The sequence below is a fragment of the Sphingobium sp. MP9-4 genome (genome assembly GCF_005281675.1).
Lineage (GTDB): Bacteria > Pseudomonadota > Alphaproteobacteria > Sphingomonadales > Sphingomonadaceae > Sphingobium > Sphingobium yanoikuyae.
Genome location: NZ_LUFI01000038.1, coordinates 1 through 54,246, shown reverse-complemented (window position 1 = coordinate 54,246; position 54,246 = coordinate 1). Strand labels below are relative to the sequence as shown.

General features: G+C 64.7%; 62 protein-coding genes (1 of these 62 only partly in view). 39 read left to right on the top strand and 23 right to left on the bottom strand.

Translation table 11 applies throughout. The annotated features are described in order from the left end of the window. From A0U87_RS12880 to A0U87_RS12850, 7 genes are all read left to right on the top strand, one after another. Positions 1-121 carry the final stretch of a DUF1244 domain-containing protein gene (locus A0U87_RS12880; RefSeq protein ID WP_048936361.1) on the top strand. 179 nt of this gene lie to the left of the window's left edge, so 121 of the gene's 300 nt are visible here — the last part of the coding sequence; its start codon lies off the left edge, out of view; its stop codon occupies positions 119-121. 178 nt (positions 122-299) lie between these two features. Then, a complete protein-coding gene (locus A0U87_RS12875) occupies positions 300-542 on the top strand; it encodes a DUF2312 domain-containing protein (protein WP_004210171.1) in 243 nt (80 codons plus the stop codon). A gap of 123 nt (positions 543-665) precedes the next feature. Beyond that, on the top strand, positions 666-992 hold the full coding sequence (locus A0U87_RS12870) for a heavy metal-binding domain-containing protein (protein ID WP_004210170.1): 327 nt from the start codon (positions 666-668) through the stop codon (positions 990-992). Between the two features lie 94 nt (positions 993-1,086). Then, positions 1,087-1,830 (top strand): YebC/PmpR family DNA-binding transcriptional regulator, encoded by a 744-nt coding sequence (locus A0U87_RS12865; RefSeq protein ID WP_004210169.1) that lies wholly within the window; start codon positions 1,087-1,089, stop codon positions 1,828-1,830. A gap of 84 nt (positions 1,831-1,914) precedes the next feature. Beyond that, entirely contained in the window at positions 1,915-2,406 is a 492-nt protein-coding gene (gene ruvC / locus A0U87_RS12860; protein WP_004210168.1) for a crossover junction endodeoxyribonuclease RuvC, read from the top strand. Positions 2,407-2,431: 25 nt separating this feature from the next. Beyond that, complete coding sequence (locus A0U87_RS12855; RefSeq protein ID WP_004210167.1) at positions 2,432-2,662, top strand: DUF2188 domain-containing protein; 231 nt, start codon at positions 2,432-2,434, stop codon at positions 2,660-2,662. 69 nt (positions 2,663-2,731) lie between these two features. Then, the gene (locus A0U87_RS12850) at positions 2,732-3,169 is read left to right on the top strand and encodes a response regulator (protein ID WP_037515798.1); all 438 of its coding nucleotides are present in this window, start codon (positions 2,732-2,734) and stop codon (positions 3,167-3,169) included. Here the strand turns inward: A0U87_RS12850 and A0U87_RS12845 are convergent. Next, positions 3,114-4,631 (bottom strand): PAS domain-containing protein, encoded by a 1,518-nt coding sequence (locus A0U87_RS12845; protein ID WP_048936360.1) that lies wholly within the window; start codon positions 4,629-4,631, stop codon positions 3,114-3,116. The two genes, A0U87_RS12850 and A0U87_RS12845, sit on opposite strands and share 56 nt — an antisense overlap. Continuing rightward, on the bottom strand, positions 4,624-5,907 hold the full coding sequence (gene murA / locus A0U87_RS12840) for a UDP-N-acetylglucosamine 1-carboxyvinyltransferase (protein ID WP_004210161.1): 1,284 nt from the start codon (positions 5,905-5,907) through the stop codon (positions 4,624-4,626). The genes A0U87_RS12845 and murA overlap by 8 nt, the downstream gene beginning before the upstream one ends. Before the next feature lie 208 nt (positions 5,908-6,115). Here murA and A0U87_RS12835 point away from each other — a divergent pair, with 208 nt between their 5' ends. Next, positions 6,116-6,853 carry a Crp/Fnr family transcriptional regulator gene (locus A0U87_RS12835; protein WP_004210159.1) on the top strand — a complete coding sequence of 246 codons (738 nt, stop codon included), beginning with the start codon at positions 6,116-6,118 and terminating at the stop codon, positions 6,851-6,853. Between the two features lie 11 nt (positions 6,854-6,864). On the opposite strand, the gene A0U87_RS12830 is transcribed toward A0U87_RS12835, so the two are convergent. Further along, positions 6,865-7,431 (bottom strand): HNH endonuclease, encoded by a 567-nt coding sequence (locus tag A0U87_RS12830; RefSeq protein ID WP_004210158.1) that lies wholly within the window; start codon positions 7,429-7,431, stop codon positions 6,865-6,867. 93 nt (positions 7,432-7,524) lie between these two features. Between A0U87_RS12830 and gluQRS the strand changes: the two genes are divergently transcribed. The 8 genes from gluQRS to A0U87_RS12790 all read left to right on the top strand — a co-directional run bounded on the left by gluQRS (position 7,525) and on the right by A0U87_RS12790 (position 13,469). Then, entirely contained in the window at positions 7,525-8,430 is a 906-nt protein-coding gene (gluQRS, locus tag A0U87_RS12825; protein ID WP_170978396.1) for a tRNA glutamyl-Q(34) synthetase GluQRS, read from the top strand. 9 nt (positions 8,431-8,439) lie between these two features. After that, positions 8,440-8,673 (top strand): twin transmembrane helix small protein, encoded by a 234-nt coding sequence (locus A0U87_RS12820; RefSeq protein WP_004210155.1) that lies wholly within the window; start codon positions 8,440-8,442, stop codon positions 8,671-8,673. Positions 8,674-8,679: 6 nt separating this feature from the next. Then, positions 8,680-9,255, top strand: a complete 576-nt coding sequence (locus A0U87_RS12815) for a cob(I)yrinic acid a,c-diamide adenosyltransferase (protein ID WP_048936358.1) — start codon at positions 8,680-8,682, stop codon at positions 9,253-9,255. Between the two features lie 126 nt (positions 9,256-9,381). Continuing rightward, entirely contained in the window at positions 9,382-10,236 is an 855-nt protein-coding gene (locus A0U87_RS12810) for a GGDEF domain-containing protein (RefSeq protein WP_004210153.1), read from the top strand. A gap of 93 nt (positions 10,237-10,329) precedes the next feature. Beyond that, a complete protein-coding gene (gene egtB / locus A0U87_RS12805) occupies positions 10,330-11,598 on the top strand; it encodes an ergothioneine biosynthesis protein EgtB (protein WP_048936357.1) in 1,269 nt (422 codons plus the stop codon). A gap of 5 nt (positions 11,599-11,603) precedes the next feature. Continuing rightward, positions 11,604-12,560 (top strand): L-histidine N(alpha)-methyltransferase, encoded by a 957-nt coding sequence (gene egtD, locus A0U87_RS12800; protein WP_048936356.1) that lies wholly within the window; start codon positions 11,604-11,606, stop codon positions 12,558-12,560. Positions 12,561-12,918: 358 nt separating this feature from the next. Beyond that, positions 12,919-13,167, top strand: a complete 249-nt coding sequence (locus A0U87_RS12795) for a type II toxin-antitoxin system ParD family antitoxin (protein ID WP_099231618.1) — start codon at positions 12,919-12,921, stop codon at positions 13,165-13,167. Beyond that, positions 13,164-13,469: a type II toxin-antitoxin system RelE/ParE family toxin gene (locus tag A0U87_RS12790; RefSeq protein ID WP_048936355.1), complete on the top strand. Its 306-nt coding sequence runs from the start codon at positions 13,164-13,166 to the stop codon at positions 13,467-13,469. Before A0U87_RS12795 ends, A0U87_RS12790 begins: the two co-directional genes overlap by 4 nt. Positions 13,470-13,482: 13 nt before the next feature. Here the strand turns inward: A0U87_RS12790 and A0U87_RS12785 are convergent, their stop codons facing one another. The 3 genes from A0U87_RS12785 to A0U87_RS12775 all read right to left on the bottom strand — a co-directional run bounded on the left by A0U87_RS12785 (position 13,483) and on the right by A0U87_RS12775 (position 16,712). After that, complete coding sequence (locus A0U87_RS12785) at positions 13,483-14,244, bottom strand: HAD family phosphatase (protein ID WP_080993510.1); 762 nt, start codon at positions 14,242-14,244, stop codon at positions 13,483-13,485. Positions 14,245-14,276: 32 nt separating this feature from the next. After that, positions 14,277-15,332 carry a DUF1176 domain-containing protein gene (locus tag A0U87_RS12780; protein ID WP_048936354.1) on the bottom strand — a complete coding sequence of 352 codons (1,056 nt, stop codon included), beginning with the start codon at positions 15,330-15,332 and terminating at the stop codon, positions 14,277-14,279. 66 nt (positions 15,333-15,398) lie between these two features. After that, the gene (locus A0U87_RS12775; protein ID WP_004210148.1) at positions 15,399-16,712 is read right to left on the bottom strand and encodes a nucleoside transporter C-terminal domain-containing protein; all 1,314 of its coding nucleotides are present in this window, start codon (positions 16,710-16,712) and stop codon (positions 15,399-15,401) included. A 161-nt stretch (positions 16,713-16,873) separates the two neighbouring features. Between A0U87_RS12775 and A0U87_RS12770 the strand changes: the two genes are divergently transcribed. The 4 genes from A0U87_RS12770 (at position 16,874) to A0U87_RS12755 (ending at position 21,275) form a co-directional block, all read left to right on the top strand. Further along, on the top strand, positions 16,874-18,121 hold the full coding sequence (locus tag A0U87_RS12770) for an MFS transporter (protein ID WP_137405608.1): 1,248 nt from the start codon (positions 16,874-16,876) through the stop codon (positions 18,119-18,121). A 114-nt stretch (positions 18,122-18,235) separates the two neighbouring features. Further along, on the top strand, positions 18,236-19,138 hold the full coding sequence (locus A0U87_RS12765) for an intradiol ring-cleavage dioxygenase (protein ID WP_048936352.1): 903 nt from the start codon (positions 18,236-18,238) through the stop codon (positions 19,136-19,138). A gap of 44 nt (positions 19,139-19,182) precedes the next feature. Continuing rightward, positions 19,183-19,914, top strand: coding sequence for a response regulator (locus A0U87_RS12760; RefSeq protein ID WP_037490911.1), 732 nt, complete (start codon positions 19,183-19,185; stop codon positions 19,912-19,914). 8 nt (positions 19,915-19,922) lie between these two features. Then, positions 19,923-21,275, top strand: a complete 1,353-nt coding sequence (locus A0U87_RS12755; RefSeq protein ID WP_048936351.1) for an ATP-binding protein — start codon at positions 19,923-19,925, stop codon at positions 21,273-21,275. Here the strand turns inward: A0U87_RS12755 and A0U87_RS12750 are convergent. From A0U87_RS12750 to typA, 3 genes are all read right to left on the bottom strand, one after another. Then, positions 21,272-22,447 carry a hypothetical protein gene (locus A0U87_RS12750; RefSeq protein ID WP_234415653.1) on the bottom strand — a complete coding sequence of 392 codons (1,176 nt, stop codon included), beginning with the start codon at positions 22,445-22,447 and terminating at the stop codon, positions 21,272-21,274. The two genes, A0U87_RS12755 and A0U87_RS12750, sit on opposite strands and share 4 nt — an antisense overlap. A 107-nt stretch (positions 22,448-22,554) precedes the next feature. After that, positions 22,555-22,725 carry a hypothetical protein gene (locus A0U87_RS26210; protein WP_004210141.1) on the bottom strand — a complete coding sequence of 57 codons (171 nt, stop codon included), beginning with the start codon at positions 22,723-22,725 and terminating at the stop codon, positions 22,555-22,557. 108 nt (positions 22,726-22,833) lie between these two features. Further along, on the bottom strand, positions 22,834-24,651 hold the full coding sequence (gene typA, locus A0U87_RS12745) for a translational GTPase TypA (RefSeq protein WP_004210140.1): 1,818 nt from the start codon (positions 24,649-24,651) through the stop codon (positions 22,834-22,836). Positions 24,652-24,872: 221 nt separating this feature from the next. Between typA and A0U87_RS12740 the strand changes: the two genes are divergently transcribed. Then, on the top strand, positions 24,873-26,432 hold the full coding sequence (locus A0U87_RS12740) for a peptidase S10 (protein WP_048936349.1): 1,560 nt from the start codon (positions 24,873-24,875) through the stop codon (positions 26,430-26,432). Between the two features lie 36 nt (positions 26,433-26,468). Here A0U87_RS12740 and A0U87_RS12735 read toward each other — a convergent pair whose 3' ends face one another. The 3 genes from A0U87_RS12735 to A0U87_RS12725 are packed head-to-tail and all read right to left on the bottom strand — an operon-like array spanning position 26,469 to position 29,250. Beyond that, the gene (locus tag A0U87_RS12735) at positions 26,469-27,167 is read right to left on the bottom strand and encodes a DUF899 family protein (RefSeq protein WP_048936348.1); all 699 of its coding nucleotides are present in this window, start codon (positions 27,165-27,167) and stop codon (positions 26,469-26,471) included. 44 nt (positions 27,168-27,211) lie between these two features. Further along, positions 27,212-28,912 carry a cation acetate symporter gene (locus tag A0U87_RS12730; protein WP_137405607.1) on the bottom strand — a complete coding sequence of 567 codons (1,701 nt, stop codon included), beginning with the start codon at positions 28,910-28,912 and terminating at the stop codon, positions 27,212-27,214. Continuing rightward, on the bottom strand, positions 28,909-29,250 hold the full coding sequence (locus A0U87_RS12725) for a DUF485 domain-containing protein (RefSeq protein ID WP_037506302.1): 342 nt from the start codon (positions 29,248-29,250) through the stop codon (positions 28,909-28,911). The genes A0U87_RS12730 and A0U87_RS12725 overlap by 4 nt, the downstream gene beginning before the upstream one ends. 153 nt (positions 29,251-29,403) lie before the next feature. On the opposite strand from A0U87_RS12725, the gene A0U87_RS12720 reads away from it, so the two are divergent. Genes A0U87_RS12720 through A0U87_RS26205 form a run of 3 tightly spaced genes read left to right on the top strand, consistent with a single transcriptional unit; the run spans position 29,404 to position 31,540 of the window. After that, the gene (locus A0U87_RS12720; protein ID WP_048936345.1) at positions 29,404-30,615 is read left to right on the top strand and encodes a toxic anion resistance protein; all 1,212 of its coding nucleotides are present in this window, start codon (positions 29,404-29,406) and stop codon (positions 30,613-30,615) included. A 40-nt stretch (positions 30,616-30,655) separates the two neighbouring features. Next, positions 30,656-31,366, top strand: coding sequence for a hypothetical protein (locus A0U87_RS12715; RefSeq protein ID WP_048936344.1), 711 nt, complete (start codon positions 30,656-30,658; stop codon positions 31,364-31,366). Between the two features lie 18 nt (positions 31,367-31,384). Then, positions 31,385-31,540 (top strand): hypothetical protein, encoded by a 156-nt coding sequence (locus A0U87_RS26205; protein ID WP_004210133.1) that lies wholly within the window; start codon positions 31,385-31,387, stop codon positions 31,538-31,540. Between the two features lie 67 nt (positions 31,541-31,607). On the opposite strand, the gene A0U87_RS12710 is transcribed toward A0U87_RS26205, so the two are convergent. From A0U87_RS12710 to A0U87_RS12695, 4 genes are all read right to left on the bottom strand, one after another. After that, positions 31,608-33,056 (bottom strand): alginate export family protein, encoded by a 1,449-nt coding sequence (locus tag A0U87_RS12710; protein ID WP_048936343.1) that lies wholly within the window; start codon positions 33,054-33,056, stop codon positions 31,608-31,610. Positions 33,057-33,086: 30 nt separating this feature from the next. Then, positions 33,087-34,271, bottom strand: coding sequence for a benzoate/H(+) symporter BenE family transporter (locus A0U87_RS12705; protein ID WP_048936342.1), 1,185 nt, complete (start codon positions 34,269-34,271; stop codon positions 33,087-33,089). A 10-nt stretch (positions 34,272-34,281) separates the two neighbouring features. Beyond that, positions 34,282-35,610 carry an aromatic acid/H+ symport family MFS transporter gene (locus A0U87_RS12700; protein WP_048936341.1) on the bottom strand — a complete coding sequence of 443 codons (1,329 nt, stop codon included), beginning with the start codon at positions 35,608-35,610 and terminating at the stop codon, positions 34,282-34,284. Positions 35,611-35,735: 125 nt separating this feature from the next. Then, positions 35,736-36,659, bottom strand: coding sequence for a LysR family transcriptional regulator (locus A0U87_RS12695; protein ID WP_048936340.1), 924 nt, complete (start codon positions 36,657-36,659; stop codon positions 35,736-35,738). Positions 36,660-36,770: 111 nt separating this feature from the next. Between A0U87_RS12695 and A0U87_RS12690 the strand changes: the two genes are divergently transcribed. The 13 genes from A0U87_RS12690 (at position 36,771) to rlmJ (ending at position 47,947) form a co-directional block, all read left to right on the top strand. Continuing rightward, positions 36,771-37,928 (top strand): muconate/chloromuconate family cycloisomerase, encoded by a 1,158-nt coding sequence (locus A0U87_RS12690; RefSeq protein WP_048936339.1) that lies wholly within the window; start codon positions 36,771-36,773, stop codon positions 37,926-37,928. A gap of 5 nt (positions 37,929-37,933) precedes the next feature. Further along, entirely contained in the window at positions 37,934-38,224 is a 291-nt protein-coding gene (catC, locus tag A0U87_RS12685) for a muconolactone Delta-isomerase (protein WP_037511893.1), read from the top strand. 38 nt (positions 38,225-38,262) lie between these two features. After that, positions 38,263-39,189, top strand: a complete 927-nt coding sequence (locus tag A0U87_RS12680) for a dioxygenase (RefSeq protein WP_048936338.1) — start codon at positions 38,263-38,265, stop codon at positions 39,187-39,189. A gap of 26 nt (positions 39,190-39,215) precedes the next feature. After that, positions 39,216-40,565: a Rieske 2Fe-2S domain-containing protein gene (locus A0U87_RS12675; protein ID WP_137405625.1), complete on the top strand. Its 1,350-nt coding sequence runs from the start codon at positions 39,216-39,218 to the stop codon at positions 40,563-40,565. Continuing rightward, positions 40,562-41,077 carry a benzoate 1,2-dioxygenase small subunit gene (gene benB / locus A0U87_RS12670; RefSeq protein ID WP_048936336.1) on the top strand — a complete coding sequence of 172 codons (516 nt, stop codon included), beginning with the start codon at positions 40,562-40,564 and terminating at the stop codon, positions 41,075-41,077. Before A0U87_RS12675 ends, benB begins: the two co-directional genes overlap by 4 nt. Positions 41,078-41,088: 11 nt before the next feature. Continuing rightward, complete coding sequence (benD, locus tag A0U87_RS12665; protein ID WP_048936335.1) at positions 41,089-41,874, top strand: benzoate diol dehydrogenase BenD; 786 nt, start codon at positions 41,089-41,091, stop codon at positions 41,872-41,874. Positions 41,875-41,887: 13 nt separating this feature from the next. Continuing rightward, complete coding sequence (locus A0U87_RS12660) at positions 41,888-42,595, top strand: CoA transferase subunit A (RefSeq protein WP_048936334.1); 708 nt, start codon at positions 41,888-41,890, stop codon at positions 42,593-42,595. Further along, a complete protein-coding gene (locus A0U87_RS12655) occupies positions 42,595-43,242 on the top strand; it encodes a 3-oxoacid CoA-transferase subunit B (protein WP_048936333.1) in 648 nt (215 codons plus the stop codon). Before A0U87_RS12660 ends, A0U87_RS12655 begins: the two co-directional genes overlap by 1 nt. 14 nt (positions 43,243-43,256) lie before the next feature. After that, the gene (locus A0U87_RS12650; RefSeq protein WP_048936332.1) at positions 43,257-43,574 is read left to right on the top strand and encodes a 2Fe-2S iron-sulfur cluster-binding protein; all 318 of its coding nucleotides are present in this window, start codon (positions 43,257-43,259) and stop codon (positions 43,572-43,574) included. Positions 43,575-43,576: 2 nt separating this feature from the next. Continuing rightward, positions 43,577-44,347: a 3-oxoadipate enol-lactonase gene (gene pcaD / locus A0U87_RS12645; RefSeq protein WP_048936331.1), complete on the top strand. Its 771-nt coding sequence runs from the start codon at positions 43,577-43,579 to the stop codon at positions 44,345-44,347. A 5-nt stretch (positions 44,348-44,352) separates the two neighbouring features. Continuing rightward, on the top strand, positions 44,353-45,555 hold the full coding sequence (gene pcaF / locus A0U87_RS12640; protein ID WP_048936330.1) for a 3-oxoadipyl-CoA thiolase: 1,203 nt from the start codon (positions 44,353-44,355) through the stop codon (positions 45,553-45,555). Then, positions 45,555-46,805 carry an FAD-dependent oxidoreductase gene (locus tag A0U87_RS12635; protein ID WP_048936329.1) on the top strand — a complete coding sequence of 417 codons (1,251 nt, stop codon included), beginning with the start codon at positions 45,555-45,557 and terminating at the stop codon, positions 46,803-46,805. Before pcaF ends, A0U87_RS12635 begins: the two co-directional genes overlap by 1 nt. A 311-nt stretch (positions 46,806-47,116) precedes the next feature. Then, complete coding sequence (rlmJ, locus tag A0U87_RS12630; RefSeq protein WP_048936328.1) at positions 47,117-47,947, top strand: 23S rRNA (adenine(2030)-N(6))-methyltransferase RlmJ; 831 nt, start codon at positions 47,117-47,119, stop codon at positions 47,945-47,947. Between the two features lie 306 nt (positions 47,948-48,253). Here rlmJ and A0U87_RS12620 read toward each other — a convergent pair whose 3' ends face one another. Next, positions 48,254-48,442 (bottom strand): hypothetical protein, encoded by a 189-nt coding sequence (locus tag A0U87_RS12620; RefSeq protein ID WP_048936327.1) that lies wholly within the window; start codon positions 48,440-48,442, stop codon positions 48,254-48,256. On the opposite strand from A0U87_RS12620, the gene A0U87_RS12615 reads away from it, so the two are divergent. Continuing rightward, positions 48,443-48,655 carry a hypothetical protein gene (locus A0U87_RS12615; protein WP_048936326.1) on the top strand — a complete coding sequence of 71 codons (213 nt, stop codon included), beginning with the start codon at positions 48,443-48,445 and terminating at the stop codon, positions 48,653-48,655. 493 nt (positions 48,656-49,148) lie between these two features. Here A0U87_RS12615 and A0U87_RS12610 read toward each other — a convergent pair whose 3' ends face one another. The 6 genes from A0U87_RS12610 to A0U87_RS12585 all read right to left on the bottom strand — a co-directional run bounded on the left by A0U87_RS12610 (position 49,149) and on the right by A0U87_RS12585 (position 53,196). Continuing rightward, the gene (locus A0U87_RS12610) at positions 49,149-50,294 is read right to left on the bottom strand and encodes a site-specific integrase (protein WP_107917513.1); all 1,146 of its coding nucleotides are present in this window, start codon (positions 50,292-50,294) and stop codon (positions 49,149-49,151) included. Positions 50,295-50,502: 208 nt separating this feature from the next. Then, on the bottom strand, positions 50,503-51,072 hold the full coding sequence (locus tag A0U87_RS12605; RefSeq protein WP_170978395.1) for a hypothetical protein: 570 nt from the start codon (positions 51,070-51,072) through the stop codon (positions 50,503-50,505). Further along, the gene (locus tag A0U87_RS12600) at positions 51,060-51,656 is read right to left on the bottom strand and encodes a hypothetical protein (protein WP_137405606.1); all 597 of its coding nucleotides are present in this window, start codon (positions 51,654-51,656) and stop codon (positions 51,060-51,062) included. The genes A0U87_RS12605 and A0U87_RS12600 overlap by 13 nt, the downstream gene beginning before the upstream one ends. Next, positions 51,653-52,177, bottom strand: a complete 525-nt coding sequence (locus A0U87_RS12595; RefSeq protein WP_206366602.1) for a hypothetical protein — start codon at positions 52,175-52,177, stop codon at positions 51,653-51,655. Before A0U87_RS12595 ends, A0U87_RS12600 begins: the two co-directional genes overlap by 4 nt. Before the next feature lie 123 nt (positions 52,178-52,300). Next, positions 52,301-52,666 carry a hypothetical protein gene (locus A0U87_RS12590; RefSeq protein WP_137405605.1) on the bottom strand — a complete coding sequence of 122 codons (366 nt, stop codon included), beginning with the start codon at positions 52,664-52,666 and terminating at the stop codon, positions 52,301-52,303. Then, positions 52,663-53,196, bottom strand: a complete 534-nt coding sequence (locus A0U87_RS12585; protein ID WP_137405604.1) for a hypothetical protein — start codon at positions 53,194-53,196, stop codon at positions 52,663-52,665. The genes A0U87_RS12590 and A0U87_RS12585 overlap by 4 nt, the downstream gene beginning before the upstream one ends. Positions 53,197-53,518: 322 nt before the next feature. Between A0U87_RS12585 and A0U87_RS12580 the strand changes: the two genes are divergently transcribed. After that, positions 53,519-54,246: tyrosine-type recombinase/integrase (locus A0U87_RS12580; protein ID WP_137405603.1), on the top strand; the 728-nt coding region annotated here is incomplete at its 3' end.

The following is a 54,246-nucleotide window of genomic DNA, read 5'->3' as shown; positions in this document are numbered from 1 at the left end:
CCGCGCAATCGTCCACGGCATGCCCTTTGCCGAATGGAAGGCCCGCCACCAGGGCGAGGCGACGCCGCAGCAGATCGCAAAGATGCAGGAGAGTGTGGCGAAGAACGCGGACAACCATTAAGCTTTGGCATCAGGCTTCGGGCGACCCTGCCGGATCAGCCTGGAGTGCATTTCGCAACCCGGCATTTCTCAATTAGAGCCTGATTCACGGTATCGGCGGAAGCGCAAAGCGCTTCCACCTCAACCGATCAGGCTCTAGGAGCATCCGCCAACCGATTCACACTGACACGGAGATTCCCATGAGCGAGGGCAATATCGCAGCCGACCAGCTGCGCCTTCTGATCGAGCGCATCGAGCGCCTGGAAGAAGAAAAGAAGGGCATCGGCGACGACATCAAGGACGTCTATCTGGAAGCCAAGGCGACCGGTTACGACCCCAAGATCATGCGCCAGATCATCCGCCTGCGTAAGATGCAGCCGCATGACCGCCAGGAAATGGAAGCGATCCTGCAGACCTACCTGTCCGCGCTGGGCATGGAATAAGGCGGTCCACACCTTATTCCCGACCGGTGCAAGCCACCGGACCTTGCCGAGGGGTGCTGTCGACCTACATCTGGTCCAGCCCCCTCGCGCCAGGGGCGCCACCAAAATGAGAGGACGCCCCTTATGACCGACATCATCGTCAGCACCACCAGCCGCCTGGAAGGCCGTCCCGCCCAGGATTATCTGGGCATCGTCACCGGCGAAGTGATCGTCGGCGCCAACCTCTTTCGCGACCTGTTCGCCAGTGTGCGCGACATCGTCGGCGGCCGATCGGGCGCCTATGAGGATGTGCTGCAACGCGCCCGCAGCGAAGCGATCGAGGAGATGCAGGGCAATGCCCGCAAGCTCGGCGCCAATGCCGTCGTCGGCGTCGACCTCGACTATGAAGTGATCGGCGCCAATGGATCGATGCTGATGGTCTCCGCCTCGGGCACCGCGATCCGCTACTGATCGCGCCACCCCCGCTATCCTCTAGCGTTGCAGGATGGCGACGCGCTCGCTAGAGAGCGCGCTTCGGTTTCACAGAAAATGTCAGGAGAAGGCCGTGGCCGGCCATTCCAAATTCAAGAACATCATGCATCGCAAGGGTGCGCAGGACAAGAAGCGCTCGTCGATGTTCTCCAAGCTGTCGCGCGAAATCACCGTCGCGGCCAAGATGGGCATGCCCGATCCGGACATGAACCCGCGCCTGCGCCTGGCGGTCAACGCCGCCAAGGCCCAGTCGATGCCCAAGGACAATATCCAGCGCGCAATCGACAAGGCGATCGGCGGGGACATGGAGAATTACGAGGAAATCCGCTATGAGGGCTATGGCCCCGGCGGCGTCGCCATCATCGTCGAGGCACTGACCGACAATCGCAATCGCACCGCGACCAATGTCCGCACCGCCTTCGCCAAGAATGGCGGCAACCTGGGCGCATCGGGCGCGGTGAGCCATGGCTTCGACCGCCTGGGCCTGATCACCTATCCCGCCAGCGCCGGCGATGCCGACGCCGTCTTCGAAGCCGCGCTAGAAGCGGGTGCGGACGATGTCTCGTCGAACGAAGACGAGCATGAGATCTGGACCGCGATGGACGCGCTGCACGAAGTCGCCAAGGCGCTGGAAGCCAAGCTGGGCCCGGCAGAGGGCGCCAAGCTCGCCTGGAAGCCGCAGACCACGCTGGAAGTCGACGAAGCCAATGCCGCAACGCTGCTGAAGCTGGTCGACACGCTGGAAGATGATGACGACGTCCAGACCGTCTGGGGCAATTATGAAGTCTCCGACGCGGTGATGGAGAAGCTGGGCTAAGATGCCCGGCTCCCGTTCGCTTCGGGCGAGATCGCGCAGCGCCGATGCGCGCCGGTCTTGCCCGATGCGGACGATCCTGCACTCATGATCATACTTGGCCTCGACCCCGGCCTCGGCACCACCGGCTGGGGCCTGATTGCCGCCGATGGCAATCGCCTGACCCATGTCGGCAACGGCCAGATCAAGACCGACAGCGCGATGTCGCTGGCGACGCGACTGATGGCGCTCGATCTGGCGCTGACCGACCTGATCCTCGAACATCGGCCCGATGGCGCCGCGGTCGAGGAGGTGTTCGTCAACGTAAACCCGCAATCGACGCTGAAGCTGGGCCAGGCGCGCGGCGTCATCCTGCTGAATGCCGCGCGGTCCGGCATGGAAGTGGGCGAATATGCCGCCCGGCTGGTCAAGAAATCGGTCGTCGGCGTCGGCAATGCGTCGAAGGACCAGGTCCATGCCATGGTCCAGCGGCTGCTGCCCGGCGCCAAGATCGTCGGGTCGGACGCGGCCGATGCCCTTGCGGTGGCGATCACCCATGCCCATCATCTGGCGAGCGCCCGGCGGATGCCCGCGCGCTGACCTGCCATCGGAGACCATCGCGACCATGACCGACCTGCCCCACGCCCGCTACATCATCGTCCCGCATGACGGCGCGTGGAAGATCAACCTCAACAACAGCTATTACGGACCCTTCGCGACGCAGCAGGCGGCCATCGACAGCGCTACCGAAACGGCGAAGAAGGCGGCCGCAGGCGGCTATCCCGCATCGGTCCTGCTGATGAACGGCACCGCGTTCGATACGGCCTGGACCAGTATCGAAAACGACGACACCTGATTTTTACATATTTCGGGAACTCTTCGTCCCTTTCCGCATTTATCGACACCAGCATAAGCGGGCGCAGGGATGAGCAAGAAGATTCTGATCGTCGAGGACGAGATTTTCGTCGCATTGGAAATCGAACAGATCGTGCAGGATGCCGGCTTCGATGTCGGCGGCATCGCGGCCGACCGCGAGGCGGCGATGGCCGCCGCCGAATCCTGCGACATCGCCCTGGTCGACCTCAACCTGCGGGATGGCCCCACTGGTCCTGCCATCGGCATGGAACTGGCCAGCCGCTTCGGCATCAAGGTCATCTATGTGACCGCCAATCCGGCGCAGATCGGCACGGCTTCCGTTGCCGCGCTGGGCGTCGTCACCAAGCCCTTCCGCGCACAGAGCATTGCCCAGACCGTGCGCCTGGCCGCCACCGAAGCAGCCGACCTCGCCACGGCGGAAATTGCCGGCTTTACGCCCTTCCCGCCGCAGCGCGGTGCATCGAGCGTCGCGGTATCCGCAGGCTGAGCCGAAGTCCTTCGGGGCACCATTGCCGTTCGAGTTGACCACCCAGCTGACGCTCGACGCTGAGCGCGATCAGGCGACTGCCAAAGCCTTCGCTGGCGATCGGCGCCACACTCGGCCCGCCCTCTTCGCGCCAGTCGAGCCGGATATGCTCATCCTGCGTCACCACATGCAGCGCGATAAAGCCATCGGGCGTCGATAGCGCGCCATATTTGGCGGCATTGGTCGCCAGTTCATGAAACAGCAGCGCCAGCGGCGTCGCCGAGCGATCATCGATCGGCGGATTCTCGCCCGACAATTGCAACCGCTCGCGACCGCCATAGGGCGCGAAAATCTCCTCCAGCACGCCATGAAGCGATGCCTGTTCCTCCGCCATGCTGACGCCGCCGCCATGGGTCCGGACGAAGTCATGCGCCCGTCCCAGCGCCAGGATGCGGTCGCGCAGGTCGTCCGCCCCTTCCTGCATGCCCGGACGCTCGCGCGCCGACAGGCCGATAAGGCCGGCGATGACGGAAAAGATATTCTTGATCCGGTGCGACAGTTCATGCGCGATCATCTCGCGCTCTTCGAGCATCAGCTTCTGTTCGTGAATCTCGGTGCAGGTGCCGATCCAGCGGATGATCTGCCCCTGCGCGTCGCGGATCGGCAGGGCGCGCCCCAGCGTCCAGCGATAGAGGCCGTCGCGATGCCGCAGTCGATATTCGATTTCATAGGGATCGCCGCTCGCCAGCGAATGGCGCCATTTCTCCCAGGCCTTGGGCTGGTCATCGACATGGAACATGCCGTTCCAGGCATCGCCATCGGTCGATCCGGCCGGCACGCCGGTATATTCATACCAGCGCGCATTATAATAATCATGATAGCCGTCGGGCAGGGTCGACCAGACCATTTGCGGCATGGTGTCGGCCAGGGTACGGAACATGCGATCGCTGTCCGCCACCGCTGCCGCGTCGAGCCGCTGCTGGGCGATCACGTCGCGATCGCGGCGGCGTCCTTCCAGTTCCACCATCACCTGCCGCGCCAGCAGCGACAGCCCCTGGCGCTGCAGCGGGGTCAGGTCATCGCGCGGCACCGTATCGATGACGCAGAGCGCACCCAGCGGCTCGCCATCGCCGCCGACCAGCGGCGCCCCGGCATAGAAACGGATATGCGGCGCACCGGTGACCAGCGCATTGTCGATGAAGCGCGCATCCTGGGTCGCGTCGGGCACGACGAAGATATTGTCGCCCAGCATGGCAAGGGCGCAGAAGGAGACGTCACGCGGCGTCTCCTCCGCATCCAGCCCGACCCGCGCCAGAAAGCGCTGCCTTACATCCTCGACAATGCTGACGAGCGCGATCGGCGCCCCGCATAGTTGCGCGGCGAAGCTGGTGATATCGTCAAGGGTACGGAAACCGCCGGCGTCGAGATCATAAAGCGCCAGCAGCGCCGCCCGATCCGTTGCCAGGCCGCGTCCGTCAGCCATCGCTGACCCGCTCGATGTCGGCGCCGACGGCCGAGAGCTTTTCCTCCAGCCGCTCATAACCGCGATCGAGATGATAGACGCGGCTGACGATGGTCTCGCCTTCGGCGGCAAGGCCGGCCAGGATCAGGCTCATCGAGGCGCGCAGATCGGTCGCCATCACCGGCGCACCGACCAGCTTGTCGACGCCGCGTACGACCGCAGTGCGGCCGTTGACGCTGATGTCGGCACCCATGCGCGCCAGTTCAGGCACATGCATGTAGCGATTTTCAAAGATCGTCTCGGTCAGGACCGATGCGCCCTCCGCCTTGGTCAGCATCGCCATGAACTGCGCCTGCATGTCGGTCGGGAAGGCCGGGAAAGGCGCGGTCGACAGGGTCAGCGGCTTGAGCTTGCCGTCGGACGAAACGCGGATGCCGTCGCGATGCTCGTCGACCTGCACGCCCGCGTCGCGCAGCGCGGCCAGGATGGCGTGCATGTCGTCGGCATTGGCGCCGATCAGGTCGAGCGAACCGCCGGTGATCGCCGCAGCACAGGCATAGCTGCCCGCCTCGATACGGTCGGGCATGACACTGTAGGTCGCGCCGTGGAGACGATCGCGGCCATGGATCACCAGCTTGTCGGTGCCCACACCCTCGATATCGGCGCCCATTGCGATCAGCAGCTTGCAGAGATCGACGATCTCCGGCTCGCGCGCGGCATTTTCCAGGATGCAGGTGCCCTTGGCGAGCGAGGCCGCCATCAGCGCATTTTCAGTCGCACCGACCGACACCACCGGGAAGGTATAGATGCCACCGGGCAGGCCGCCATCGGGCAGGCTGGCGCGGACATAGCCGGCCGCGATCTCGATGATCGCGCCGAAGGCTTCCAATGCCTTGAGGTGCAGGTCGATCGGGCGGTTGCCGATCGCGCAGCCGCCGGGCAGCGACACCCGTGCCTCGCCGGCGCGGGCGAGCAGCGGCCCGAGCACCAGGATCGACGCGCGCATCTTGCGCACGATGTCATAGGGCGCCTCGGTCGAGGTCACGCGGCCGGCACGCATCGTCATGACGCGGCCGAAATCCTCCGGACGGGCGCCCTCGATCATGGTCGACACGCCAAGCTGGTTGAGCAGATGGCCGAAGCTGTCGACGTCGGCCAGGCGCGGCAGATTGCGCAGCGCGACGGGCTCGTCGGTCAGCAACGCGCAGGGCAGCAGCGTCAGGGCAGCGTTCTTAGCGCCGGAGATGGGAAGGCGGCCATTGAGTTGCTTGCCGCCGCGAATGTGAATGCGGTCCATTGGCTAGGTTTCATAGCGTCTATTGCGCGCCGTGCAAGGCGCGCGCGCGGTCGTTCGGCGTGAAAAACGGGCAGGGACGGGCGCGGCGGAAGACTATTTTCGCGGATCGCCGCAACCTTGATCGAGTTTAGTGCGCCTTGCCGAAATGCAGCCAAAAGGAGGTTGGGGCGTTCTGCCATCGTAACAACAATTTCAAGAAGAAGGTGTATTGGTGGCGACGAGCTGTTTCGCGGAAAGACTGGCCAAGACGGTTCCCCTGTCCGACGCAGAAAAAGCAGCATTGGCTCGGCTGGAAGAAAATCCCCGCAAGATCAAACGCGGGGCCATGATCCAGCGCGTCAACGAGACGATCACTGAGTTGTTCGTGCTGCGCGAAGGTCGGGTCATGAGCTATGTCATCCTGCCCGATGGCAGCCGCCAGATATTGCGCGTCTACTTCCCCGGCGATTTCATCGGTTCGGCCAGCACCATCTATAGCAAGGCCCCGGAATCACTGGTCGCCCTGTCGGACGCCATCGTCTGCCCGTTCGACAAGCATGCGCTACGCCGGCTGCTGGAGGAATATCCGCGCGTCGCCGCCCTGCTGTTCCTGCTGTCCAATGCGGAGCGGGTGGCGATGACCGATCGGCTTGCCTCGCTGGGCCGCACATCGGCCAGGGCGCGGGTCGCCTCCTTCCTGCTCGACATGTTCGATCGGCTGCGCGTGACGGACGACAGCATCACCGACAGTTTCGACCTGAAGCTGACGCAGGAAGAGATTGGCGACGCGATCGGCCTGACGTCTGTTCATGTGAACCGGATGATCCGGCAGATGGAGCAGGAAAAGCTGATCAGCCGCGCCAATGGCCGGATCACGCTGGTCGACATGGCCCGGCTGGAAGAGATCGGCCATTATACCAACCGGCACAAGCATATGGACCTGGACTGGCTGCCCGCGATGAGCTGACGCGCCGCGCGTCAGGCCAGCAGTTCGACATCCCAATAGAGCCAGTCGTGCCAGCTTTCGTGGAGATAGCCGGGCGGGAAGGCGCGGCCATGCTCCTGCAACTGCCAACTGGTCGGCCGGATCGGCTGGACATGCAACTGCATGCCCGCTTCGCGCGGGGTGCGCCCGCCCTTCTTGAGATTGCAGGGCGAACAGGCGGTCGCGACATTCTCCCAGGTGGTGCGGCCACCCGCGCGCCGCGGCACGACATGGTCGAAGGTCAGATCCTGCGTCGTGCCGCAATATTGGCAACTGAAACGATCGCGCAGGAACAGGTTGAACCGGGTGAAGGCCGGATGCTCCGAGGGCCGCACATATTGCTTGAGCGCGATGACCGAGGGGATGCGCATCTGCAGGCTGGGGCTGTGGACTTCCCGCTCATAGGAAGAGACGATATCCACCCGCTCCAGAAAAATCGCCTTGATGGCGGTCTGCCAGGGCCACAGGCTCAGGGGATAATAGCTGAGCGGGGTATAGTCCGCATTCAAAACCAGCGCCGGGCAGTTTTCCGGATGCCGTATCAGGTCGGGATGGTACATAGTCGCCTCTACCCCCTTGCCGACGCCGCTGATCGACCAACAACGTGACAAGAGCATGACAGCATTAACGAATATCCGCCGTCAAGAGCCTGTATGACTCAATCCACCGCACCACAGCATCTTGTGAGTCGTTTCGCGCCAAGCCCCACCGGTCGATTGCATGTCGGCCATGGCTGGTCGGCGCTGATGGCGATGGACCTGGCACGGGCCGCGGGTGGCGCCTTTCGCCTGCGGATCGAGGATATCGACGGCACCCGCAGCCGGCCCGAACATGTCGACGGGATTGTCGAGGATCTGCGCTGGCTGGGCGTGGCATGGGATGGGGAGATCATCTTCCAGTCGCAGCACCTGGCCGACTATGACGCAGCGCTCGACCAGTTGCGCGCGATGGACCTTCTCTATCCCTGCTTTTGCACGCGCGCCGATATCCAGGCGAGCCTGACCGCGCCGCATGGCCCGGAAGTCCCGGTCTATCCCGGCACCTGTCGCGCCCTGCCGAACGCCGAGCGCACACAACGTATCGCGGCGGGCATGCCCCATGCCTGGCGGATCGACATGCAGGCGGCGGTCGCACGGGCGGGAACGCTCCACTGGGCCGCCCTGCCCTATCCGCCCGATCCCCACGCGGCGCCGTGCGAGATTGCCGCCGATCCAGCGGCGGCGGGCGACGTCGTGCTGGCGCGCAAGGATGCGCCGGCCAGCTATCATCTATCCTGCACGCTGGACGATGCGGCGATGGGCGTCACCCATGTGCTGCGCGGCAATGACCTGCGCGCCGCGACCGACATCCATCGCCTGCTGCAGGCGCTGCTCGACCTGCCAAGCCCCGCCTATATCCACCACCCGCTGCTGCTGGGCGCCGATGGCAAGCGGCTGGCGAAGCGGGACGGGGCGATTGCGCTGGCGGAACTGCGTGGCGCCGGCATGGACCCGCAGCGCCTGGCCGATGATCTGCGCGCCGGGCGCTTTCCGGTTGGCATCACCGCCGGAGCGGCCTAGCATCCCCCCATGACCACCGTGCTCGTCATCGCCCTGATCCTTGCCATGGCCGCGACCCTGTTCGCGCTGGTCCGCGGCATCATCGCCTTCCTCCAGGCGACGAAGGAGGAACTGAACCTGCCGGAGGGGGCGCCGCGCCCGTCCAGCCTGAAGCAGAACCGGATGATGATGAACCGCATCCTGTTCCAGGCCGGCGCCGTCATCATCATCGCCCTGTTGCTGATGATGAAGGGCAATGGCTAAGGCCTGATGGTCAAGCTCAACAAGATCTACACCCGCACCGGGGACGCGGGCACCACCGGTCTGGTCGATGGATCGCGCCTGCCCAAACATGCGCCGCGCATGCAGGCGGTGGGCGACGTGGACGAGGCGAACAGCGCGATCGGCCTGGCCATATTGGCGATCGGCGACAGGCCCGAGGGGGGCTGGCTGACCACCATCCAGAACGACCTGTTCGATCTGGGCGCGGACCTCGCCACGCCGATCCCGGACGGCGCGGACGAACCCTGGGCGCTGCGCATCATTGCCGGGCAGGTCGCGCGACTGGAACAGCAGATCGACGACATGAACGCCGATTTGGCTCCACTCGACAGCTTCATCCTGCCCGGCGGCAGTCCGGCCGCAGCCGCCGTCCACCTCGCCCGTGCGATCACCCGCCGGGCCGAGCGCAGCGCGACGGCCGCAGCCGCCGATGTCGCGCTGAACCCGCAGGCGCTGGCCTATCTCAACCGCCTGTCCGACCTGCTGTTCGTGCTTGCCCGCCGGCTGAACGACAATGGTGCCCGCGACGTCAAATGGGTGCCGGGCGCGTCAAGACAGGTCTGATTTCAACGGCCTGGCTACCATCGGCCACGCTTTGCCTTGCAGCGCAACATTAACCCTATTCATTCAGAGCGCGTTTAGCCAATTCTCCAAATTTGCGGGTTATTCGCAATTAGTGAGAGGGCCAAGATGCAATTCTATCTGGCAACATCCTTCATCTTTCCGCGCAGCCTGCGCCTGCGCCTGTTCGCACTCTGTTTCGTCGCCACCCATCTGCCGCTGATCGGCTATATCAGCTGGGGCATGGCCACCGGCCGGATCGCACTGGCCGAGTTCCTGCTGCTGCTTGGCGCCACGCTGGTCGGCACGATCATGGCGCTGATGGGGATCGGCGCGCTGCTGAGTCCGATCCATGCGCTGGCCGATACGCTGCGCCCCGATAGCCCGGAGGCGCCGGTCCTGCCTGAAGTCGGCGACGTGATCCGCACCCTCTATGCCGGCGTCCACCGCGCCGCGACATCGACCCGCGCGCAGATGGACGAATTGCAGGTGGCGGCGCATGAAGATCCGCTGACCGGCATCGCCAACCGGCGCGGCCTGCTGGCGCAGATCGACGAGCTGCCGGTCGAAAAGCGCCAGGGCTGCATCGCGATCATCGACATCGATCATTTCAAGCAGGTCAATGACCGGCTGGGCCATGACGAGGGCGACCGGGTGCTGCGCGATTTCGCCACCCGCCTGTCGGCCCAGATCCGGCGCATCGACATGGTCGCGCGCTGGGGCGGCGAGGAATTTGCCGTCTTCTTCCAACATTGCATCGAGGATGAGGCGAGCTGGTCGCTGGCCCGCCTGGCCGAACAGATTCGCGAGCATCCGCTGGGCGATGTCGATGGCCGCCCGATCACCTTTTCCGCCGGCATCTGTCGCTGGAAGGGCGAGGAGATGGACGAGGTGCTGCGCCTTGCCGACCAGGCGCTGTACGAAGCCAAGGCCAATGGTCGCAACCAGCTGCGCCGTGCCCGGCCGGAGCGCACCGCCGCCTGATTCTGAACCACGGCGGGCCGGCAAGGAACCGACCTGCCCGGTCATGCGCTTACCCCTTGCGAGAGCGGTGCAACCGTATCGAAAGGGGCGTGCATGGCCAAAATCTGGATCCAGCCCGGACAGGACGCGCTGGCGGAACACTATCGCGCCGTCCGCGCCCTGACGCAGGCGCTGGCGACGCCCCTGTCCGACGCGGATGCCACGGTGCAGTCGATGCCCGACGCATCGCCCGCCAAATGGCATCTGGCTCATGTCAGCTGGTTCTTCGAGACCTTCGTCCTGCGCGATCATGTCGAGGGCTATCGCCCCTTCGACGACCGTTTCGCCTATCTGTTCAACAGCTATTATGAGGCCGAAGGGCCGCGCCATGCCCGGCCGATGCGGGGCATGCTGACCCGGCCGAGCCTGAACGAGGTGCGCGCCTATCGCGCCCATGTCGATGCAGCGCTGCTGGCCGCCATGCCGCATCTGCCGGAGGCCGCCTGCACGCTGGTGACACTGGGACTGCAGCATGAGCAGCAGCATCAGGAATTGCTGCTGACCGACCTGCAGCATCTTTTTTCGCTCAATCCCATCGCCCCTGCCCTGTTCGATGCGCCCAGGGCAATGCCCGCGCCGGTGCCCGGACCGCTGCACTGGATCGAGGGACGCGAGGGGCTGGTCGAGATCGGCGACGACGGCAAGACCGGTTTCGCCTTCGATTGCGAGGGGCCGCGCCACAAGGTCTTCCTGCGCCCCCATGCTTTGGCCCACCGGCCGATCACCAATGGCGAATGGATCAGCTTCATCGAGGATGGCGGCTATCGCGATCCGGCGCTGTGGCTGTCGGATGGCTGGGCATGGGTCCAGGCGGAAGGGATCGAGGCGCCGCTCTACTGGCAGCGCGGCGAGAAGGGCTGGACCCGTTTCGGCCTGGACGGACGCCAGCCGGTCAATCCCGCCGCTCCGGCCTGCCATATCAGCCTGTATGAGGCAGACGCCTATGCCAGTTGGGCGGGCGCGCGCCTGCCGACCGAGGCGGAGTGGGAAAGCGCGGCGCTCAACATCGCGCCGACCAGTGGCGAGCAACTGGACGGCGCCGCCTGCCCCCGCCCCCGCGCCGCCGAAGACGGCACCAGCCTGACCCAGATGTTCGGCGATGTGTGGGAATGGACCGGCAGCGCCTATCGCCCCTATCCCGGCTTTCGCACCGCCCCCGGTGCGGTCGGCGAATATAATGGCAAGTTCATGTCCGGGCAGTTCGTGCTGAAGGGCGGCAGTTGTGCCACTCCGCGCGGCCATGTCCGCGCCAGTTATCGCAATTTCTTCCACCCCCATCAACGCTGGCAGTTCACGGGACTGCGGCTGGCCAAGGATCTGTAAGCCCCATGCTGCTGACGCACGACATGCCCGCCGCCCGCACCATCGACCCGGCATTCCGCCGCGACATATTGGCCGGCCTTGCCCGATCGCCCAAGGCGACCCCGCCCATCTGGTTCTACGACCGGCGCGGGTCGGAATTGTTCGAGGATATTACCGACCTGCCCGAATATTATCCGACCCGCACCGAAACCGCGCTGCTGGCCGGCCATGGCGGTGATTTCGCTGCCGCCATCGGCTCCGGCCGGGCGGTGGTCGAATTCGGCGCCGGCAGCGCGCGCAAGACGCCGCATCTGCTGCGGGCAATCGATCCCGCCGCCTATGTGCCGATCGACATCAGCGGCGATTTCCTGCGCACGAGCAGCGCCGAACTGGCGAGCGCCTTTCCCGGTCTGCCGGTGCTGCCACTGGTCGGCGACTTCACCGGCACATTGGCCCTGCCCGATGCGATCGACGGCCTGCCGCGGCTCGGCTTCTTCCCCGGCTCCACCATCGGCAACAGCGAACCGGACACCGCCGTCGACCTGCTGCGCGCGATGCGCCGGCTGCTGGGCGACGCGGCGATGCTGCTGATCGGCATGGACCGGATCAAGGATCGCGATAGGCTGATCGCCGCCTATGACGATGAGGCCGGTGTCACCGCCGCCTTCAACCGCAACCTGCTGGTGCGGATCAACCGCGAGCTGGAGGGTGACCTGCCGGTCGATGCCTTCGCCCATCGCGCCATCTGGAATGACGAGAAGGCGCGGATCGAGATGCATCTGGAAGCGACCGAACCGCTGCATTTCCATGTCGCGGGCCAATGTTTTCACATGAAGGCCGGCGAGACGATTCACACCGAGAGCAGCCATAAATATGGTGCGCGCGACGAACGGCTGCTGCTGCGCGCGGGCGGGTGGGAACCCACGGCCGAATGGATGGACCCGGACGGCCTGTTCGCGCTGGTGCTGGCGAAGGCGGGGTAGAATCGGCCGGGGAATTTCACGCGACAGTCGAAGTTCACAGTGTCGTGGGGCTGATTCCGGCCAAATGCGCCGGCCATGCGCCTGCCCCGCGCCGGTGAAGCGACAGTCGCGCGACAATCGGGTCATGGCGACGCGCCTTCGACGCGACACGGACGCGACAGCGAGGCGACAGTGAAGCGACACTGGGCGGCTGAAACGCCACGGTGCAGGGCGGGGATAGAGCGCGCCTTCCATCCTCCAGGATAGATCAGAGAAAGGCCGAGTAGGAAAGCAAGCGTAAGGGTCTTGCCGCCGCCCGGCAACTGGCATCGGAGCCGAAGATGCGATATGATAAAATCATATCGGAATGGAGGCAGGCATGGCCGCGAAAGCAATCACCGTGACGCTGGGCGAAATGACATCCCATGCCGAGCGCCATCTGGCATCCGGCCGCTATGCATCCATGAGTGAAGTCATGCGCGCCGGTCTGCGCGCGCTGGATCGCGAAGAGGCTGTGCTGGACGAACTGGTGCGCGTCCGCGTGGCAGAAGCGCTGGCCGACCCTCGCCCCCCGATGCCGCTCGACAAGGCATTTGCGCAGGTCAGGGCCGCGATCGACAAGGCATGAGCCATCATGTCCGATTGTCGGCATTGGCGATCGAGGATCTGATTGTGATCCACCATTGGGTGCGTGCGGAAGCCGACCTTGCCACGGCCGATCGCTATCTGGCCCGGATCGAAGAGCGCGTTGCCGCACTGTCCGACTTCCCCGATCGCGGATATCCGCGCGATGATCTAATCGCGGGCCTGAGGACGTTGACCTTCGAGCGCCGGCTATTGATCGCCTATCATGTGGACGGAGAGATGGTCACCGTTCAGCGCGTCATCCATGCGGTGCGCGATCTGGGGCCGATGCTTCAGACACCCTGAAGCCACCCCCAGCCTATTCCGTCGCGAGCAGCAGGTCGCGCAGGTCGTGCAGGCTGGGCAGGACGGCGCTGGCCGCCAGGACCAGTTCCTCGGTCGGCGGCAGGAGGTCGGGAACCATCACCGTCGCCATGCCCGCTGCCACGCCGGCGCGGACGCCGGCATGGCTGTCCTCCACCGCGACGCAATCGGCCGGATCGACGCCCAGCCGCTCAGCCGCCAGCAGATAGGGCTGCGGGTCGGGCTTGGGCCGGTCGACGTCATTGCGGGTGACGACGGTCTGGAAATAGGGAAGCAGCCCGGCCTTCTCCAGCCGCTGCTGGGCATAGGGCGCCATGGTCGAGGTCGCGATCGCCATCGGAATACCGGCCCTGGCCAGATGATCCAATATGACCTCCGCGCCCGGCCGCAGCGGAATGCCGGCCTCCAGCGCGGCGACGAACAGCGCGTCGCTGTCGGCATAGAATTGATCGACCGGAAAGTCCGGCCCCATGCGGTCGGCCAGCATCCGCAGATTTTCGTCGCGATGGATACCGACCATCGACAGCAGCATCTCGTCCGACATCGGCCAGCCCATCGCCGCACCGGTGCGGGCGAAGGCGTCGCGATGCGCGGCCTCCGTATCCAGCAGCGTGCCGTCCATGTCGAAGATGACGGCGCGGATCGGGTTAGGCAGCGCAGCGGCGGCTTGCGGCGGCGCGTCGGAAAGGGATGCGGTGCTTGCCATGCCCATCATATGGTGGGTGCGCTGCAATATTTCCATTGCAAAGCGCGCCATCGGGGCTGCAATTTTCCTATTGCAGCCGCGTCCTATTCGACGACCTGCGCGGTCCAGACGGGGATCCAGCGCCAGGCGCCACGGCATTCGCCCATGCTGGTCGCTTCGGTCAGGCGGAAGCGGCTGCCATCCCAGACATAGGTCTGGCTGGTGCCACAATCGCCGATGCCGCGCCCCTTGGCAAAGCTTTGCAGCAGCGACTTTTCAGGCGCCCAGCCGGCATTGACCAGGGTGGGATGGCCGATCTCCTCCGTGCCCCAGCCGGGTGCATAGTCGAACGGCGCGAAGCGGAAGCTGCGACGGCCCGGAATGCCGCTGGCGATTACCGGCACGGTGGTGAAATTATAGGCGCCAGAGCCACAGGGAACCAGGATCAGCGTGTCATTCTTCGACAGGCGATGCAGTTCGGACTGGCCATTGGCCATCTCGTCGGTGCAGCCGGTGAACTTGCCGAGCGCGGTCCGCTCCTCGCGCCACAGTGCGGCCGGGGCATCGCCGGTCGCGATGACCGCGCGATGGATCGCCGGCGTCGGCGGCGCGACGCGCACCGCCAGCGGACCGAGCGGCCCGGTCGCGACCAGCGCGGTTGTGGTGCCGGCCCGGCCCTGGCGCGCATCCATGTAGCGGATTGCCGCGCCCGCCCCCGCGAGCGAGGGACGACCGAGCGACCGGTTGCCGGTGCGCACTTCCATCGTGCTGCCGCGCGCCATCGCGATCGCCAGCGCCGACGCCTGCGGCCCGCGCAGGGTGGCGTCGCCATCGCGCGCGGTCACCGTCGCGACCTTGCGGCCATCGACCAGGAAGCTGACGTCGGAGGAACCCTTGGCATCGCGGCTGACCCAGACTTCGGCCGCGGCATCGGGACCGGCCGAACGGGCGACGCCGACCATCACCGGATTGTCGGGCCAGTCGCTGCCGGGCAGCAGCGACACCGCCTCGCACCGGTTGCGATTGTCGCAACCGATGGTCCAGTCCTTGTAGGTTTCAAGCGTGCCAGGCTTGGGCGCAGGCGCGTTGGTCTGCGCCGTTGCCATGCCAATGGTGCCGATGGCCGTTAAGACGGCCGCGAAAAATCTAAGTTCCCCCATCGGTTAACCATAACCGATTTGTTAAGCCGGGGGTAGGGCCTCTGTTAAGTAATCGAAATGATTTGGTTAAAGGCTTAACATCAACCCGGCCAGCGCGGCGCTCATCAGATTGGCCAGGCTGCCGGCGACCAGCGCCTTCAGCCCCAGCTTGGCGATCATCGGCCGCTGATTGGGGGCAAGGTTGCCGGTCACCGCCATCTGGATCGCGATCGAGCTGAAATTGGCGAAACCACATAGGGCAAAGGTGATGATGGCGATGGTCGAGGGCGAGAGGCCGTCCTGCACCTGGCCAAGGTTGATGTAGGCGACGAATTCGTTGAGCACGACCTTGGTGCCGAACAGGCCACCGGCCACCTGCGCCTCGTTCCAGGGGATGTTGAGCAGATACATGACCGGCGAGAAGACATAGCCGAGCAGCTGCTGGAAGCTGAGTTCGGGATAGCCGAAGATGCCGCCGATACCGCCGAGGATGCCGTTGGCGAGTGCCACCAGCGCGACGAAGGCCAGCACCATGGCGCCGACGGCGACGGCCAGCTTGACGCCGGTCTGGGCGCCCTGCGCCGCCGCCATGATGATGTTGGCGGGCTTTTCCTCGTCATGGGTGGCGACGGGCATGGGTTCGCCCGGCGTGGTTTCCGCATTCAGCACCGCCGCGACCGCAGCCGCACGGCGCGTTTCGGGCAGGTGGATATCATCCTCCAGCGGCAGTTCCGGTTCGCATTCCGGTTCGTCGGGCATCATGATCTTGGCCATCAGCAGGCCGCCGGGCGCCGCCATGAAGCTGGCCGCGAGCAGATAGTCGATCTTGATCCCCATCGAGGCATAAGCGGCGAGGATGGTGCCGGCGACGCCCGCCATGCCGCTGGTCATCACCGCGAACAGCTGCGGCCCGTTGAGGCCGGCGAGATAGGGACGGATCACCAGCGGGCTTTCGCTCTGGCCGACGAAGATGTTGGCGGCGGCGCACAGGCTTTCCACCTTCGACACGCCCGTCACCTTCTCGATCGCGCCGCCGACCCAGCGGACGATGAACTGCATGATGCCCAGATAATAGAGGATCGACACCAGGCTGGCGAAGAAGATGATCACCGGCAGCGCCGCGATGGCGAAGCTGGCGCCGCCGATTTCGGGCTTCGCCAGCGGGCCGAAGATGAAATTGGTCCCCGCCTGCGCATAGCCCAGCAGATTGGCGACGCCATGCGACATGCCCGCGATGATGGCGCGTCCGGCCGGCACATAGAGCACCAGCAGTGCGATCCCCGCCTGCAGCAGGAAGGCCGCGCCGACCACGCGCAGCCGGATCGCGCGGCGGTTGGAAGAGAGGGCAAAGGCAATGGCAAGAATCAGTAATATGCCGGCGAGGCCGATAAGAAGATGCATGAAGCGCTTTCGCGGGAATGGGCAAACCGCGCGACTATACAGGGCCAGCGCGCGGAAACCAGCAGGGAATCCCGCCCCGCGATATAAATGAGATAGCCTCGCTTTTTGTCGGCAAATCGATCAGAACCATGACGACACAGAAGATGCGATGGGGAGAGGCGATGCTGATGGAAACTGACAAGCCCGGTGCCGCTACGGAATGGCGGCGTCATTATATGCTGCCGATCGCGGCCGCGCTCGGCTATGCCACCAGCGTCATCCATATCTATGGGCTTGGCCCCTATATCCAGCCGATCAGCGACCAGTTCGGCTGGACGCGGACGCAGGTGACGGTGGGCCTGACCCTGTCCACCCTGGTCCAGGCAGTCTTTTCCGTGCCGATCGGCCTGATGGTCGACCGGCTGGGGCCACGCATCTTCGGGCTGGTCGGCGTGCTGCTGACCTGTGGCGCCTTTGCCCTGCTGGGCACGGCGACCGGCAGCCCCGGCCAATGGTATCTGCTCTGGGCGCTGCTGGCGCTCGCGACCCTGCCGGTGCAGGCGACGATCTGGACCAGTGCCGTCGCCACCCGTTTCGAGGCGTCACGCGGCCTGGCCTTTGCCATCACCCTGTGCGGCGCATCGATCGCGGTCGCCATCTTTCCGCTGATGGGCAGCTGGCTGATCGGCCAATATGGCTGGCAACGCGCCGCGCCGATCCAGGCGGCGATCTGGGCGGCGTGCAGCTTCCCGCTGATCTTCCTCTTCTTCCGCGGCGCGCGAGATCGGCGGCGCGGCGAGGCCGAGACGGCCACCGCTGCGGCACCCGCAGTCGGCGCCACACTGGCCGAAGGGGTGCGATCCTCCATCTATCATCGCCTGCTGCTCGCCAGCCTGCTCTTCACCTTCACCATCATCGCGCTGGTCGTGCATTTCGTGCCGATCCTGACCGATCGCGGCGCGGACCCGATGCGGGCGGCCGGCATAGCCTCGGTCGTGGGCATCTGTTCGATCATCGGCCGGCTGGCGACCGGGCTGCTGCTCGACCGGTTCCGCGGAGCGCTGGTCGGTGCCGGCGTCTTCCTGCTGCCGGCGGCCGCCAGCCTGCTATTGCTGGGCGCCGGAAACAATGTCGCACTGCTGATCGCGGCGGCCGCGCTGATCGGCCTGACACTGGGCGCGGAGGTCGACGTGATCGTCTATCTCACCACCCAGCATTTCGGCCTCAAGACCTTTGGCGGCCTTTATGGCGGACTGCTGATGGCACTATCGGTTGGCACCGCCACCGGGCCATTGGGCGCGTCGGCGATTTTCGACCGATTCGGCAATTATGCGCCCTTCCTTTGGATAACGCTTGCCCTGATGGTCGGCAGCAGCCTGGCGCTTGCCAGCCTGCCGCGCCCGGCCTTTGCCCGGCTGCGCGGCCATTGAACGGGCATTGACATAAAGCGCTACAAAGCCGCCACGTCGAGACATCGCGGGGATATATGGCGCGCCTAGTCCTGCCCTTCTGACAGTCCACAGACGACAGAAGGGTAGAGCGAGATGATGCAGGATGGTGCGCATGACGACCATGGCCATGGCCTGGCCGACGACCTGGCGCAGATGCGCAAGCTGGCCGGCGAGGCGATGGGTCGCCGCCGCACGTTGCGCCTGCTCTTTTCGGCCGGCAGCGCCGCGCTGATCACCGCCTGTGGTGGTGGCGGCAGTGACAGCGACACTGACACGTCGACCGCCACGCCGACGCCCACCCCTACCCCGACGCCAACACCCACGCCGACCCCGACGTCGAGCAGCTGCATCGCCGATCCGGAAGAGACCAACGGCCCCTATCCGGCCGACGGGTCCAACAGCAGCAATGGCAGTGTCGTCAATGTGCTGGACGACACCGGCATCGTGCGCACCGACATCCGGTCGAGCTTCGGATCGTCGAGCGGCACGGCCGAGGGCATCTATATGCAGCTGACCATCACGGTGGTGAACGTCAATGGCAGCTGCGCGCCGCTGGAAGGCTATGCCGTCTATATCTGGCATTGCACCCGCGACGGCCTCTATTCGCTCTACACCGTGCCGGGCGAAAATTACCTGCGCGGCGTGGGCGTGACCGACGCCAATGGCCAGGTGACCTTCACCAGCATCTTCCCCGGCTGCTATGACGGGCGCTACCCGCATATCCATTTCGAGGTCTATCCCAGCCTGGCCAAGGCGACCAGCTATGCCAATCGCGTGCTGACGTCGCAGTTCGCGATGCCGACGGATGCCTGCAACACGGTCTATGCGACCAGCGGCTATTCCAGCAGCAAGACCACCTTCGCCAAGATCACGACTAGCAGCGACAATGTGTTCGGCGACAACACGTCGGCCCAGGTCGCGGCGATGACGCCCACCATGACCGGCGATACGACCAATGGCTTCACCGGCACGGTGATGGTCGGCATCGCCATCTGACAGGAATTATGCGGATGACTTTGCAGGGATCGCCTTCAATCGATATGCTGACCGCCAATATGGACGGATCGCGCATATTGGTGGTCGACGATGATGCGGACATCCGCATCCTGTTGTCGGATTTTCTGGAGCAGCATGGCTTTGCCGTGACCGCGGTCGCGGACGGCGTGGCGATGGATCAGGCGCTGGCGGCGCAGACATTCGACATCGCGGTGCTGGACGTGATGATGCCCGGCGAAGACGGGCTGTCGATCCTGCGCCGGCTGGCCGCGAGCGGCGACCTGCCGATCATCATGCTGTCGGCGATCGGCGGCGATATCGACCGGATCGTCGGGCTGGAAATGGGGGCGGAGGATTATCTGCCCAAGCCGTGCAATCCGCGCGAACTGCTCGCCCGCGTCCGCACCGTGCTGCGCCGCAATCGCCGCCAGACATCGGAACCGCAGGTGCCCGCCGGGCAGCGGCTGCGCTTTGCCGGCTGGCAGGTCGACATGGGCGTGCGCCTGCTAACCGACCCTGACAATGTCGTCGTCACCTTGACCGATGGCGAGTTCCGCCTGCTGCGCGCCTTCATCGAGCATCCGCGCCGGGTGCTGAGCCGCGACCAGTTGCTCGACTATTCGGCCGGCAGCGACGCGGAAAGCTATGACCGGGCGATCGATGTCCAGGTCAGCCGTCTGCGCCGCAAGCTGGAACGTGGCGAGATGGGCGACGAACTGGTCCGCACGATCCGCAACGAAGGCTATATGTTCACCGCCGAGGTCCGCCCGGCGTGAGCCCGGCAATGCTGCCGGGCGCCGGCGAGCGGGGGCGCTACAATCCCTCGATCCTGACGCGGATCGTCTTTCTGGTCGCCGCCACCCTGTTGCTGGCGCTGGGCGCGATGATGCTGGTCGCCTTTCGCGGCCCCCCGCCCCATGCCCGGCCGATGATGCTGGTGGAGGCGACCGGGCTGCTGCGCGGCGGCACCCAGCCGCCCGGAAGCTGGCAGATCAGCCGCTATCAATCGGATCGCGCCCCCGCGCCCGACGCGGGGCAGGAAAGCAACCGTGCGGGGGCCGAGCGCATTGCCGGCCTGCTGGGCGTGCCGGCCAATGCGGTGGCGCTGATCCAGGAACGGCCGCCGATCGGCATGCCGCGCCCCGGACCGGAGATCGGGCCCCGACCCGACATGGGGATGGAGTTCGACCCCGGCCGGATGATGCTGCGCGGCAGCTTTGCCCTGGCCGTGCGCGAGGATGGCAGGAACTGGTCGGTGCTGCTGGGTCGGCAGGGGCCGAACTGGCGCTGGTATGCGATCACCCTGTCGCTGATGGCGGGCATCTTCATCCTGCTGCTGCTGCCGGCCTATTGGGTGGCGCGGCGCATTACCCAGCCGATCCGCCTGCTGGCCGAAGGGGCCGCGCGCGAGCGGCCGGAACGGGCCGAGCCGCTGCCGATCGGCGGCCCGCCCGAAGTGCGCGCCATGGGCATCGCCTATAATCACATGCGCGCGCGGATCGCCGATTATGTGTCGGAACGCACCGCCATGCTGGTGGCGATCGCCCATGACCTGCGCACGCCGATGACGCGCCTGTCCTTCCGCCTGGAACAATTGCCCGACGGCCCGCGCGCCAAGGCGCAGGCGGATGTGCAGGAAATGCGGGCGATGGTCACCGACCTGCTCGATTTCATGCGCGAAGGGACCGAAGGGCGCCAGCGCGCGCGCATCGACCTGTCGGCCATTGTCGAGACGCTGGCCGACGATCTGGCCGACATGGGCCATGATGTCGTCGTCACCGCCAGCCAGCGCGCGGTGATAGAGGGCGACGCGCTCGCGCTGCGCCGCTGCATCGGCAACATGGTCGAGAATGCGGTGCGCTATGGCGGATCGGCGCGGGTCAGCCTGCGCATCCAGGGCGCACGGGCGATCGTCGATGTCGAGGATTCCGGCCCCGGCGTTCCGCCCGAGATTCTCGACCGGCTGTGCGAGCCCTTCTATCGCGGCGAAGCGTCGCGCAATCGCGAGACCGGCGGCGTGGGCCTGGGCCTGTCGATCGCCCGCACCATTGCCGAGGGACATGAGGGCAGCATCGGCTTTGCCAACCGGGCCGAGGGCGGATTGCGCGCCACGGTGATCCTGCCGCTCGACCGCTAAAGCATCATCCCCTTCAGTTCCTGCAGCACCATCGCAGTCGGCATCGACAGGAACATCGCCACCAGAAAAGGTGCCAGCGTCGCCGCGACCAGGATCAGCAGGCTGCGCAGGTCGACCGGCAGGAAGCGCATGGCATAGACGTTGGAGACCACGCCATAGAGGTCAGCCGCCGCCGAAAAATCCGGCGCGGAGAGAAGATCGGGCTGTTCCTTCGCGCTGCCATCGAACCAGCGACCCTCGAACGACCGGCCCAGCGCCACCGCCAGCGCGCCATAATGCATCGCGTTGCGCCGCCAGGCCCGCGCCATGACCGGGCGGAACACGCCGAGCGGCGCAACGCACAGCAGCAGCACCAGCGCCACCGTGCCACCGATCAGGAAGCCGCCGGTCATCGGCGTCGCAGCGCCCTGGAGATGGACGTTGGCGAAACGGCCCGCGGTGATGCAGCCGATCCCCAGCGCAAAGGTGCCGAAGGCCCGGACCGACTGGGCCAGAAAGCCCAGGCCGCCGGCATTGTCGGGATGGGCGACGACCAGCCGCAGGTCCATGGCCGCGACCTTGTGCAGCAGCCGCGTCCACACGAGGATGCGCCAGAGCCAGCCCATGAGCAACGTCAGCAACAGCGGCAGGCTGACCAGCATATGCCACCAGCCGGCCGCCGATAGCCGCCCCGGCCCGGCGATGGTCCAGGCCGGCAGGCCATGGTTCGAAATGCCGGTCGCGAACAACCACAGGATGATCGCATAGGCGGCGAGCAGCACCAGCAGTTCGGCGACCGGCGCACGCACCGCCGCGCGCGCCCTGGCCAGTTCAGCCTTCAATCCGTCCCCGGCATCAGGCGGGATCAGCCCGGAAATGGCGAAATGGCGCACCACCGCGCCCAGCCGCCGCGCGGTTTCGACATGGGCGACCAGCAGGAGCGGCACGGCAAAGGCGAAGCGGGCATGTGCCCCGATGTCGCGCAGGAAATGGCGCAGGTCGCCGGCCCGGTCATGGCCCGGCAGGAAGAGGATCAGCAGCAGGAGCGGCAACCAGCCGACCGCCAGCGCAAGCAGGGCGCGGGCGCGGACCGTGGGCAGGGCCGGCACCGACAGGCGGACAAGGCCGGGCAGCCCGCGTGGCGGCCCCCATTCGAACAGGTCGTGCCCCTCCGCGTCCGCTTCGTTGGTCACTCGCACGCCCTTCCGCTTCGCCTCGGCTCATGAGAACCGCGACGATAGGAAGCATGCCCTTCCCGCCTATCGGGATTTATGCTGAGCCGACCGGAAAATAGCGGCCGTCACGGGTTGGCGGACTTGCCGTCCTTCTTGGCCTTGTGCGCCTTGAGCAGCGCGTCGATCTCGACGATCCGCTCGCGTTCCGGCGTGCCCTTGGGCAGGCCCTTGAGGCGGCATTCGGCCCATAATTTGCGCCGCTCGGATTCCAGCGCCTTGAGATAGAGATCGGCCATTGCAGCCTCCTGGATAAAGGAAAAGGGCCGGCGCCTCGCGACACCGGCCCTTTTCGAAACCTACTTACCTGAAAATCAGGCGGCCTGCATATGAGCCGCCCTGATAAATCAAGCGGCCTTCGAGCGGCTCATGCGCTTGCGCTCGTTCGGATCGAGGTAGCGCTTGCGCAGACGGATGGTCTTGGGCGTGACTTCGACCATTTCATCGTCGTCGATGTAAGCGATCGCCTGTTCCAGCGTCATCTTCTTCGGCGGGGTCAGGCGGACGGCGTCGTCCTTGCCGCTGGCGCGGAAGTTGGTCAGCGCCTTCGACTTCATCGGGTTGACTTCGAGGTCTTCCGGCTTGGCATTCTCGCCGATGATCATGCCCTCATAGAGGGCTTCGCCCACGCCGACGAACAGGATGCCACGATCTTCCAGCGGACCCAGCGCATAGGCATTGGCTTCGCCGGCACCGTTCGAGATCAGGACGCCGTTCTTGCGGCCTTCGATCTTGCCCTTGTGGGGGCCGTACTTCTCGAACAGGCGGTTCATGATGCCGGTGCCGCGCGTGTCGGACAGGAATTCGCCATGATAGCCGATCAGGCCGCGCGAGGGCGCGGAGAAGGTGATGCGGGTCTTGCCGCCGCCCGAGGGACGCATGTCGGTCATCTCGGCCTTGCGGATGTTCATCTTGTCGACGACCGTGCCCGAGAACTCATCGTCCACGTCGATGACGACGGTTTCGTAAGGCTCGGTCTTGCCGCCATTTTCGTCTTCGCCGAACAGCACGCGCGGACGCGAGATGCCCAGTTCAAAGCCTTCGCGGCGCATGGTTTCGATGAGCACGCCCAGCTGAAGCTCGCCACGGCCGGCGACTTCGAAGCTGTCCTTGTCGTCCGATTCCGTCACCTTGATGGCGACGTTGGATTCGGCTTCGCGGGCCAGACGATCGCGGATCATGCGGCTCGTCACCTTGCTGCCTTCGCGGCCGGCCATCGGCGAGTCGTTCACGGCAAAGCGCATCGACAGGGTCGGCGGATCGATCGGCTGCGCCTTGATCGGGGTGCTGACCTGCGGATCGGAAATGGTGTTGGCCACAGTCGCGACGGTGAGGCCGGCGAGCGAGATGATGTCGCCTGCCTTGGCTTCCTCGACCGGCACGCGGTCCAGGCCCTGGAACGACATGATCTTCGACGCGCGGCCGGTTTCGATCACATTGCCTTCAGCGTCGAGCGCGTGGATCGGCTGGTTGACCTTGACCGTGCCCGACTGGACGCGGCCGGTCAGGATACGACCCAGGAAGTTGTCGCGGTCGAGCAGCGTCACGAGGAAGCTGAACGGCGCGTCCTGGTCCAGCGACGGCGGCGGGACATGGTCGACGATCTTCTGGAACAGCGGCTCCAGCGTGCCTTCACGGCGCTGCGAATCCTCGCTGGCGTAACCGTTGCGGCCCGATGCGTAGAGGACGGGGAAGTCGAGCTGTTCGTCGGTGGCGTCGAGCGTCACGAACAGGTCGAACACTTCGTCCAGCACTTCCTGGATGCGCTCGTCGGGACGGTCGACCTTGTTGACGACGACGATGGGCTTGAGGCCGAGCGCCAGCGCCTTGCCGGTCACGAACTTGGTCTGCGGCATCGCGCCTTCCGACGAGTCGACCAGCAGGATCACGCCGTCGACCATCGAGAGGATGCGCTCCACTTCGCCGCCGAAGTCGGCGTGGCCGGGCGTATCGACGATGTTGATGCGGGTGCCGTTCCATTCGACCGAGGTGGGCTTCGCCAGAATGGTGATGCCGCGTTCCTTTTCCAGGTCGTTCGAGTCCATGGCGCGCTCTTCGACGCGCTGGTTGTCGCGGAAGGTGCCGGACTGGCGGAAAAGCTGGTCGACGAGCGTGGTCTTGCCATGGTCGACGTGCGCGATGATCGCGATATTACGCAGGGACATGTCTTGCCTTTGGGATATGGGGCTCCCCTGGCCGACACAAGGCCGCGCAGAGGCTTCGGGCGCGCCCCTACAGGAAATGACGCGATGCGGCAAGGGCAGCGGAAGGATCGGCCGAAGCGCAGATGAATATCCTGTCATGTTATGATGTTTCCCTTGCCCCGCTGTGGCAGCCGCCTATGACACCGCGTCAGGTTCGCACCCTGAAAAGAAAAGGACACCCCATGCGGCTGACCGCCACCCTTGGCTTTGCTTCCCTCCTCGCCCTTTCCCTGTCCCACCCTGCCCTCGCCCAGAAGGATGGCGCGCCCGACGCCGCCAAGCAGCATGCCGAGCAGACGGCGGACGAGATCGCCAAGAACTGGGCCAGCGCCCCGGTCGAGGAAGTGACCAAGACCAGCAAGGGCACGGCGAGCGTCGACGGCAAGTCGATCGCCTACAGCGCGACCGCCGGCACGCTGACCATCCGCGACGCCCAGGGCAAGCCGACCGCCAGCGTCTTCTACACCGCCTATACCGCGCCCGGTAAGCATCGCCCGCTGACCTTTTTCTACAATGGCGGTCCCGGATCGGCCTCGCTGTGGCTGCGCATGGGCAGCTTTGCGCCCGACCATGTGCGCACCGGCAATCCTGAAGCGGTCGCGCCCGCGCCCTTCGATGTCGGCCCCAATCCCGACAGCCTGATCGGCAGCACCGACATGGTGTTCCTGGATGCGGTGGGATCGGGCTATTCGCGGCCGCTGGGCGATGCCAAGGGCGCCGACTTCTATGGCGTCGACCAGGATGTCGATGCCTTTGCCAAGGCGATCCTGCGCTACACCACCAAGAATGGCCGCTGGGGCGACCCCAAATATATTTTCGGCGAAAGCTATGGCACCACCCGATCGGGCGCGCTCGCCTATCAGCTGGAAGACCGCGGCATGGCGCTGAACGGCGTGATCCTGCTGTCCTCGATCATGAATTACGGCATCCGCCAGTCGGGCTTCGACACCATCCATATCGGCTATCTGCCCAGCTATGCGGCGACCGCCTGGTATCATAATCGCGTCCCCGGCGGCCGCCCGGCCAGCCTGGAAGCCTTTGTCGAGGAAGCGCGCCAGTTCGCCAACGGCCCCTATGCCGCCGCGCTGCTGAAGGGCCAGGACATCAGCGCCCAGGAAGAGGACGCCGTCGCCCAGCAGATGAGCCGCTTCACCGGCCTGTCAGTCGATTATTTGAAGCGCGCCAATCTGCGCGTCAGCCTCAGCCGCTTCCGCAAGGAATTGCTGCGCGACGGGCGCGAAACGCTGGGTCGGTTCGACAGCCGCTACAAGGGGATCGACGAGGATGCGGCGGGCGAGGATCCCGAATATGATCCGTCGGATACCGCGATCAGCGGCCTCTATGTCGGCAGCTTCCTGGATCAGCTGACCAACAAGCTCGGCTATCAGACCGACCTCAGCTATCGGCTGAGCGCGCGGGAAGGCGGCGCCTTCAACTGGGACTGGAGCCATGAGCCTCCGTCGGGCCGCAAGCAGAATGTCGCGGACGTCACCGCCGACCTCAGCACCGCGATGCGCATCAACCCGCATCTGCGCGTGCTGTCCTTGAACGGCTATTATGACATGGCGACGCCCTTCTTCTCGACCGAGCGCGACCTGAAGCACATGATGCTGGAGCCGGCGCTGCGGCCGAACCTGCAGTTCAAATATTATCCGGCAGGCCACATGGTTTATCTGAACCCGGAAGCGCTGCACCAGATGCGCCTCGACATGGAGCGCTACTACGCCGAGGGCGCGCGCTGACGCATGAGGGGGGGGCGGTGGCGACACCGCCCCTTTTCAGTAGCGCAATTTGGGATACCAGTCGGCCGGCCGGCCCTGCGGCGTCAGGTCGAGGATCGACCAGAGCGCGGCGATGTCGGGCGCGTCGCGGGGATCCTGGCCCGGATCGGCCATTTCGCGTCCCATCTCGCTCATCCAGAAGAGCCGCACCTGATCGCCGTCGCGGCGATAGACGACCAGCGCAGGATATTCGCCGTCCGGCTGGAGCAGGTCGAGATCACGGGCATAATCGTCGCCGATCGTCTGGATGAAGTCGGTGTTGCGCCAGCCCCGCTCCTGCGCGAAGGCGAATTGCCGTTCGACCGGGCTGCGGCTCAGTATCTTGTAGGCGACGCGCTGCTTGATATCGCTGGCATTGCCGTCGACCGCCCCGATCCAGTTGGTACACATCGGGCAGGGCCGTTCACGTTCCGGCCCATACATCCAATAGTAACTGACCAGCACATCCTTGTCGCCGAACAGGTCGATCAGGCCGATCTCGAAGCCCTGCTCGTCCTTGAAGCGATAATCCTTCGTGATCAGCGGGCCGGGCGGCAGCGCCTGGCGCTGGGCGGTCAGGCGCGTCATGTGGCGTCGAAATTCGATCTCCGCCGCCAGCAGGTCCTGCCGCGCCTTGGCATAGTCCGCGCTTTCGCCGGGAAATGCCGGCCGGCGATGCGCCGCCATGTCGGCGGCCGCTGTCAATTGTTCGTCCATGGCTTCTCTCCTCCCGCGCCGAACGCGGCGCGGGAGGAGAAGGTTCAATGGTCGCTGGCGGCGAAGGCGCCGATGCCGGTTTCCGCCCGCACCCGCTGCGCCGGATAGCCGGCCTTGTCGACGGCCGCGCGGGGCGAGCGGTCGAGCCGGGAGATCAGCCAGATGGCGATGAAGCCGGCCGGGACCGAGAAGATCGCCGCCGAGCTATAGGGGAAAGGTGCCGGGCCGAGGCCGAAGGTGGTGGTCCACACAGCCGGCGACAGGAGCGTCAGGACGAAGGCCGTCAGCAGTCCGATCGTGCCGCCCCAGGCCGCGCCACGGGTGGTGCAGCCACTCCACAGCAGCGACAGGATCAGCACCGGGAAATTGCCCGATGCCGCCAGCGCGAAGGCGAGGCTGACCATGAAGGCGACATTCTGCTTCTCGAAAACCAGCCCCAGCAGCACCGCCAGCGCGCCCAGCGCCAGGGTGGTGATCCGCGAGACGCGCAGTTCGTCGGCGGAGTTGGCCCGTCCCTGTTTCAGCACCGTGGCATAAAGGTCATGGCTGACCGCCGAGGCGGCCGACAAAGTGAGCCCCGCCACCACCGCCAGGATCGTCGCGAAGGCAACCGCCGAGATGAAGCCGAGGAACGCGTTGCCGCCGACCGCATGGGCGAGATGGATCGCCGCCATATTGCCGCCGCCGCGCAGCGTGCCGTCGGCCATCTTGTAGCCGGCATCGGTGCCGACCAGGATGATCGCGCCGAAGCCGATGATGAAGGTGAGGATATAGAAATAGCCGATCCAGCCGGTGGCCCACAGCACCGACTTGCGCGCTTCCTTGGCATCGGGGACGGTGAAGAAGCGCATCAATATGTGCGGCAGGCCGGCCGTGCCCAGCATCAGTGCAAGGCCGAAGGAGATGGCCGAGACCGGATCCTTGATGAAGCCGCCCGGCGCCATGATCGCGCGGCCCTTCGCCGCGGCTTCAGCGGGAGTGGCACCGGCGGCCTGTGCCGCCGCGCTCTTCACCGCGACCGCGCGGGCGAACAGGGCTTCGAGCGAGAAGCCGAACTGGGCCAGCACCATCAGCGCCATGAAGCTCGCGCCGCCCAGCAGCAGCACCGCCTTGATGATCTGCACCCAGGTGGTCGCGCGCATGCCGCCGAACAGCACACAGAGCATCATCAGCGCGCCCACGATCACCACGGCCACCGCATAGGGCAGGCCGAACAGCAATTTGATGAGCTGCCCCGCGCCCACCATCTGGGCGATCAGGTAGAAGCTGACGACCAGCAGGGTGGAGACCGCCGCGAAGCTGCGCACCGGCGGCTGGGCGAAACGGTAGGAAGCGACATCGGCAAAGGTGAAGCGACCAAGGTTGCGCAGCCGCTCCGCCATCAGGAACAGCAGGATCGGCCAGCCGACGAGGAAGCCGGTGGAATAGATGAGGCCATCATAGCCGTCGGTGAATATCTGCGCCGATATGCCGAGGAAGGAGGCGGCGGACATATAGTCGCCCGCCATGGCGAGCCCGTTCTGGAAGCCGCTGATGCCGCCGCCGGCGGTGTAGAAGTCCGACGCGGTGCGGGTGCGCGCGGCCGCCGCCTTGGTTATCCACAGGGTCAGGCCGACAAAGGCGACGAACATCGCGATCGCCACCCAGTTGATCGGCTGACGCTGCGCCTCCCCCTCCAGCGCGGCGGCGAAGGCGGGAGCAGGAAGCAGAGCAAGGGCGAGCGCGCCGGCAAGCCGCGCCCTCATGCGCCATGATCCTTGAGGATGGCGGCCATCTGTGCGTCATGATGGCGATTGGCATAAGCGACATAGAGGCCGGTCAGCGCGATCGCGAGCAGGATGAGGCCAAGGCCGATCGGGATGCCGATCGAGGTGACGCCATCGCCGATCGGCATGCCGAGCAGCGCCTTGTCGAAGGCGATCAGCGCGAGATAGCCGACAAAGGCGGTGAAGATGATCGCCGACAGCCACCAGCCCAGCCGCGCCCGCCGTGCCACCAGCTCGCCATAACGGGGATCGGCCGCCACCGCCGCGATCATCGCGGCCTGTGGATCGGCCGGGGCATGCCCTTCCTGCTGCGTCATTCACTCTCCTCTGGTCTTTGCGCCATGCTAACCAGACGTCCCCCGATTGCAATGGCATGGCCCGAGCGCCTATATCTGCACGCAGAGAGACTTGCGGCCTTACTGTTTTATGCACATATGACAGTCAGGCCGATCTGGCCCCTGGGAGATGACATGGCTTCGACCGCGCCGACCGCGACCGCTGATACGCTGAACCTCACGCCGCCCGATCCGGTGCCGGTGGTCGCGCCCGAAAAGGCGGCGGGGCTGGTGCCGATCGACGAGGAAAAGCGATCCAAGCTGGACGAGAAGGTCGATGCCTTCATCGACGATCTGGTGGCGCAGGATGCCAATTCGCCCGCCTTCGGCCAGCGCGTCGACCAGTTGACCAATATGGGCCGCAAGGAAATCGCCGAGGCCGCCGGGCACAGCAACCGCTTCCTCGATCGGCCGGTGCGCGCGATGGACAGCGACAACAAGGTCGGGGCCGATCTGGCCGAACTGCGCCGTACGGTCGAGGATCTGGACCCCGGCAAGCGCGGCAGCCTGACCGCGCCCAAGAAGCTGTTCGGCATCATCCCGTTCGGCAACAAGATGCGCGACTATTTCGACAGCTACAAGTCGAGCCAGACGCATATCAACTCGATCCTGGGCAGCCTTGCCAGCGGCAAGGACGTGCTGATCAAGGACAATGCCGCGATCGACGTGGAACGCCAGAATATGTGGCAGACCATGGGCAAGCTGGAACAGATGATCCACATCAGCAAGACCATGGACGCGCGCCTCGAGTCCAAGGCGCTGGAGCTGGATTCGACCGATCCGACCAAGGCGAAGGCGATCCGCGAGAGCGCGCTCTTCTACATCCGCCAGCGCACCCAGGATCTGCTGACCCAGATGGCGGTCACGGTGCAGGGCTATCTGGCGCTGGACCTGGTGAAGAAGAATAATGTCGAGCTGGTGAAGGGCGTGGACCGCGCCAGCACCACCACCGTCGCCGCGCTGCGCACCGCCGTGACTGTGGCACAGGCGCTGGTCGGCCAGCGGCTGGTGCTGGAACAGATCACCGCGCTCAACACCACGACCGCCAATATCATCGATTCGACCGGCGAACTGCTCAAGAGCCAGACCGCGCAGATTCACGAGCAGGCCGCCAGCAGCACGATCCCGATCGAGACGCTGCAGCGCGCCTTCCAGAATATCTACGACACGATGGACAATATCGACACGTTCAAGCTCAAGGCGCTCGAAAACATGAAGACGACGGTCACCGTGCTGTCGAGCGAGGTGGAAAAGTCTAAGGGCTATATCGCCCGGTCCGAAGGCCAGGCCCAGGCCGCCAAGGAAGCGCGGGCGGAAAACCCGCTGCTGAGCGCGATCGAGGGATAAGGATGCGCCCCACCCTGCCCCTTTTCCCGGAGTTGATGGCATGAGCCGGTCCGACCGCGTGCTGGCCGATGCCGAGGCGGTGCTGCGCCGCCATAGCGAGCGCGGCAAGAGCCTGACCAGCCGCGCGCGCGAACGGCGCAACGCATCGATCATGCGGCGGCTGGGCCGGATCGCCGGCACCGCCTTCGCGATCATCATCGCGGCCATGGTCGCGGGCTGGTTCATGCCGCTGGGCACCAGTGGCGTGATGATCGTGCTGGGCCTGCTGCTGGTTACCACGCTGTTCTTCGCGCTGCTGCCGGGCGAGCGCGCGGTCAGTCCTGACAAGCTGGCGGACACGGCGCTGACCGCCCTGCCGCTCAAGACCGAAATCTGGCTGGAAAATCAGCGCAAGGCCTTGCCCGCGCCCGCGGTCAGCCTGGTCGACAGCATCGGCGTCAAGCTGGAGACGCTGGCGCCGCAGCTCGAACGACTGGGCGAGCAGGATCCCGCCGCGCACGAGATTCGCAAGCTGCTGGCCGATCATCTGCCCGAACTGGTCACCGGCTATCAGTCGATCCCCGCGCCACTGCGCCGCGAGGAACGTAATGGCCGCGTGCCCGAAAAGCAGCTGATCGAGGGCCTGTCGGTGATCGACGCCGAGATCGGCCGGATGAGCGAGCAACTGGCGAGCGGCGATCTCGACAAGCTGGCGACGCAGAATCGTTTTCTGGAGCTGAAATATCAGGAGGCGAAGGAACTTGGCGCCTAGCGCCGTCTTCCTTCCTGCATGATCCACCTCACCCTCATCATCGTCGATTTCCTGACGGGCCTGCTGGCCGCCGGGGCCTGGGCGCTGGCCTCGGCTGGCGGCGCGATCGCGGCCGTGGTGGGCGGCGGGGTGCTGGGGCTATCGCTGTTCCGGCGCTGGCGACGGCGGGGCTGACAGCCGCTGCCTGTGCCGGAGGAGACCGGCGATCCCGCCTGCCTCCGGCACATCCACACTGCCTGATCTAGAAGCGGAAGGTCAGGTAGGTGGCGGCATAATAGAGGTCGCGGCCGGGTTTGAACTTTTCCGAGACGTCGCCATAGATGGTGTAGAAGCCCAGCGTCATGAACGGGTTGAGCGCATATTGGCCGGCCGCTGTCGCGCGCTTGCCGAAGAAGCGGCTGTCGCTTTCGTCGCCGCGCCGAAGCACCTGGCCACCGAGCGAATAGACGCCATCTTTGGTGGAGGTGCGCCACAGGCCCGCCGCCGAAAAATCGAGCTTCAGCTTCGCCGTCGGCTGGATCGACAGCTGCGGCTGGATGATCGTCAGATTATGCGGGCCAAGGTCGCCATTATAGGTGAGCGGCTTGGGGAAGAGCGGCGCATAGGTGCCGATCTTGCCGTCATTGGGGTTCTTGTCGCCCGAGCCGACATCGACGCGCAGGGCCAGCTTGGGCTTCCATCCGCCCTGCCAGCCATAGGCGGCGGTGCCGGTGACATAATAGGCGTCGATGTCGAGATCGCCGAACGAGCCCCATTGGCGGATGCCCTCGACATCGATGCTCCAGGCGTCGCGCTTGCCGGCATAGCGCAGCGACAGGGTGCGGCGCTGGTCGCGGGCGGCGGCTTCGCTGTCGAAGGCGAGGCTGGCGCGGTCGGAAGAGACGAACAGCGCCTCGGCGCGACCGGTGCGGGCGCCGGCGCCGAAGCTGCGGCCGGCATGAAAGCCGGTCAGGTCGTAATCATGATTGGTTTCGTCATCGAATGTGCCGAGCTTCTCCAGCACGGCATGACCGGTGAGGAAGCCGCCATCCCATGGTCCCTGGGTCGCCATGACGCGCAGCAGGTCGAGCGAGCGGCGGGTATTGGCGCCTTCGCGCATGTCGAACACGGTCTGGTTGCCGATACCGATTTCCTGTCGGCCGAGGCGCGCGGTGATTTTCGCTTTGCCGATCGGTACATGCGCTTCGATGAAGGCCTGGTTGAAGTCGAGCCGGCCTTCCTCGATCGGCGCAACGACGGAATCGAGGCCGGTGCTGGTCGCATGTTCGAGATCGACGAAGGCGCGGAAAAGCCCTTCGACCTGGAGGTCACCCCAGATACGGCTGCGCTGCTGGAAATTGCCGTCATCATCCTGGGGGCCGCGGCCCCAGCGTTCGCCCAACCGCAGTTCGGGGCGCAGCCGCAGTTCACCGCCGAGCGTGGCATAGGTGTTGCCGACGATCGGCAGATATTTGAGGCGGGTCCACAGATTGGCGTCGCGCACATCGCGGAAGCCGGAATAATCCTCGTCATGGTTGATCGGGCGGAAGGCGGGCTTGGGTGCCTTGGGCCGCTCGCTGGTCTGTGATGGCGGCAGTTGGGCTTCGGCCGGCGCCGCCTCCTTCTGCGCGACGTCGACAGGAGCGGGCGGCGGGGCGGGGGCGGCTTGTGCTGCGGAGGCGGCCAGGACGGGCGCCAGAAGATCGAACATGCATACTCTCCGGTATATGGGTTTTTCTGGTTATGCGGTGGCCTGGTCGGGCCGTTTTGCGACGAGGCTCTGGAGCAGGTGGACGGCGAGGCCGAAGATCAGGCCCCAGAAGGCGGAGCCGAGTCCGGCCAGCGTCATGCCCGATGCGCTGACGGCGAAAGTGACAAGGGCGGCGTCGCGTCCCTGCTCGGCGCGCAGTGCGGTGCTGAGCGAATTGGCGACGACCGGAAACAAGGCGAGGCCCGCCAGCGCGGCGATCAGCGTCTTGGGCAGGGTGGCGAACAGCGCGAGCACGGTGGCGGCAAAGGCGCCGAAGACGAGATAGGTGACGCCGCCCGCGATGCCGGCCATGTAGCGGCGGGCGGGATCGGGATGGGCGTCTGGGCCAAGGCAGATGGCGGCGGTGAAGGCGGCGAGATTGAGGCCGTGGCAGCCGAACGGCGCGAGCGCGATCGAGGCGATGGCGCTGGTCGAGACGATCGGCCGGGCGGCGGGCTGGTCGTAACCGGCGGCGCGCAGCACGGCGATGCCGGGCAGGAACTGGCCGGTCAGCGCGACCACGGCCAGCGGCACCGCGATGCTGGCGGTCGCGGCCCAGTCGAAGCGCGGCGTCGTCCAGACCGGCATGGTGAGGTGCGGCGTGCCGATCGATCCGGACAGGCCGCCGCTGAGCGCGGTGATGGCGACGCCGGTTATCAGCACCGCGACCACGGCATAGCGCGGCGCCAGCACGCGACCGGCGAAGAAGGCGGCGATCATCGCGATCAGCATCAGCGGCGCGGACGGCACGGCGCCAATCATATCGATAACGAAACGAAAAAGGATGCCGGCTAGCATCGCGGCGGTGATCGCGGCGGGCAGCCGCTGCATCAGCCGGTCGAAGGCGCCCGACAGGCCGACCAGCAGGACCGCGAGATTGGCGACGATATAGGCGCCGATCGCGGTCGCGAAATCAGTCTGCGGCAGCATCGTCACCAGCAGCGCCGATCCCGGCGCTGACCAGGCGATGACGATCGGCACGCGCCAGCGCCAGCTTAGCAATATGCCCAACAGGCCGCTGCCGATCGAGATCGCCCAGATCCAGGAGGCAACGAGGGCGGGTTCAAGGCCCTGTGCCGCCTGGAAGATGATCACCAGCGGGCCGGCATAGGATATGGTGGTGGCGATGATCCCGGCGATGATCGCCGGGATCCAGCCCGTCTGGCTTGCAGTCATGATGGTCCGATCACACCGCCAGGGCGTAGTTTTCTCGGGCAACCTGCTGGCGACGGCTCAGCATGAAGACCAGGGTGGCCAGCACCGAGACGAGGCCCGGAATGGCGAAGGCGACGAAATTGAGCGTCATCGGCAGTTGCGCCGCAAGCAGCACGCCGCCCAGCATCGGCCCGACGATCGCGCCGACCCGGCCCATGCCCGATGCCCAACCAAGTCCAGTCGAGCGGACCGAGAGGTCATAGAAGTCGGCGACGCTGGCATAGAGCAATATCTGCGTGCCGGTGGTGCCGGCGCCGGCAACGAAGATCAGCAGATAGAGGATCGGCATCGGCCCGTTGAGGCCGAGCAGGCTGATGCAGATCGCGCCGAGCAAGAAATAGGCGATGACCACCTGGGGCAGGCCGAACCGGTCGGCGAGGCGTCCGCCCGCGATCGCGCCGAACATGCCGCCGAAATTGAGCGCCAGCAGGAAGGACAGGCTGGAACCCAGACTGTATCCGGCACTGCGCATCAGCTGCGGCAGCCAGGAGCCGAGCGCATAGACCATGAGCAGGCAGCAGAAGAAGCAGAGCCACATCGACAGCGTGCCGAGCGTGCGATTGTGCTGGAAAAGGGCGGCGATGCTGGTCTTGGCGGCAGCGCCCTGCGGCTGGATCAGCGGGCCGTCGAGGCGCTGGCCAGGCGACAGCCGCTGAAGGATGGCGCGGGCCTGTTCCTGGCGCCCCTGACGGACCAGGAAGCCGGCCGATTCCGGCAGGCCGCGCAGGACGAGCGGCAGGAAGACGAGCGGCACGGCGGCGGCGAAGAACATCGCCTGCCAGCCGAATAGCGGCAGCAGCCAGATGCCGAGGCCCGCAGCCGCCATGCCGCCCACGGCATAGCCGCTGAACATCAGCGCGACGAGCGTGCTGCGCATCCGCTTGGGCGCATATTCATTGGTCAGCGCCACCGCATTGGGCATCAGCCCGCCACAGCCGAGGCCGGCGAGAAAGCGCAGCGCGCCGAACATGGTCGGCGTCGTGGCGAAGCCGTTGACGAAGGTGGCGGCGCTGAACAGTGCGAAGCAGATGGTGATGCAGGTCTTGCGGCCGATTCGGTCACCCAGAGGACCGAAGAAGAGGGCGCCGGACATCATGCCGAACAAGGCCCAGCTGGCGAGCGACCCGGCCTGTGGGGCGCTAAGTCCCCATTGATCCATCAACTGTGGAAGGACGACTCCGTAAATGAAGACGTCATAGCCATCGACTATAAGCAGGATGGCACAAGCAATGATGATCTTGAGATGTAGGTTTCCGAATCTGGCTTCGTCGATGTGACGATTTATATCGATACCCTGCATATCGATTCCTCTCCCTTATTGATGGGTATGATTTGCCGGGAAAGTGAAGGACATGCAGGGCAGCGCCAAATACCAATTAAGTCCCGTTGAAATAGGCTACGGGTATGGCGGGCGCTTCGGTGGCTTCAAAGCTCCTCGGTCAGGGCGGCTGGCACCTCATAGCCCCATTGCGCATATTGGCGCGCGATCACCGACGCCATCAGCGCCAGTTCGGGCGAACGGTCGCCGGGGCGGTGGCTCATGATGATGGGAGAGGTGGCCGGCTCGATCAGGTCGCGAAAGGCGACATCGTGGCTGCGGGCGCGATGGACCGATTCGGGGACGATCGCCATCCCCTCCTGCGCCGCGACCAGGCCGATGGCGATCTGCAGTTCGCGCGCCTCATGGACGATGCGCGGTTCGATCGCATGGTCGCGGAACAGTGATATGACCTGGTCGGCATAGCTGGGGCGTGGCGCGCGCGGATAGATGATCTGCGGTTCTTCGGCCAGGTCGCGGATCGAGATCGGTCCTTCGCCGCGGGCCAGCGGGTGGTCCATCGGGAAGGCGGCGACCATCTTCTCGTTGCGCAGGATGATACGACGGACGGCAGGATCCTCGAACCGGATGCGGCCGAAGCCGACATCGATGCGTCCGTCCTTCAATGCTGCAATCTGTTCCAGCGTGGTGCTTTCCACCATGACCAGCTCGACATTGTCGGCGACCTTGCGAAATTCGCGGATCAGTTCGGGCAGGCGGGCATAGATGGTCGAGGCGACGAAGCCGATCACCAGCCGGCGGCGCTGGCTGGCGGCGGCGGTCTTCACCATTGTCTCGACATCCTCCATCCGCGCCAGCAACTGCAGCGCCTGGGCATGGAGCAGGCGCCCGACATCGGTCAGCCGCAGCGGGCGGCTGGCGCGGTCGAGCAATGGCGCGCCGACATGCGCCTCCAACTGCTGGATCGCACGCGACAAAGGCGGCTGGGCAATATGCAGCCGGTCGGCGGCGCGGTTGAAATTGCCTTCGTCGGCCACCGCCACGAAATAGCGCAAGAGGCGCAGGTCCATCACTGACTTATACCTCCAGAGTATGGTCCCTTGACCGCATTGATCTTTGAAACCGGCGCGGACGAGGCATAGCTATCCCATGAAACGTAAGCATTTGGGAGAGTCGCCGCAATGGCTGGATTGAGCCACGCCGATACCTTCATCGTCGATGTGCCGACGATCCGCCCGCATGTTCTGGCGATGGCGACCATGCACGCCCAATCGATGGTGATCGTCCGCCTGACCGATGCCGACGGTATCGAGGGGGTTGGCGAAGGCACCACGATCGGCGGCCTCAGCTATGGCGAGGAAAGCCCCGAAAGCATCAAGTCGGCGATCGACACCTATATCGTCCCGGTTCTGGAAACCTGCGACCTGGCGCAGGTCGGCGCCACCATGGCCAAGGTCGCCCGCTGCGTGCGCGGCAATCATTTCGCCAAATGCGCGGTCGAAACCGCGCTGCTCGACATGGCCGGCAAGCGGCTGGGCATCGCCGTGTCCGAACTGATCGGCGGTGGCCGGGTGCGCGACAGCCTGCCCGTGGCCTGGACGCTGGCCAGCGGCGATACCGCGCGCGACATTGCCGAGGGCGAGGAGATGCTCGACCGCCGGCGCCATCGCATCTTCAAGCTGAAGATCGGCAAGCGCGAAGTGCGCGACGATGTCGCCCATGTCGGCGCCATCTGCAAGGCGCTGGGCGACCGCGCCAGCGTGCGCGTCGACGTCAACCAGAACTGGTCGGAGGCGCAGGCCAAGATCGGGATGGCCATGCTGCATGATGTCGGCTGCGACCTGGTCGAACAGCCGATCGCTGGCGACGCGATCGCCGCGATGGCGCGCCTGTCGAAGAACCAGCCAGTGCCGCTGATGGCGGACGAGGCATTGAATGGTCCGCGCAGCGCGATGCGGATCGCTTCGGCCCATGCCGCCAGCGTCTTCGCGCTCAAGATTGCCCAGTCGGGCGGCCTGTTCGCCGCGGCCGACGTCGCCGCGATCGGCGCGGCGGCCGGCATCGGCCTTTATGGCGGCACGATGCTGGAGGGCGGTGTCGGCACGGTCGCGTCGGCCCATGTCTTCGCCACCCTGCCGGACCTCGCCTGGGGCACCGAATTGTTCGGTCCGTTGCTCCAGACCGAGGATATTTTGCGCGATCCGCTCGGCTATGCCGACTTCTCGCTCGCCGTGCCGACCGGGCCGGGCCTGGGCATCGCCTTTGACGAAGACAAGCTCGCCTTCTTCCGGCGCGATCGCACGTCGCCGATCCTTCACGCTGTTACCGCAGGAGCCTGAAACCCATGCTGTTCATGGTCGAAATGGACGTCAACATCCCGCTGGATTTCGATGCGGCGGAAGCCGCCCGGATCAAGGCGGCGGAAAAGGCCTATTTCCAGACGCTGCAGGCGGCCGGCACCTGGCGCCATATCTGGCGCAAGGTCGGCCTCTATTCCAACGTCTCGATCTTCGATGTGGAGAGCAACGCAGCCTTGCACGACACGCTGATGGCGCTGCCGCTCTACCCCTTCATGACGATGAAGATCACGCCGCTCTGCCGCCATCCGTCCTCGATCCATGAGGATGATCGCTGATCGTCCGACACAGACCGCAAAGCTTAGGAGAGAAAAATATGGGTACCAGCTTCGTAGAAACACCGGAAATCCAGAACCTGCTCGACCGTGTCGCGGGTCTGGATTGCGACGGTGGCAACGCCCGCATGAAGGGCATCGTTCGCGACCTGATCCAATCCTGCATGATCGTCATCGCCCGCTATGATGTCAGCGAGGATGAGGTGTGGAATGCCGTCAACTTCATGCAGGGCGCGGCGGGCGCGGGCGAACTGGGCCTGCTGATGCCGGGCGTCGGCCTGGAGCATTTCATCGATCTCTACATGGATGCCAAGGATGCCGAGGCCGGCAAGTCGGGCGGCACCCCGCGCACGATCGAAGGGCCGCTCTATGTCGAGGGCGCGCCGATCGTCGAGAGCGGCGCCTATCTGACCGACGATGCCGACGATACCGACACGCTCTACATGACCGGCCGCATCATCGGCCCCGATGGCGAGGCGGTGACGGACGGGTTGGTCCATGTCTGGCATGCGGACTCGCACGGCTTCTATTCGCATTTCGACCCGACCCATGAACAGACGCCGTTCAACAATCGCCGTCGCCTCAAGATCGCGGCCGATGGCACCTATGCCTTCTCGTCGAAGATGCCGAACGGCTATTCGGTGCCGCCGGGCGGCGCGTCCGACACGCTGATGAAAGCGCTCGGCCGGCACGGCAATCGCCCCGCCCATGTGCATTTCTTCATCGAGGCGCCGGGCTATCGCCGCCTGACCACGCAGATCAATTTTGGCGATGATCCGTTCGCTGCCGACGATTTCGCCTTCGGCACCCGTGAAGGGCTGCTGCCGGTGCCCAACCGGCAGGGCGACAGCGCGCATATCGCCTTCGATTTCCATCTGCAGCGCGCGGACGATGAGGGCGACGAGGCCTTCTCGACCCGCAAGCGCCTGGTGGTGGATGCCGACGAACCGGTCACAGAGCCGGCCTGAGAGGAGAGAGGATCATGACCAGCCCCATGGCTTTCCTGCGCGACCGTGTTGAAACCGCGGTCGTGGACGATCCGGAAACCGGCATCTTCCGCTGCCGCCGCGACGTCTTCACCGACCCGGAACTGTTCGATCTGGAGATGAAATATATCTTCGAGAGCAACTGGGTCTATCTGGCCCATGAGAGCCAGGTCGGGAAGAAGAACGATTACTTCACCACCTGGATCGGCCATACGCCGGTGATCCTGACGCGGGCCAAGGATGGCGGCCTCAATTGCGTGGTCAATGCCTGCGCTCATCGCGGCGCCAAGCTGTGCCGCCGCAAGCGTGGCAACCAGCCGCTCTTCGTCTGCCCCTTCCACGGATGGAGCTTCAAGACCGACGGCAAACTGCTGCGCGCCAAGGATGCCAGCACCGGCGCCTATCCCGACGGTTTCGACCATGAAGGGTCGCACGACCTGACCAAGGTGCGGGTCGAAAGCTATCGCGGCTTCATCTTCGGGTCGCTCAATCATGATGTCCTGCCGCTGGAGGATCATTTGGGCGAGGCCAAGGTCATCATCGACCAGATGGTCGACCAGGCGCCCGAGGGTCTGGAAGTGCTGACCGGCAATTCCACCTACACCTTCCATGGCAACTGGAAGATGCAGATGGAAAATGGCTGCGACGGCTATCATGTCAGCTCGGTCCATGAAAATTACCAGTCGACCATGGGCCGCCGCGCCGAGGGCGGGACCAAGGCGGTCGACGCCAATGGCTGGTCGAAGGCACCGGCAAGCGGCGTCTATGGCTTCGAGCATGGTCATATCCTGCTCTGGACCCAGGTGCTGAACCCCGAGGTCCGGCCGGTCTGGAACTATAAGGACCAACTGGTCGAGCGACTGGGCGAGGGCAAGGCCCGCTTCATCCTGGAGCAGACGCGCAATCTGGCGCTCTATCCCAATGTCTTCCTGATGGATCAGTTTTCGACCCAGATCCGCGTCGTCCGCCCGATCGACGTGCATACGACCGAAGTCACCATCTATTGCTACGCCCCCAAGGGCGAAAGCGCGGAAGACCGGGCGCATCGCATCCGCCAGTACGAAGACTTCTTCAACGTCACCGGCATGGGCACGCCCGACGATCTGGAGGAATTCCGCAGCTGCCAGTCGGCCTATGAAGGCGCGGGTGAATTGTGGAATGACTTGAGCCGTGGTGCGACCCGCTGGATCGCCGGGCCGGACAGCAATGCGACCGCCATGGGCATGAACCCGCTGCTGTCGAGCGAGCGCAGCGAGGATGAAGGGCTGTTCGTGCGCCAGCATGAATTCTGGGCGCAGATCATGCTCGACGGCATGGCTCGCGAAGCCGTCACGCCGATGATGGAGGCCGCAGAATGACACTGGTTCTCGACACGGAGCGCGCGGCGCTCTCCTATCAGGATATCTGCGCCTTTCTCTATCGCGAGGCACGGCTGCTCGACGATCGCGAACTGGACGCATGGCTCGAATGCTATTCGGAACAGTGCGAATATTGGATGCCGGCCTGGACCGATGATGATGCGCTGACCACTGATCCGCACAGCGAAATCTCGCTCATCTATTATGGCAACCGCAAGGGGCTGGAGGATCGCGTCTATCGCTTGAAGACCGAACGGTCGTCGGCGAGCACGCCGGAGGCGCGCACCTCGCACTTCCTGGCGAATATCGAGGTGATCGATACGCGGAGCGATGCGATCGACCTGCGCTACAACTGGCACACGATGAGCCATCGCTACCAGAAGACGCAGCAGTTTTTCGGAACCAGCTTCGTCACGCTGGACATCAGCGGCGCGGCGCCGAAGATCCTGAAGAAGAAAATCGTCCTCAAGGACGACTATATTCATCAGGTCATCGACGTCTATCATATCTGAGGGGCCAGGCGATGATCTTCCAGGGACGCTTCGCCGGCAAGGTGATGGTCGTGACCGGCGCGGCGCAGGGTATCGGTGCCGGCGTCGCCACCCGTGCCGCGGCCGAGGGCGCCAGCCTCGTGCTGGTCGACCGGGCGGACTTCGTGACCGATGTCGAGCAGGCGATCGTCGCGGCCGGTGGCAAGGCGATTTCGGTCACCTGCGACCTTGAAACCTATGCAGGCGCGGCGCAGGCGATGGCGGCGGCGATCGCGGCGTTCGGGCGCATCGATATCCTCATCAACAATGTCGGCGGCGCAATCCGCATGCGGCCCTATGCGCAGTTCGAGCCGGATCAGATCGACGCGGAAATCCGCCGCTCGCTGATGCCGACTCTCTATTGCTGCCATGCGGTTCTGCCCGCGATGCTGGAGCAGGGCGCGGGGACGATCGTCAACCTGTCGTCCAATGCCACGCGCGGCATCCGCCGCGTGCCCTATTCGGCGGCGAAGGGCGGGATCAATGGCCTGACCCAGGCACTGGCGATGGAATATGCGGAGGCGGGCATCCGTGTCGTCGCGACCGCGCCGGGCGGCACCAGCGCGCCGCCGCGCCGCGTGCCGCGCAATGCCGAGGGCGACAACCGCCAAGAACAGGCCTGGATGGCCGAGGCGGTGGAACAGGTGACATCGTCGGCCTTCATGAAGCGCTACGGCACGCTGGACGAGCAGATCGCCCCCATCCTTTTCCTCGCCTCCGACGAGGCCAGCTATGTGACCGGATCGGTCCTGCCCGTTGCGGGCGGCGATATCGGCTGAAGGGACTGAAGACATGCAGAAAATCTATGACAGCCCGGCGCAGGCCCTTGATGGCCTGTTGTTCGACGGGATGACGATCATGTCGGGCGGCTTCGGCCTGTCGGGCAACCCCGAAAGCCTGATCCCGGAAATCCGCGCGAGCGGCGTGAAGGATCTGACCGTTATTTCCAACAATGCCGGCGCCGACGGCTTTGGCCTGTGGATGCTGCTGGAAAGCCGGCAGGTCCGCAAGATGATCTCGTCCTATGTGGGCGAGAACAAGCTGTTCGAAAGCCAGTATCTCTCCGGCGAACTGGAGCTGGAGCTGAACCCGCAGGGCACGCTGGCCGAGCGTATCCGCGCCGGTGGCGCGGGCATCCCGGCCTTCTATACCAAGACCGGCGTCGGCACGGTGGTAGCCGAGGGCAAGCCGGTCGAGAATTTCGAGGGCGAGGATTATGTCCGCGAAACCTGGCTGCGCGCTGATCTGTCGATCATCAAGGCGTGGCGGGCCGACCCGGCCGGGAACCTGATGTTCCGCAAGACCGCGCGCAACTTCAACCCGAATATGGCGACCGCCGGCAAGGTGACAGTGGTGGAGGTCGAGGAAATCGTGCCTGAGGGCAGCTTCGACCCCGACTGCATCCATACGCCGGGGATCTATGTCGACCGCATCGTCCTTTCCACCATCAACGAGAAGCGGATCGAGAAGCTGACCGTCCGCGAAAGGGAGAGTGCATAATGGGCTGGACCCGCGACGAGATGGCGGCGCGCGCCGCGAAGGAACTGCGCGACGGCTATTATGTGAACCTCGGCATCGGTATCCCGACCCTGGTGGCGAACCATGTGCCCGAAGGCGTCAATGTCACGCTGCAAAGCGAGAATGGGATGCTCGGCATCGGCCCCTTCCCGTTTGCGGGCGAGGCGGACCCTGACCTCATCAACGCCGGCAAGCAGACGATCACCGCGCTGCCGACCAGCAGCTTTTTCTCCTCGGCGGACAGTTTTGCGATGATCCGGGGTGGCCATATCGACATGGCGGTGCTGGGCGCGATGGAAGTGGCCGCCAATGGCGATCTCGCCAACTGGACCATCCCCGGCAAGATGGTGAAGGGCATGGGCGGGGCGATGGACCTGGTCGCGGGCGTGAAGCGCGTGGTCGTGGTGATGGACCATGTGTCGAAAAATGGTAGCCCCAAGATCCTACCGACCTGCTCGCTGCCGCTCACCGGCAAGGCGGTGGTCGACCTCATCATCACCGACCTCGCCGTGATTGCCGTCGATCGGGCGAAGGGCGGCCTCACCCTTGTCGAACTGGCGCCGGGCGTCACCGAAGCCGAAGTCGTCGAGAAGACCGGCGCGCCGCTGGCGATCCTCGAAAACGCATAAGACTGGAATTTACCGTGCCCAATCTGATCGTCGTCAACCATGCGGGGGACGAAACGAGCATCGATGCCCGTGAAGGCGTGTCCGTGATGGAGGCCATTCGCGACAATGGCTTTGATGAACTGCTCGCTTTGTGTGGCGGCTGCTGCTCCTGTGCCACCTGCCATGTCTTCGTGGATGATGCATGGAGTGATGCGGTCGGCGCGGCCAGCGGCGACGAGGATGATCTGCTCGATTCCTCCGACCATCGCGGGGATCGGTCGCGCCTGTCCTGCCAGATCATGATGACGGCAGCCCTCGACGGGCTGCGCGTCGCCATCGCGCCGGAGGATTGAACATGGCCTTCACCCAGCGTGTCGGCGCCAGTCTCTATTGGAAGCGCGATGGACGGGATGACGCCCCCGCACTGCTACTGCTGAACAGCATCGGCACTGACATGGATTTGTGGGACGGCGTGCTGCCGCATTTGCGCGATCACTTTGCGCTGCTGCGGATGGACGCACGCGGCCATGGTGCATCGATCGCCGAACCGGGCGACTATTCGCTGGCCATGCTGGCGGATGATGTGCTGGCGGTGGCCGATGCGGCCGGGTTGGATCGTTTCTGCGTCGCGGGCGTGTCGCAGGGCGGCATGATCGGCATGGAACTGGCGCTGCGCGCGCCGGGGCGGATAGAAAAGCTGATGCCCATCTGCACCTCCGCGACGATGGACAGTGCCTCCTGGAATGACCGCATCGCCAAGGTGCGGGGGGAAGGGATGGCGGCGATCGCCGATCTTGCCATGGGGCGTTTCCTGTCCGACGCTGCCGAACCGGCCCTCTATGAAGCGGTGCGCCGTCAGTTGCTGGCGATGGATGCGCAGGGCTATGCCGGCTGCGGCGCGGCGATCCGGGACATGGATTTGATCGACCGGATCGGGGGCATTGCCTGTCCGACCCTGGTCATCACCGGCACGCGCGACACGTCGACGCCCTTTGAGGGGCATGGCGAGCATCTGATTGCCCGCATCCCCGGCGCGGCGCATGTGGCGCTGGAAGCCGCGCATCTTGCCCCGCTCGAAGCGCCCGAAGCGCTGGCGGGTGCTATCACCTCTTTCCTGGAAAGCTGAGACATATGGCACAGGCCTTCATCTGCGATGCCGTCCGCACCCCGATCGGCAAGCTCAACGGATCGCTCGCGACCATTCGCGCCGACGATCTGGCGGCGCTGCCGCTCAAGGCGCTGATGGCGCGCAACGGAAAGGCCGACTGGTCGGCGCTGGACGATGTGGTCCTGGGCTGCGCCAACCAGGCGGGCGAGGATAATCGCAACGTCGCGCGCATGGCGGTGCTGCTGGCGGGTATGGGTGAGGGTGTGCCGGGCGTGACCGTCAATCGGCTTTGCAGTTCGGGCCTCAATGCGCTCGGCATGGTGGCGCAAGCGATTCGCAGTGGCGATGCCGACTTCATGATCGCCGGTGGTGCAGAAAGCATGACCCGTGCCCCCTATGTGCTGGGCAAGGCTGGTAGCGCCTTTGGTCGCGATCAGAAGATCGAGGACACGACGCTCGGCTGGCGCTTCATCAACCCGGCGATGCAGGCCGCCTATGGCGTCGATACCATGCCCAAGACCGGCGAGAATGTCGCTGAGCAATGGGACGTCAGCCGCGAGGAGCAGGATCGCTTTGCCCTCGCCAGCCAGGAAAAGGCCGCGCGTGCGCAGGCGAGCGGGCGCTTCGCTGCCGAGATCGTGCCCGTTGCGATCCCGCAGAAGAAGGGCGATCCCCTGCTGTTCGAGGCGGACGAGCATCTGCGCGCCACCAGCCTTGAGGCGCTGGCCAAGCTGAAGCCGGTGGTGAAGGCTGACGGCACGGTGACGGCGGGCAATGCGTCGGGCCTGAATGACGGTGCGGCGGCGATGCTGGTCGCGTCGGAAGCGGCTGCGGTGACGCACGGCCTGACGCCGCGTGCTCGGGTGATCGGCATGGCAGCGGCCGGCATCGCGCCCCGCATCATGGGCGCCGGCCCCATCGAGGCGGCGCGCAAGCTGCTCGCCCGCAACGGCATGACTGTCGATCAACTGGATGTGATCGAACTTAATGAAGCCTTTGCCAGCCAGGCGATCGCGACGCTGCGCGACTTGGCCGTCGATCCGTTCGACCCGCGCGTCAATCCCAATGGCGGGGCGATCGCGCTCGGCCATCCGCTCGGCATGTCGGGCGCGCGCATTGCGCTGTCGGCGGTCGAGGAACTGCATCGGACCGGCGGGCGCCATGCGCTGGCCTTCATGTGCATCGGCGTCGGCCAGGGCCTCGCCGTGCTGCTGGAGCGGGTGTGATGGACCGCGCAGATATCGTCATCGTCGGGGCCGGCCATGGCGGGGCGCAATGCGCGATCGCGCTGCGCCAGAACGGCTTTGCCGGGACCATCATGGTGGTCGGCCGCGAGCCGGAATATCCCTATGAACGGCCGCCGCTGTCCAAGGATTATTTCGCGCGTGAAAAGGCGTTCGAGCGGCTGCTGATCCGTCCGCCGGCCTTTTGGGCGGAAAAGGATGTAAACTTCCTGCTCGGCACCGAAGTGACGGCGGTCGATCCGGCGGGCAAGCAACTGACGCTCTCCGACGGACGCAGCCTTGGCTATGGCAAGCTTATTTGGGCGACCGGCGGCGATCCGCGCCGGCTGACCTGCGCTGGCGCGGATCTGGCCGGCGTGCATGCGGTGCGGACCCGCGCCGACTGCGACGCGCTGATGGCGGAAATCGATGCCGGCAAGCGCGAGATCGTGGTCATTGGCGGCGGCTATATCGGGCTTGAGGCGGCCGCAGTGCTGAGCAAGATGAGCCTCAAGGTCACTTTGCTGGAAGCGCTACCCAGGGTGCTGGCGCGGGTGGCGGGCGAAGAATTGTCCGCCTTCTACCAACAGGTCCATCGCGACCATGGCGTCGACCTGCGCCTGGATGCCAGGGTCGATTGCCTGGAGGGGGCGGACGGTCAGGTGACGGCGGTGCGGCTGGCGGATGGCGAGCGCATTCCCGCGCAGGCGGTGATCGTGGGCATTGGCATCATCCCGGCGGTCGAGCCGCTGATCCGTGCCGGGGCCAAGGGCGGCAATGGCGTCGATGTCGATGCCGGGTGCCGCACCTCGCTGCCCGACATCTATGCCATCGGCGACTGCGCCGCCTTTGCCTGCGACTTTGCCGGCGGGCAGGTGATGCGGGTGGAATCCGTCCAGAATGCCAATGACATGGCGACCTGCGTGGCGAAGGCGATCTGCGGCGACGAACGGCCCTATCGCGCCTTCCCCTGGTTCTGGTCGAACCAATATGATCTCAAGCTCCAGACCGCCGGGATCAACGCGGGTTTCGACCAGACAGTGATGCGCGGCACGCCCGCCGACGGCGCCTTCTCGATCGTCTATCTCAGGGACGGCAAGGTCATCGCGCTCGACTGCGTGAACAGCGTGAAGGACTATGTGCAGGGCCGCAAGCTGGTCGAGAATGACGTGCAGATCGATATCGACCGGCTTTCGGATAGCAGTGTCGCGCTCAAGGACACCGTCCGCGCGACACCGGCTGCCGTCGACTAAGTGCAGGCGATCGCCGTGCTCCCATGGCGGCGGCGGTCGCTCACGGGCCGATCATGACCATGCCAAGGGCGTGGCCACGGCACCCGATGCGGCTGTGGCCACGCCCTTATCAATCCACGACATAGGGCGAGCCTGACCTGGTTCCGAAGCCAGTTGCAGGTCTCCGCTCGCCCCTATGCGGGCACCGGATTGGTTGCTTCAATCACCTCGCATTCGGTTTGTGCGCCCGATAATATCGGCCCGGCCACAACTTCGCTTTGCAGAAGGTCCGGCAGCTCGTCTAAAGGCAGGCCGTCAGGATCTGAAACACAATGAATTATCGCCATTCCTTCCATGCGGGCAACAGCGCCGATGTGGTCAAGCACAGCCTGTTGATCGCCCTGATACGGGCCTTGCAGCACAAGCCGGGCGCGCTCACGCTGATCGACACCCATGCCGGTTGCGGCCTGTACGACCTTGGCGGCGATGCCGCTCAACGCACCGGCGAGGCGACGCAGGGCGTGCTGCGGGCCTTTGCCGACCAAAACCCCTTGCTGGACGACTATCGCGCCGCCGTGCGGGCGGTGAATGTGGGGGACGAGCCGCAGCTTTACCCCGGCTCGCCGCGGTTTCTGGCACAGCTTTTGCGCCCGCAGGATGTCCTGATCCTCAACGAGAAGCACCCGGAAGACGCTTACACCCTGCGCGGCGTGATGCGCGGGACCAGCGCTGCCGTGCATGAACGCGACGCCTACGAATTGTGGCTGGCCATGGTGCCGCCCCGCACCGCGCGCGGCGTGGTGGTGGTCGACCCGCCCTATGAGCAGACGGACGAACGCGCCCGCATCACCGCCACCCTCGCCGCCGCGCAGCGTAAATGGGCGCATGGCGTGACGGTAATCTGGTTTCCGCTGAAAGACTACGCCACGCATGCGCGGTGGAAGGCGCAGTTGCGCAAGCTCGGCATCCCGAAATTTCTGTGCGTGGAGCATTGGCTATATGATAGCGAGCAACCCGGCATCTATAACGGTGCGGGCCTTTTCATCGTCAATCCGCCCTACGCTTTCACGCAGGCATTACCGCCCATGTTGGAGGCCTTTCGCACGGCGTTGGCCCCCGAAGGGCATCGGGGCGAGATTCTCGCCGATTGGTTGAGCGACTAGGATAAGCCCAAGCCCACTCTTCCTCCAGAGCGAGCATTGCCGCGCTCCAGATTGCAGGCAGACTGGATCGGGCTGATCGCTTCAACACGAAGTTCGCCGATCATATCGCCAAAGCCGCAGCCCGCAGGCATAAGGAGGCGGCAGAGATGATGCGCCTCCAACAGCCCATCCCTTCCCGGAATTGTGCAGCGCACAACCGCGCTTGGTTGAGCATTCCGACACCTCATCCGCTCCGCATTCCGCTAATGGAGCCGGCATGGGTGCTGCCGCGATCGCCAAGACCATGGGGATCGGTCGGGCATCGGTCTATCCGGCACTGGCTGACTGATCGGCATCCTCCGGACCCCCGTCTTCACCGCCGACGGTCGTTACCAGCATCAGGCCGGGATCATCTCGCCCGATCGTCGACCCGACATCGTCAGGCCACATCGTCATCCGCCGACCATCACCGCCCATGCTCTGGGCGACCGTCAGCGACATCATGGAGATCAGCATATGGCATCACGTTCGAAGCCGAAGGCAACGTCGGCCACCCATGCTGCTGCCCATGATCAGGGGGAGAGCGTCGCCGGGATCATCGAACATATCGATAGCGACGCCGGGGACGATGGCGAGGAAATGATGGCCGAGGACGCTGGTTCACCGCAGCCCTCCAGAACCACCCGACGGACCCCCGCCACCCGCTCCACCTGCCTCGCATCGCCTTGATCTCCATCATGACGCTCGATCCTCCGGCGTGATGATATCCCGCGCGATCACGGCAGGGACGATCGGTGGAGAACGGTTCGAATCCCGTTGCAGAAGTCGAACTACTGCTCCACTTCAACGCTACAGCCTGCTACGTTCAACCCTCGAAAAAACACGCAATATCAGCATGTTTGACGCGAAGAACGGCTTCCATCCCTCTCCGCCACGATTTTCCTAAGTGATTGCCTTTACTAAACTTTATGAAATAGTGTCGCCTTTCACCGTCCGTGGCTACAAAACGGTCAATTCTCGTAGGAAATATCCATCGAAAGCTCTGTATTATATTACATATAAGCATAATTGCCATCTGAAGGGGAAAAATTTTCAGAATTTTTGCCCGACTACGGAGTCTACCATAGACACTTAGGTTTCGGTTTTACCACCAACTTGCTCAATTTCAGCTCGACCGTGCGATCTATAATACACGACAGCAGATGGATGGTCACCCACCACTTCACATTCTCATCGACAATACTATCCTCGATTTGGCAATCACGCACGCTTCCGGATCGATCCCAGCACGACGAGCTATCGTCTTGAACAAATGTCGCCACCCATGGTTTGGCTGAACGTGGGTATCATCAACGCCGAGGTCGCACACCCACATAGCCAAGCGCTCGCCTACCTTTTTGTAATGGGCGTTGCCAGCAGACCCGCCTCGACCACGCGCAGGGTCATAGAAGATCGGTCCGTCGCCAGCTTGTTCCGCTCCCCTCAGCAATCCCTGCTCAACCAGATGTGGGTGAAGCGGCACAATCCGCGCTTGCCCGCTCTTGGTCGAACCGGCCTCCGGCGTGATCCGCATCGCCCAGATGCCCTCCACCTCAATGATGCCCCGGCCTCGCATCTGCGCAATCTCGCCGACGCGCGCGCCGCTGTAAGCGCACATCCATGGTATCCACCGTCGAGCCAAAGCTTGCTCACGGCTGATCTTGCTCTGATCCCTTGAGAGCGATGCCGACGGGATCGTGCGCGCCTCGGCTGAGGTGAAGCTCGGCCCACGCGGGCGGTGCCGCTTTGGCACCCGCACGGAGACGCCAGCGGCGGGGTTAGCGTCCAGCTTCCGATTCTCGACGCCCCATGCGAACACCACCTTGGCGGCAGCTAGGTAGACTTCGCGGATCGTCCGCCCACTCGCGCTCTGACGGGCCAGCGCTTCCTTCCAGCCAATGATGTCATCGGCGCTGATGCTGCGCGGCTCGTCATGCCCGAGATGATCGACGAGATGGGTGATCACCGGACGCCACCGTTTGATCGTCGCAGGCGACGACTGCCGTTCGCGCAGATACCCGTCAAAGATTGCCATCAGCTTCGGCGAGGAAGCCTGCCGGGGAGAAGGCTTCGAAGGTGGGGCCAAGGTTGCGACGGAAACAGGCGCAGGAGATGGATCGTCGAGCGGCCCCGCTTTCGCTCTCTCGATGAGATCATGAAACTGCTGGATGACCGGCGCGGCCAGACGATTGGCGCCCGATTTCGAAAGCCGCCCGAGGCGTCGGGTCAGGTTCGTTTTACCGATCGTGGATCGAAGGTCAGCGGGGACCACGATGCGGACTTCGAATCCGCCATCACTCGACCTCCGAACATGCGTCATCAACCGCATTTTGTAGCACCTGGACGGTGAAAAGCGACGCCATTTCAGAAAGTTGAGTAACGACAATCACTTAGGAAAGTCGTGGCGGAGAGGGAGGCCGCCGAACTAAGATCATAAAATACTGTAAACACTAGAATTTCTCTCACAATTTTAGTTGTGTGCCATGGATCGTACCATGGCATGGACAAGCGTCCATGTTTAGGCAGGCAGACCGTTCTTAATGTCCGGCGTCGGCGCTCAAGCCAGAGAGAACAGCTATCTCGATATTGAGTTCAGCCTTGGCCTGACGCCACATCCTCGGCCGCTCGGCCTCTGGCTCGGGCGGCAGGATCATCGAGAATGGACTGGTGGAACGCAGCATCGCCCCGGTCGGAGACTTCTGAAGCATGTAGGCGATGATCTCGTCGATGGATCGCCTCAATAGAAAACGCCATGCCCTATTCCCGATGGTCGCACGATGGCTTGCCAGCTGCCGATTATTCTCCGCCTGCGCCTCAATGATGAGATCCGGATTAGCCCGAAGCGCGGCGACATGACGGCGGGCCAGGATGAGCTTTCTCCTCTCACCTATGTCGTGCGCATTCAACTCATAGGGCGGCGGCTCTTCAATTTCCCGCGTCCAGTATCGGCAAGGCAGATGGACGATCCCGAAGACGTTGATCTCGGCCTGAGGGTATCCATTTTCGATCAACCAATCCTGCAAGCTCTGCCCCTCACCAAGAGTGAGGGGCTTGGGAAAGCCATAGCGCCAGCCATGGAGCAGATCGATCATCGTCACTTTACGCATGAGCCGCCTTCCTTCTGAAAGCTGAGCCAGGCGTTCCATGCATCATGGCAGCCACTGTCACAGCAGACGTCGCGGGCTTGGCCGGTAAACCCATTCATCGAAAGCCGGCGCCCCGGGAGCAGGATATGAATGTGAGCGGCATTTGATGACCCCGCCAGATAGGGCAGATGGAGAACCATCAGTGCGGCGAGCTGCTCCTGACGCACAAAATAGCTCCGAACCCACGCTCGCACCTGCTCCCATCCCACATGCGGTGGCTGATCTGATGGCAGTGTCAGGGTAAACTGGGCGTAGCCGTTCCGCTCAGCCGCAGGCAGCATCGCATCATAGCGCTGCAGCAGATAGCTGAGGTCCATATATTCACCACTGGCGGCATCAGGCAGCAGCAGATCATGACGCGATGCCTGGTGCCCGGCGGGCGTCAGCTTCGCCATAACCATGTCGGCTATTCCGGCACGATGTTCATCCTGCTTGTAAAAGTAGCGGATATATTTGAAGCTGCCGTCCTTGGCAGGATCCAGCGGAAAGAAGGACAGGAACCCCGGTTGGTCGGCCGTGGCAGGCTTCGATTTGGCTTTGCTCATGCGGCCTCCTGCCACTGCGTGCTGGTCAGCCCCGCCAGCGAGAGGCCGGCCTCGAAACGCCGGGCGTCGGGGAAAGGCGCATGGGAGGAGAATTGCAGGCCGCGCCGGTGTGCCAGGATGAATGGCTGATCGACTTCATCGGGTGGACAGAACCAAAAGCTGCCCTCGAACCATGCCCGTTGATAGCCGGTGAACCACTGGTCGTCTTTGCACCGGTAAATGTCGTATTTCACGACTGGACCAGAGAAGCGCGCGAGCAGCAAATCCATACCATGCTGCCGGGCGACCGCGCTGACGTCATTTAGCCCGATGTTCGGCCCGGTCCGGGTCCCGACGATCAGGAGATTGGCGCCTTCCAGTAGCACGGCATGCTGCGTGTCCGGGAAGCGCCGTTCCGGGCTGAAGTCGATCGGCCCGCCAATATCCGCCGCCAGCATCATGATGGCGCGATGGGTTGCGGCTTTGATCCACGGCAAGCCGTTCGCGCTCCCGAAGGAGCGCGGCGTAACATTATTCTGCATTTGTTAGACTTTCGCGTTTAGAGCGCGCGGCAGCCGAGCGGTGCCGCGCCTTCCCTTTTTTCATTCCATTTTGCTCAGCTGCCTGAGCTGCTTCTAACTTAGCCTTCGCCGCGGCAGCGGCGCCTACTCGTCCGAGATGTCCCCTGACTTCATGTAAACCGTGACCACCGGCGGCCTGGCTGGCTTGGAAAAGCCGTGGCCATGGACCGGACAGAGGGTGGCAACGATGCGATTACGCATCAGCATTTCACCCGGATCGCCGCATTTTTGGCAGGTAACCTTGGACCGCTCTTCGGCTGCGGCGATATAGGGTTGTGCTTCAGGAACCCTGGGCTCGAGATGAACCCGGAGCGATCCGAATTTTTCCTTCGCCTCGCCCACGCAGGCCGCGATGCCGTTCGCCGCCAGATCAGACAGCAGGTCGTGGTAGAGTTGCGCCCAGCCAACTGGCAGGTTGTCCAGCCATCGGAGATTGTCGTTCGCGTTCATGGGTAATGTCCTCCGATGGTCAGTTCCCAATGGCGCCTGGCGATCCAGAAACCGAGCCGTTCTGCTTCTGCGGTTGACCAAGGCAGAGTTGGCAGCGGACGAATGCCGCTCTGATCGACCACGAAGGCGCTCATCTCGTCGCCGCTCTCCGGATTTGTGACCAAGTGGATCGGTCCGCCAGGCTCCTGAAGCCACAGCCAGAGGCCCGTGACGATCTGGACCACGCCATCGCGGCACAGCAAGAGCGTGATATAGTTGCCGGCCTGCTTCCCTGAGACCTGGCTCGGCTCGACCAGGAGAAGATCAGTTCGGCACTCGGCAACGGCTTTGATGAGGCCGGTAAGCGAGACCTTCTTGTGCCAATGCGCCATCACGATGTTGGCGCGTTCGACATATTCGAACTCCGCCAGCACGGGCGGCATTATCGATGTGAAAGGCACAAGCGTCCAGCCGACCAGCCCGGCGAATGCGCGAGCGGCTTCCTTCGCAAACGCGGCGCGCTTGCGGTCTTCTTCACTGACATAGATCATTTGAGGTGGGTTCTTTCCCTTCGCCCTGCGGCGGCTGCGGCCGTTAGGGTGAGGATGAGATTTTCATTTTAGAAATTGCAGCCACCTGCTGCTCTTCAAACCTTCGTATATCAACGGCCCGAATTGGCCGGTAGGGGAATGTCCAGTTCGGAGCTGAGTTGTGGGGATAGCTGACGCTCCAGCGAAGTCGGCTTCCGACCAAAGCACGAACCCGCTCCGCGGGAGGGTCGCTTGGGGTGACGTAGCGTAGTATTTGTGAGGCTTTCGGCGGGGCGGCGTCGCCCGCCGACGGTGGAGTTCCTTCAACGGAGAGGAACTTACCATGGATACTATCACGACCGCTGCCCCGACCCATTCGCTGCGTGAGCGTATGTTGCAGGACATGACGATGCGTGGCTTCGGGGCGCACACGCAGAAGGACTATATCCGGCATGTCCGAAGCTTCGCCGCGTTCCTGGGCCGTCCGCCGGATACGGCCACAATGGAAGACCTGCGGCGTTATCAGGTCGACCAGCACGAGCGCGCCGTGGGGCTGGCCACGATCAATGGAGCCGTGTCGGCACTGCGGTTCCTGTTCGGGATCACCCTGAAGCGCCCGGAGATGGCGCTGGGGCTCGTCGTTGTTCGCTACATGCCCAAGCTGCGTGTGATCTTGAGCATCGAGGAGACAGCGCGGCTGCTCGAGGCTGCGCCAGGCATCAAGTACAAGGCGGCCCTCAGTGTGGCATATGGCGCCGGCCTGCGGGTTTCGGAGGTTGCCCACCTCAAGGTCGATGACATCGACAGCACCCGGATGATGATCCGCGTCGAGCAGGGCAAGGGACGCAAGGACCGCAACGCCATGCTCTCACCGCACCTGCTGGACTTGCTCCGTCAATGGTGGCGCGAAGGCAAGCGGCGCGGAGTGATGCTACCTCATGGCTGGTTGTTCCCCGGCCGCAGCGGCACGGATCCGGTCTCGGCTCGCCAGTTGCACCGCGTCGTGCAGGAAGCGGCCGAGCGCGCCGAGATCCACAAGCGGGTAAGCCCGCATACACTGCGCCACTCGTT

What these genes read in the sequence shown, in the direction of transcription:
- A0U87_RS12875 (WP_004210171.1), top strand. Translation starts at nt 300, where the DNA reads ATGAGCGAGGGCAATATCGCAGCCGACCAGCTGCGCCTTCTGATCGAG.
- A0U87_RS12870 (WP_004210170.1), top strand. Translation starts at nt 666, where the DNA reads ATGACCGACATCATCGTCAGCACCACCAGCCGCCTGGAAGGCCGTCCC.
- ruvC (WP_004210168.1), top strand. Translation starts at nt 1,915, where the DNA reads ATGATCATACTTGGCCTCGACCCCGGCCTCGGCACCACCGGCTGGGGC.
- A0U87_RS12855 (WP_004210167.1), top strand. Translation starts at nt 2,432, where the DNA reads ATGACCGACCTGCCCCACGCCCGCTACATCATCGTCCCGCATGACGGC.
- A0U87_RS12850 (WP_037515798.1), top strand. Translation starts at nt 2,732, where the DNA reads ATGAGCAAGAAGATTCTGATCGTCGAGGACGAGATTTTCGTCGCATTG.
- A0U87_RS12845 (WP_048936360.1), bottom strand. Translation starts at nt 4,631, where the DNA reads ATGGCTGACGGACGCGGCCTGGCAACGGATCGGGCGGCGCTGCTGGCG.
- murA (WP_004210161.1), bottom strand. Translation starts at nt 5,907, where the DNA reads ATGGACCGCATTCACATTCGCGGCGGCAAGCAACTCAATGGCCGCCTT.
- A0U87_RS12830 (WP_004210158.1), bottom strand. Translation starts at nt 7,431, where the DNA reads ATGTACCATCCCGACCTGATACGGCATCCGGAAAACTGCCCGGCGCTG.
- gluQRS (WP_170978396.1), top strand. Translation starts at nt 7,525, where the DNA reads ATGACTCAATCCACCGCACCACAGCATCTTGTGAGTCGTTTCGCGCCA.
- A0U87_RS12820 (WP_004210155.1), top strand. Translation starts at nt 8,440, where the DNA reads ATGACCACCGTGCTCGTCATCGCCCTGATCCTTGCCATGGCCGCGACC.
- A0U87_RS12815 (WP_048936358.1), top strand. Translation starts at nt 8,680, where the DNA reads ATGGTCAAGCTCAACAAGATCTACACCCGCACCGGGGACGCGGGCACC.
- A0U87_RS12810 (WP_004210153.1), top strand. Translation starts at nt 9,382, where the DNA reads ATGCAATTCTATCTGGCAACATCCTTCATCTTTCCGCGCAGCCTGCGC.
- egtB (WP_048936357.1), top strand. Translation starts at nt 10,330, where the DNA reads ATGGCCAAAATCTGGATCCAGCCCGGACAGGACGCGCTGGCGGAACAC.
- egtD (WP_048936356.1), top strand. Translation starts at nt 11,604, where the DNA reads ATGCTGCTGACGCACGACATGCCCGCCGCCCGCACCATCGACCCGGCA.
- A0U87_RS12795 (WP_099231618.1), top strand. Translation starts at nt 12,919, where the DNA reads ATGGCCGCGAAAGCAATCACCGTGACGCTGGGCGAAATGACATCCCAT.
- A0U87_RS12790 (WP_048936355.1), top strand. Translation starts at nt 13,164, where the DNA reads ATGAGCCATCATGTCCGATTGTCGGCATTGGCGATCGAGGATCTGATT.
- A0U87_RS12785 (WP_080993510.1), bottom strand. Translation starts at nt 14,244, where the DNA reads ATGGCGCGCTTTGCAATGGAAATATTGCAGCGCACCCACCATATGATG.
- A0U87_RS12780 (WP_048936354.1), bottom strand. Translation starts at nt 15,332, where the DNA reads ATGGGGGAACTTAGATTTTTCGCGGCCGTCTTAACGGCCATCGGCACC.
- A0U87_RS12775 (WP_004210148.1), bottom strand. Translation starts at nt 16,712, where the DNA reads ATGCATCTTCTTATCGGCCTCGCCGGCATATTACTGATTCTTGCCATT.
- A0U87_RS12770 (WP_137405608.1), top strand. Translation starts at nt 16,874, where the DNA reads ATGCTGATGGAAACTGACAAGCCCGGTGCCGCTACGGAATGGCGGCGT.
- A0U87_RS12765 (WP_048936352.1), top strand. Translation starts at nt 18,236, where the DNA reads ATGATGCAGGATGGTGCGCATGACGACCATGGCCATGGCCTGGCCGAC.
- A0U87_RS12760 (WP_037490911.1), top strand. Translation starts at nt 19,183, where the DNA reads ATGCTGACCGCCAATATGGACGGATCGCGCATATTGGTGGTCGACGAT.
- A0U87_RS12755 (WP_048936351.1), top strand. Translation starts at nt 19,923, where the DNA reads ATGCTGCCGGGCGCCGGCGAGCGGGGGCGCTACAATCCCTCGATCCTG.
- A0U87_RS26210 (WP_004210141.1), bottom strand. Translation starts at nt 22,725, where the DNA reads ATGGCCGATCTCTATCTCAAGGCGCTGGAATCCGAGCGGCGCAAATTA.
- typA (WP_004210140.1), bottom strand. Translation starts at nt 24,651, where the DNA reads ATGTCCCTGCGTAATATCGCGATCATCGCGCACGTCGACCATGGCAAG.
- A0U87_RS12740 (WP_048936349.1), top strand. Translation starts at nt 24,873, where the DNA reads ATGCGGCTGACCGCCACCCTTGGCTTTGCTTCCCTCCTCGCCCTTTCC.
- A0U87_RS12735 (WP_048936348.1), bottom strand. Translation starts at nt 27,167, where the DNA reads ATGGACGAACAATTGACAGCGGCCGCCGACATGGCGGCGCATCGCCGG.
- A0U87_RS12730 (WP_137405607.1), bottom strand. Translation starts at nt 28,912, where the DNA reads ATGAGGGCGCGGCTTGCCGGCGCGCTCGCCCTTGCTCTGCTTCCTGCT.
- A0U87_RS12725 (WP_037506302.1), bottom strand. Translation starts at nt 29,250, where the DNA reads ATGACGCAGCAGGAAGGGCATGCCCCGGCCGATCCACAGGCCGCGATG.
- A0U87_RS12720 (WP_048936345.1), top strand. Translation starts at nt 29,404, where the DNA reads ATGGCTTCGACCGCGCCGACCGCGACCGCTGATACGCTGAACCTCACG.
- A0U87_RS12715 (WP_048936344.1), top strand. Translation starts at nt 30,656, where the DNA reads ATGAGCCGGTCCGACCGCGTGCTGGCCGATGCCGAGGCGGTGCTGCGC.
- A0U87_RS26205 (WP_004210133.1), top strand. Translation starts at nt 31,385, where the DNA reads ATGATCCACCTCACCCTCATCATCGTCGATTTCCTGACGGGCCTGCTG.
- A0U87_RS12710 (WP_048936343.1), bottom strand. Translation starts at nt 33,056, where the DNA reads ATGTTCGATCTTCTGGCGCCCGTCCTGGCCGCCTCCGCAGCACAAGCC.
- A0U87_RS12705 (WP_048936342.1), bottom strand. Translation starts at nt 34,271, where the DNA reads ATGACTGCAAGCCAGACGGGCTGGATCCCGGCGATCATCGCCGGGATC.
- A0U87_RS12700 (WP_048936341.1), bottom strand. Translation starts at nt 35,610, where the DNA reads ATGCAGGGTATCGATATAAATCGTCACATCGACGAAGCCAGATTCGGA.
- A0U87_RS12695 (WP_048936340.1), bottom strand. Translation starts at nt 36,659, where the DNA reads ATGGACCTGCGCCTCTTGCGCTATTTCGTGGCGGTGGCCGACGAAGGC.
- A0U87_RS12690 (WP_048936339.1), top strand. Translation starts at nt 36,771, where the DNA reads ATGGCTGGATTGAGCCACGCCGATACCTTCATCGTCGATGTGCCGACG.
- catC (WP_037511893.1), top strand. Translation starts at nt 37,934, where the DNA reads ATGCTGTTCATGGTCGAAATGGACGTCAACATCCCGCTGGATTTCGAT.
- A0U87_RS12680 (WP_048936338.1), top strand. Translation starts at nt 38,263, where the DNA reads ATGGGTACCAGCTTCGTAGAAACACCGGAAATCCAGAACCTGCTCGAC.
- A0U87_RS12675 (WP_137405625.1), top strand. Translation starts at nt 39,216, where the DNA reads ATGGCTTTCCTGCGCGACCGTGTTGAAACCGCGGTCGTGGACGATCCG.
- benB (WP_048936336.1), top strand. Translation starts at nt 40,562, where the DNA reads ATGACACTGGTTCTCGACACGGAGCGCGCGGCGCTCTCCTATCAGGAT.
- benD (WP_048936335.1), top strand. Translation starts at nt 41,089, where the DNA reads ATGATCTTCCAGGGACGCTTCGCCGGCAAGGTGATGGTCGTGACCGGC.
- A0U87_RS12660 (WP_048936334.1), top strand. Translation starts at nt 41,888, where the DNA reads ATGCAGAAAATCTATGACAGCCCGGCGCAGGCCCTTGATGGCCTGTTG.
- A0U87_RS12655 (WP_048936333.1), top strand. Translation starts at nt 42,595, where the DNA reads ATGGGCTGGACCCGCGACGAGATGGCGGCGCGCGCCGCGAAGGAACTG.
- pcaD (WP_048936331.1), top strand. Translation starts at nt 43,577, where the DNA reads ATGGCCTTCACCCAGCGTGTCGGCGCCAGTCTCTATTGGAAGCGCGAT.
- pcaF (WP_048936330.1), top strand. Translation starts at nt 44,353, where the DNA reads ATGGCACAGGCCTTCATCTGCGATGCCGTCCGCACCCCGATCGGCAAG.
- A0U87_RS12635 (WP_048936329.1), top strand. Translation starts at nt 45,555, where the DNA reads ATGGACCGCGCAGATATCGTCATCGTCGGGGCCGGCCATGGCGGGGCG.
- rlmJ (WP_048936328.1), top strand. Translation starts at nt 47,117, where the DNA reads ATGAATTATCGCCATTCCTTCCATGCGGGCAACAGCGCCGATGTGGTC.
- A0U87_RS12620 (WP_048936327.1), bottom strand. Translation starts at nt 48,442, where the DNA reads ATGCTGATCTCCATGATGTCGCTGACGGTCGCCCAGAGCATGGGCGGT.
- A0U87_RS12615 (WP_048936326.1), top strand. Translation starts at nt 48,443, where the DNA reads ATGGCATCACGTTCGAAGCCGAAGGCAACGTCGGCCACCCATGCTGCT.
- A0U87_RS12610 (WP_107917513.1), bottom strand. Translation starts at nt 50,294, where the DNA reads ATGCGGTTGATGACGCATGTTCGGAGGTCGAGTGATGGCGGATTCGAA.
- A0U87_RS12605 (WP_170978395.1), bottom strand. Translation starts at nt 51,072, where the DNA reads ATGCGTAAAGTGACGATGATCGATCTGCTCCATGGCTGGCGCTATGGC.
- A0U87_RS12600 (WP_137405606.1), bottom strand. Translation starts at nt 51,656, where the DNA reads ATGAGCAAAGCCAAATCGAAGCCTGCCACGGCCGACCAACCGGGGTTC.
- A0U87_RS12595 (WP_206366602.1), bottom strand. Translation starts at nt 52,177, where the DNA reads ATGCAGAATAATGTTACGCCGCGCTCCTTCGGGAGCGCGAACGGCTTG.
- A0U87_RS12590 (WP_137405605.1), bottom strand. Translation starts at nt 52,666, where the DNA reads ATGAACGCGAACGACAATCTCCGATGGCTGGACAACCTGCCAGTTGGC.
- A0U87_RS12585 (WP_137405604.1), bottom strand. Translation starts at nt 53,196, where the DNA reads ATGATCTATGTCAGTGAAGAAGACCGCAAGCGCGCCGCGTTTGCGAAG.